The organism is Ruegeria aquimaris (genome assembly GCF_025751555.1).
Classification (GTDB): Bacteria; Pseudomonadota; Alphaproteobacteria; order Rhodobacterales; family Rhodobacteraceae; genus Ruegeria_B; species Ruegeria_B aquimaris.
On the sequence record NZ_JAOWLB010000008.1, the window covers coordinates 110145 to 160615 of the forward strand.

Annotated in this window: 42 protein-coding genes and 1 tRNA gene (1 of these 43 only partly in view); 11 read left to right on the forward strand and 32 right to left on the reverse strand. The window is 63.9% G+C overall.

Features of this window, described 5'->3' with window-relative positions:
• The 5 genes from OE747_RS13050 to OE747_RS13070 form a co-directional block, all read right to left on the reverse strand.
• On the reverse strand, positions 1 to 296 hold the 5' portion of the coding sequence (locus OE747_RS13050; RefSeq protein WP_263829028.1) for a retropepsin-like aspartic protease family protein. 286 nt of this gene lie to the left of the window's left edge; the window shows 296 of its 582 coding nt (coding positions 1-296); it begins with the start codon at positions 294 to 296; the stop codon falls past the left edge of the window.
• Positions 297 to 335: 39 nt separating this feature from the next.
• Entirely contained in the window at positions 336 to 953 is a 618-nt protein-coding gene (locus tag OE747_RS13055) for a MarC family protein (RefSeq protein WP_263829029.1), read from the reverse strand.
• Between the two features lie 137 nt (positions 954 to 1090).
• Positions 1091 to 2608, reverse strand: coding sequence for an arylsulfatase (locus OE747_RS13060; RefSeq protein ID WP_263829068.1), 1518 nt, complete (start codon positions 2606 to 2608; stop codon positions 1091 to 1093).
• A gap of 263 nt (positions 2609 to 2871) precedes the next feature.
• Positions 2872 to 3342, reverse strand: a complete 471-nt coding sequence (locus OE747_RS13065; protein ID WP_263829030.1) for a GNAT family N-acetyltransferase — start codon at positions 3340 to 3342, stop codon at positions 2872 to 2874.
• Complete coding sequence (locus tag OE747_RS13070) at positions 3339 to 5189, reverse strand: ABC-F family ATP-binding cassette domain-containing protein (RefSeq protein ID WP_263829031.1); 1851 nt, start codon at positions 5187 to 5189, stop codon at positions 3339 to 3341. The genes OE747_RS13065 and OE747_RS13070 overlap by 4 nt, the downstream gene beginning before the upstream one ends.
• Positions 5190 to 5309: 120 nt before the next feature.
• Here OE747_RS13070 and OE747_RS13075 point away from each other — a divergent pair, with 120 nt between their 5' ends.
• A complete protein-coding gene (locus OE747_RS13075; RefSeq protein WP_263829032.1) occupies positions 5310 to 6509 on the forward strand; it encodes a multidrug effflux MFS transporter in 1200 nt (399 codons plus the stop codon).
• A gap of 126 nt (positions 6510 to 6635) precedes the next feature.
• On the forward strand, positions 6636 to 7058 hold the full coding sequence (gene ndk / locus OE747_RS13080) for a nucleoside-diphosphate kinase (protein ID WP_238903506.1): 423 nt from the start codon (positions 6636 to 6638) through the stop codon (positions 7056 to 7058).
• Between the two features lie 153 nt (positions 7059 to 7211).
• On the opposite strand, the gene OE747_RS13085 is transcribed toward ndk, so the two are convergent.
• A complete protein-coding gene (locus OE747_RS13085) occupies positions 7212 to 7562 on the reverse strand; it encodes a TfoX/Sxy family protein (protein WP_263829033.1) in 351 nt (116 codons plus the stop codon).
• Positions 7563 to 7666: 104 nt separating this feature from the next.
• On the opposite strand from OE747_RS13085, the gene OE747_RS13090 reads away from it, so the two are divergent.
• From OE747_RS13090 to OE747_RS13105, 4 genes are all read left to right on the forward strand, one after another.
• Entirely contained in the window at positions 7667 to 8488 is an 822-nt protein-coding gene (locus OE747_RS13090) for a methyltransferase domain-containing protein (protein WP_263829034.1), read from the forward strand.
• 22 nt (positions 8489 to 8510) lie between these two features.
• Entirely contained in the window at positions 8511 to 9740 is a 1230-nt protein-coding gene (locus OE747_RS13095) for a cytochrome P450 (RefSeq protein WP_263829035.1), read from the forward strand.
• A gap of 67 nt (positions 9741 to 9807) precedes the next feature.
• Positions 9808 to 11316: a CHAD domain-containing protein gene (locus OE747_RS13100; RefSeq protein WP_263829036.1), complete on the forward strand. Its 1509-nt coding sequence runs from the start codon at positions 9808 to 9810 to the stop codon at positions 11314 to 11316.
• A 3-nt stretch (positions 11317 to 11319) separates the two neighbouring features.
• Positions 11320 to 12057 carry a ParA family protein gene (locus OE747_RS13105; RefSeq protein WP_263829037.1) on the forward strand — a complete coding sequence of 246 codons (738 nt, stop codon included), beginning with the start codon at positions 11320 to 11322 and terminating at the stop codon, positions 12055 to 12057.
• Between the two features lie 2 nt (positions 12058 to 12059).
• Here OE747_RS13105 and OE747_RS13110 read toward each other — a convergent pair whose 3' ends face one another.
• The 6 genes from OE747_RS13110 to OE747_RS13135 all read right to left on the reverse strand — a co-directional run bounded on the left by OE747_RS13110 (position 12060) and on the right by OE747_RS13135 (position 19647).
• Positions 12060 to 13406 carry a HAMP domain-containing histidine kinase gene (locus tag OE747_RS13110; RefSeq protein ID WP_263829038.1) on the reverse strand — a complete coding sequence of 449 codons (1347 nt, stop codon included), beginning with the start codon at positions 13404 to 13406 and terminating at the stop codon, positions 12060 to 12062.
• A gap of 13 nt (positions 13407 to 13419) precedes the next feature.
• Positions 13420 to 14100: a response regulator transcription factor gene (locus OE747_RS13115; protein ID WP_263829039.1), complete on the reverse strand. Its 681-nt coding sequence runs from the start codon at positions 14098 to 14100 to the stop codon at positions 13420 to 13422.
• Between the two features lie 176 nt (positions 14101 to 14276).
• Complete coding sequence (locus OE747_RS13120) at positions 14277 to 15713, reverse strand: DegQ family serine endoprotease (protein WP_263829040.1); 1437 nt, start codon at positions 15711 to 15713, stop codon at positions 14277 to 14279.
• A 104-nt stretch (positions 15714 to 15817) separates the two neighbouring features.
• The gene (locus OE747_RS13125; protein WP_263829041.1) at positions 15818 to 17191 is read right to left on the reverse strand and encodes a M20 family metallopeptidase; all 1374 of its coding nucleotides are present in this window, start codon (positions 17189 to 17191) and stop codon (positions 15818 to 15820) included.
• 9 nt (positions 17192 to 17200) lie between these two features.
• Positions 17201 to 18061 (reverse strand): CobW family GTP-binding protein, encoded by an 861-nt coding sequence (locus OE747_RS13130; protein WP_318527310.1) that lies wholly within the window; start codon positions 18059 to 18061, stop codon positions 17201 to 17203.
• Entirely contained in the window at positions 18061 to 19647 is a 1587-nt protein-coding gene (locus OE747_RS13135; protein ID WP_263829042.1) for an amidohydrolase, read from the reverse strand. The genes OE747_RS13130 and OE747_RS13135 overlap by 1 nt, the downstream gene beginning before the upstream one ends.
• A 1003-nt stretch (positions 19648 to 20650) precedes the next feature.
• On the opposite strand from OE747_RS13135, the gene OE747_RS13140 reads away from it, so the two are divergent.
• Positions 20651 to 24493: a Hint domain-containing protein gene (locus OE747_RS13140; RefSeq protein ID WP_263829043.1), complete on the forward strand. Its 3843-nt coding sequence runs from the start codon at positions 20651 to 20653 to the stop codon at positions 24491 to 24493.
• Positions 24494 to 24583: 90 nt separating this feature from the next.
• Here OE747_RS13140 and OE747_RS13145 read toward each other — a convergent pair whose 3' ends face one another.
• Entirely contained in the window at positions 24584 to 25180 is a 597-nt protein-coding gene (locus tag OE747_RS13145) for a nucleotidyltransferase family protein (protein WP_263829044.1), read from the reverse strand.
• A 31-nt stretch (positions 25181 to 25211) separates the two neighbouring features.
• Positions 25212 to 27620: a GcvT family protein gene (locus OE747_RS13150; protein ID WP_263829045.1), complete on the reverse strand. Its 2409-nt coding sequence runs from the start codon at positions 27618 to 27620 to the stop codon at positions 25212 to 25214.
• A gap of 157 nt (positions 27621 to 27777) precedes the next feature.
• On the opposite strand from OE747_RS13150, the gene OE747_RS13155 reads away from it, so the two are divergent.
• Positions 27778 to 28992: a DUF2254 domain-containing protein gene (locus OE747_RS13155; RefSeq protein WP_263829046.1), complete on the forward strand. Its 1215-nt coding sequence runs from the start codon at positions 27778 to 27780 to the stop codon at positions 28990 to 28992.
• Here OE747_RS13155 and OE747_RS13160 read toward each other — a convergent pair.
• From OE747_RS13160 to OE747_RS13180, 5 genes are all read right to left on the reverse strand, one after another.
• Positions 28976 to 30607 (reverse strand): MFS transporter, encoded by a 1632-nt coding sequence (locus tag OE747_RS13160; RefSeq protein ID WP_263829047.1) that lies wholly within the window; start codon positions 30605 to 30607, stop codon positions 28976 to 28978. The two genes, OE747_RS13155 and OE747_RS13160, sit on opposite strands and share 17 nt — an antisense overlap.
• Positions 30604 to 31911, reverse strand: a complete 1308-nt coding sequence (locus OE747_RS13165; RefSeq protein ID WP_263829048.1) for an HlyC/CorC family transporter — start codon at positions 31909 to 31911, stop codon at positions 30604 to 30606. Before OE747_RS13165 ends, OE747_RS13160 begins: the two co-directional genes overlap by 4 nt.
• Before the next feature lie 62 nt (positions 31912 to 31973).
• Positions 31974 to 32930, reverse strand: a complete 957-nt coding sequence (locus tag OE747_RS13170; RefSeq protein ID WP_263829049.1) for a site-specific tyrosine recombinase XerD — start codon at positions 32928 to 32930, stop codon at positions 31974 to 31976.
• Between the two features lie 3 nt (positions 32931 to 32933).
• A complete protein-coding gene (locus tag OE747_RS13175; RefSeq protein ID WP_263829050.1) occupies positions 32934 to 34466 on the reverse strand; it encodes a hypothetical protein in 1533 nt (510 codons plus the stop codon).
• Complete coding sequence (locus tag OE747_RS13180; RefSeq protein WP_263829071.1) at positions 34456 to 34623, reverse strand: hypothetical protein; 168 nt, start codon at positions 34621 to 34623, stop codon at positions 34456 to 34458. Before OE747_RS13180 ends, OE747_RS13175 begins: the two co-directional genes overlap by 11 nt.
• Before the next feature lie 61 nt (positions 34624 to 34684).
• Here OE747_RS13180 and OE747_RS13185 point away from each other — a divergent pair, with 61 nt between their 5' ends.
• Together OE747_RS13185 and aroB are read left to right on the forward strand one after the other, a co-directional pair.
• Positions 34685 to 35272: a shikimate kinase gene (locus tag OE747_RS13185; RefSeq protein ID WP_263829051.1), complete on the forward strand. Its 588-nt coding sequence runs from the start codon at positions 34685 to 34687 to the stop codon at positions 35270 to 35272.
• A gap of 1 nt (position 35273) precedes the next feature.
• Positions 35274 to 36386, forward strand: a complete 1113-nt coding sequence (gene aroB, locus OE747_RS13190; protein ID WP_263829052.1) for a 3-dehydroquinate synthase — start codon at positions 35274 to 35276, stop codon at positions 36384 to 36386.
• 11 nt (positions 36387 to 36397) lie between these two features.
• Here the strand turns inward: aroB and OE747_RS13195 are convergent, their stop codons facing one another.
• Positions 36398 to 37468, reverse strand: coding sequence for a site-2 protease family protein (locus OE747_RS13195; RefSeq protein WP_263829053.1), 1071 nt, complete (start codon positions 37466 to 37468; stop codon positions 36398 to 36400).
• 15 nt (positions 37469 to 37483) lie between these two features.
• Entirely contained in the window at positions 37484 to 38014 is a 531-nt protein-coding gene (gene ssb / locus OE747_RS13200; RefSeq protein WP_263829054.1) for a single-stranded DNA-binding protein, read from the reverse strand.
• Between the two features lie 205 nt (positions 38015 to 38219).
• Between ssb and OE747_RS13205 the strand changes: the two genes are divergently transcribed.
• On the forward strand, positions 38220 to 38798 hold the full coding sequence (locus OE747_RS13205) for a lytic transglycosylase domain-containing protein (protein ID WP_263829055.1): 579 nt from the start codon (positions 38220 to 38222) through the stop codon (positions 38796 to 38798).
• An 81-nt stretch (positions 38799 to 38879) separates the two neighbouring features.
• On the opposite strand, the gene OE747_RS13210 is transcribed toward OE747_RS13205, so the two are convergent.
• The 11 genes from OE747_RS13210 to OE747_RS13260 all read right to left on the reverse strand — a co-directional run bounded on the left by OE747_RS13210 (position 38880) and on the right by OE747_RS13260 (position 50469).
• A complete protein-coding gene (locus OE747_RS13210; RefSeq protein WP_263829056.1) occupies positions 38880 to 40970 on the reverse strand; it encodes a molybdopterin oxidoreductase family protein in 2091 nt (696 codons plus the stop codon).
• Positions 40971 to 41041: 71 nt separating this feature from the next.
• Complete coding sequence (locus tag OE747_RS13215) at positions 41042 to 42202, reverse strand: ABC transporter substrate-binding protein (RefSeq protein ID WP_263829057.1); 1161 nt, start codon at positions 42200 to 42202, stop codon at positions 41042 to 41044.
• Between the two features lie 32 nt (positions 42203 to 42234).
• Positions 42235 to 44118 (reverse strand): AMP-dependent synthetase/ligase, encoded by a 1884-nt coding sequence (locus OE747_RS13220; RefSeq protein ID WP_263829070.1) that lies wholly within the window; start codon positions 44116 to 44118, stop codon positions 42235 to 42237.
• 17 nt (positions 44119 to 44135) lie between these two features.
• The gene (locus tag OE747_RS13225; RefSeq protein ID WP_263829058.1) at positions 44136 to 44909 is read right to left on the reverse strand and encodes an ABC transporter ATP-binding protein; all 774 of its coding nucleotides are present in this window, start codon (positions 44907 to 44909) and stop codon (positions 44136 to 44138) included.
• Positions 44906 to 45670: an ABC transporter ATP-binding protein gene (locus tag OE747_RS13230; RefSeq protein WP_263829059.1), complete on the reverse strand. Its 765-nt coding sequence runs from the start codon at positions 45668 to 45670 to the stop codon at positions 44906 to 44908. Before OE747_RS13230 ends, OE747_RS13225 begins: the two co-directional genes overlap by 4 nt.
• On the reverse strand, positions 45667 to 46764 hold the full coding sequence (locus OE747_RS13235) for a branched-chain amino acid ABC transporter permease (RefSeq protein ID WP_263829060.1): 1098 nt from the start codon (positions 46762 to 46764) through the stop codon (positions 45667 to 45669). The genes OE747_RS13230 and OE747_RS13235 overlap by 4 nt, the downstream gene beginning before the upstream one ends.
• Before the next feature lie 4 nt (positions 46765 to 46768).
• On the reverse strand, positions 46769 to 47644 hold the full coding sequence (locus OE747_RS13240) for a branched-chain amino acid ABC transporter permease (protein ID WP_263829061.1): 876 nt from the start codon (positions 47642 to 47644) through the stop codon (positions 46769 to 46771).
• 76 nt (positions 47645 to 47720) lie between these two features.
• Positions 47721 to 48749 carry a zinc-binding dehydrogenase gene (locus OE747_RS13245; RefSeq protein WP_263829062.1) on the reverse strand — a complete coding sequence of 343 codons (1029 nt, stop codon included), beginning with the start codon at positions 48747 to 48749 and terminating at the stop codon, positions 47721 to 47723.
• Between the two features lie 21 nt (positions 48750 to 48770).
• The gene (locus OE747_RS13250; RefSeq protein ID WP_263829063.1) at positions 48771 to 49406 is read right to left on the reverse strand and encodes a TetR/AcrR family transcriptional regulator; all 636 of its coding nucleotides are present in this window, start codon (positions 49404 to 49406) and stop codon (positions 48771 to 48773) included.
• A 180-nt stretch (positions 49407 to 49586) separates the two neighbouring features.
• Positions 49587 to 50201, reverse strand: a complete 615-nt coding sequence (locus OE747_RS13255; RefSeq protein ID WP_263829064.1) for a hypothetical protein — start codon at positions 50199 to 50201, stop codon at positions 49587 to 49589.
• A gap of 193 nt (positions 50202 to 50394) precedes the next feature.
• A tRNA-Asn gene (locus OE747_RS13260) sits at positions 50395 to 50469 on the reverse strand.
• Positions 50470 to 50471 lie beyond the last annotated feature (2 nt).

A 50471-nucleotide genomic window follows, 5' to 3' on the forward strand; every position in this document is an offset into this window, starting at 1 on the left:
AGAAAGCGCAGCGGTTTGTCCTCGACGATGAGGGTGGCATAGTAGTGGCCGTCCGGGCTGCGCGGAATCTCGACCCTGTTCTCGCTGACCGACATGCGCGGCGTGCCCGCCACGGTGCCGCGAATGTCCTGCCACAGGCCCACCACCGCAATCGCCCCCATGAAGATGAACACCCAGGCCAGTGCCATTTGCAATGTCTTGCCCAGGTTGGCGCGATTATGGCTGATGAACCAGAACACCAGCGCCGCGCCAAGCAGCGAGAGATATATCAGGCGGGCGGTGTTGTCTGCGTCCATGGGCGGCCTTTCCTGCGGGGTCCTCCCCGATATGGGGTGTCAGCTGGCAAAGCCAAAGGCCCGGAGCCCGTCGAGGATGAACTGCACCGCCAGTGCCGCCAGCAGCATACCCAGAAGGCGGGTGACCACGTTGAGCCCGGTCTTGCCCAGAAGCCGCCCCAAGAGGCCCGAGATCAGGTAGAGAAACAGTACCACCGCCAGCACCGCCAGCATGACCGCAATCACCGTGGCCAGCCCCTCGGCGCCCGGATGCTGGCCTGCCAGCAGGATCATTGTGGCGATCGAGCCGGGGCCGGCGATCAGCGGAATGCCAAGTGGAAATACCGAGGGGTCGGCGTGTTCCTCGGCCTCGGCCCGGTCCTCGCGCCGCTTGGTGCGGCGCTCGAACAGCATGTCGAGCGCGGTGAGGAACAGCAGAACACCGCCCGCCACGCGAAAGGCGGGCATCGAGATGCCCACGAAGCCCAGCACCGCCTCGCCAAAGGCCGCGAACATGGCGAGGATCGCCGCCGCCGTCAGGCAGGCGCGCAGCGCGATGGCGCGTTTGGTACGGCTGTCCATGCCCTGGGTCAGCGCCATGAAGATCGGCGTCTGGCCCGGCGGGTCGATCACCACAAAAAGCGTGGTGAAAGCGGTGATCAGAAAGGCGGTGTCCATGGTAATCCAGTTTGCTTAGACCGTGCGCGCGCACCGTTTCTGAACACGAAAACGGGCGAAAGCCAAGCTTCGGCCCGGTTACAATCGAAAAAGCCGCCCCGAAGGGCGGCTTTCGCTCGTAGACAGATTCACAGGTATCAGTCGCCGACTGCCTGATTCATCTTGTCCATCACCTGATCCAGGCTGAAGCTCGCCGCCTTTTGCCGCGGGGGGAATTCCTGGAACGTGGCCAGGAAATTGCCGACATAGGCCTGTGCAGGTACCAGGAAATAGGCCCGGTCGATCATCCAGTCGTAATAGGTGTTCGAGGTCCGGTAGCTGCGTTCATAGGGATCGCGCCGCAGGTTGAAGATCAGCGGGACGCGCAGAGCGGTGAAAGGCTCGATCCAGGCCCGCAGGGTACCCCATGCCTTCTGTTCCATGAACATGATTTTCCAGTCCTGAAAGCGCAACGCTGTCAGGTCACCATCGTCCGAGAAATAGAAAACCTCGTTGCGCGGACTCTTGTCGGTCTCTCCGGTCAGCAATGGCAGGATGTTGTAACCGTCCAGGTGAACCTTGTAGTCACGGCCCATCGCAGGCGAGGAATAACCGGCCATAAGCTTTTCCTTGATGCCGGGATCACCGGCTGCCGCAAGGTAGGTCGGCAACCAGTCCATATGGTGGACGATCTCGTTGGTCACCGAACCGGGTTCGATATGACCGGGCCAGCGCACCATCGACGGGACCCGCCATCCGCCTTCCCAGTTGGTGTTCTTTTCGCCCCAGAACGGTGTAGCGGCGGCATCCGGCCAGGTGTTGTAATGCGGACCGTTGTCGGTGGAGTAATGCACGATCGTGTTGTCGGCGATGCCAAGCTCGTCGAGCAGATCGAGTAGCTGACCCACATGCATGTCGTGTTCGATCATGCCAGCGGTATATTCGTCGGCCACGCGCCCTGCGATTTCGTTAGCCTTCGCACGCATTTCTTCCTTTACATGCGTACGGAAATGCATGCGGGTGCCGTTCCACCAGACGTAAAAAGGCGTTCCCGCGTCATGCGCGCGTTTGATGAAGTCGATGGCGGCGGCGACGGTTTCATCGTCGACGGTTTCCATACGCTTCTTGGTCAGTGGGCCGGTGTCTTCGATGGTGCCGTCAGCCGAGGACTTGATGACGCCGCGCGGGCCGAAATTCTGGCGGAACTCCGATCCTTGCGGATAATCTTCGTTCTCCGGCTCTTCTTCCGCATTCAGATGATACAGGTTGCCAAAGAACTCGTCGAAACCGTGATTGCTTGGCAAATGTTCGTCACGGTCGCCCAGATGGTTCTTGCCGAATTGACCGGTCGCATAGCCGTGATCCTTCAGCAGGCCAGCGATGGTCGGATCTTCGATCTGCATGCCCTCTTTCGCACCGGGCAAGCCGACCTTGCTGAGGCCGGTCCGGAAAACCGACTGACCCATGATATAGGAGGAGCGGCCGGCGGTGCAGGATTGCTCGCCATAGTAGTCGGTAAAGATCATGCCTTCCTTGGCCACTCGATCAATGTTGGGCGTGCGATAGCCCATCAAACCCATCGTGTAAGCCGAGATGTTCGACTGGCCGATATCGTCGCCCCATATCACCAGGATGTTCGGTTTTTCCTGCGCGGCGGCAAGACCGCTGACGAACATCAGGACGGAAACTGTCACCGATCTGATCAATGATATTCGTGAAAGCGTTGAGTAGAGCATCATTTGTCTCCAATGAAAAACAATGGGTCAATGCACCGATCGTGCAGCTATGCCAAAGGGCACCATGAGATAATTTACTACGGGAATTGATCATTCAAAGAACTCTTTCGGTGAATGATCCATCCAAGCGGTGAGTCGCCCAAGAGTACAAAGAAACTGTTAATTTCTGCGAAAAATGTAAGTTCCGAAGGCCATTGCGGACATCATTCCTCGGCTTGGGGTACGATCAGCCTATAGCCCACCGCGCCTTGCAGTTTCCGGTAGGGTTGGAACCCCATCGATGAATAATAATGCAAGGCTTGAGCATTCGCTTCGCCGATGGTGGCGTCGATATGGATCAGCCCGGCGCGGCGCGCTGCTGCCAGCGTTTCGGCGAACAGCGCCCGCCCGATACCCCGGCGACCGGCATCGGCGGCGACGTAGGTGCCGATGATGCCCCAGCCGGCGGGCAGGTCGTAAACATTCTGGTCGCCTGCCACTTTCAGCGACTGAAAACCGAGGATGCGCGTACCCTCACAGGCCACCGCGCAGCTCAGCCGCTCGGGATCGTTGATGTAGCGGGTCAGGATCGTCTCGGCATCACCGCGACGGGTGCTGTTCCAGCCAGCCAGGATGGGCAACAACACTGCGCTCATCGCGGCGGCATCCGCCGTCTCGGCCTGTCGGACGATCATGTCGCCTGTGCCGCGTCGAGATTCTCCTGCGCTTCCATCCACAGCGTCTCCGCCCGGTCCATCGCGTCCTTCAACTCGGCATACTTGCGGTTCCAGACTTCGAGATCGGCGACCTTGTCATCGGCGTAAAGCGCGGGATCGGCCAGTTTGGCGGCGAGTTTGTCGTGCATGTCGGCCAGCTTCTCGACCCGCTCCTCGCATTTGCGCAACTCGGCCCGCAGCGCCAGCACCGTGTCGCGGCTGGCGCGCTTGGGCTTGGCCTCGGCCGGTTTGGCGGGCTCCGGCTTGTCACGCGCCAGCAGGAAGTCGCGATAGGCCTCCAGATCGCCTTCGAAGGGTTTCACCGACCCGTCCGAGACCAGCCACAGCCGGTCGGCCACAAGGCTGAGCAGGTGCATGTCGTGGCTGACCAAAATCACCGCGCCGGTATAATCGGTCAGCGCCTCGACCAGCGCCTCGCGGCTTTCGATATCGAGGTGGTTGGTCGGCTCGTCGAGGATCAGCATATGGGGCGCGTCAAGGGTGGCGATCAGCAGGCTGAGGCGTGCCTTCTGCCCGCCCGAGAGCCGCCCCACCGCGGTTTCCGCCTGCTCGGCGCCAAGGCCGAAGCCGGCCAGCCGCGCCCGTGCTTTCGCCGGGGCCTCGGCGGGGCGCAGGCGACGCAGGTGGTCGAGCGGGGTTTCGTCCACATATAGCTCGTCGACCTGATGCTGGGCGAAATAGCCAATGCGCAGCTTGGGCGAGCGGGTCATCCGCCCCGCCATAAGCGGCAGCCGGTCCGAGAGCAGTTTCGACAGGGTGGATTTGCCCTGGCCGTTCTTGCCCAACAGCGCGATCCGGTCGTCTTGGTCGATGCGCAGGTTCAGCCGTTTCAGGACCTCAGTCTGCCCATAGCCCGTGACCCCGCCTTCGAGATGGATGATCGGGGGCGACATCTCCTCGGGTTTGGGAAAGGTGAAGGCGCGCAATGCGGCCTCTTGCGGGCTGCTGATCGGCTGCATCCGGGCCAGCGCCTTGAGGCGCGATTGCGCCTGCTTGGCCTTGTCCGCCTTGTAGCGGAAGCGGTCGACATAAGATTGCAGATGCGCGCGGCGCGCTTCCTGCTTCTTGGCCATCGCCTGGGCCTGGGCCAGGTTATCGGCCCGCTGGCGGGCGAACTGGTCATAGGACCCCTGATAGAGGGTCAGCTTGCGATCCTCCAGATGCAGGATCGCACCCACCGCGCGATTGAGCAGCCCGCGATCATGGCTGATGATGATCACCGTATGGGGGTATCTTGCAAGATAGCTTTCCAGCCACAGCGCCCCTTCGAGGTCGAGATAGTTGGTCGGTTCATCGAGCAGCAGCAGGTCGGGCTGGGAAAACAGCACCGCCGCCAGCGCCACCCGCATCCGCCAGCCGCCCGAGAAATCGGAGCAGGGTTTGAGCTGTTCATCGTCATCGAATCCCAACCCCTTGAGGATCGAGGCGGCGCGCGCCGGGGCGCTCCAGGCGTCGATATCGGCCAGACGGGTCTGTACCTCGGCAATGCGCGCGGGGTCGGTGGCGGTTTCCGCCTCGGCCAAAAGCGCGGAGCGCTCAGTATCTGCCGCCAGAACCGTGTCAATGAGCGACACGTCCGAGGCGGGCGCCTCTTGCGCGACGCCGCCGATACGGGCGCGGCGGGGCAGGGCGATGGTGCCGGATTCCAGCGCCAGCTCGCCCCGGATCAGGCGAAACAGCGTGGTCTTGCCGGTGCCGTTGCGGCCCACAAGGCCCACCTTGTGGCCATCGGGAATGACGGCGCTGGCGCCGTCGAACAGCGGACGGCCCTCGACCGCGTAAGTGATGTTTTCGATCCTCAACATGGGCGCGCTCATAACAGAGAGGTGAGGGGGCCGCCAGCGGCTTGGGCCCGTTGCCGGGATGGTCAGGCGCGCGCGACCGTGATAGCGCAGAGAGACCGCCCCATCCGCCGGATTTCGCCCATGCGTCCCGCCACAAACCCGCCGCATCTGATCACGCTTGTTCTGGCCACCGCACTGGCGGTTCTGACCCTGAACATGTTCCTGCCGTCACTGGCGCATATCGCGTCGGATTTCGGGGTGGATTATGCGCTGGCGAACCTGTCGATCGCCGGATACCTGATCGTTACCGGGGTGTTGCAACTGATCATGGGCCCCTTGTCCGACCGCTATGGGCGGCGCCCGGTATTGTTGTGGTCGATGGGTGTTTTTGCGCTGGCCTCGGTCGGATGCGCGCTGGCCGAGAATATCTGGGTCTTTCTCGGCTTCCGGATGGTGCAGGGCGCGGTGATCGCGGGGCAGGTCCTGCCGCGCGCGTCGCTGCGCGATCTCTACCCGCCGTCGCAGGCCGCCGCGCGGCTGGGGCAATTGTCGATGGCGATGGCGCTGGCGCCGATGCTGGGGCCGATGCTGGGCGGTGTGCTGGAGAGCCTGTTCGGATGGCGGGCCGGGTTCATTCTCTATGCCGTCATGGGATTCGGAATGCTGGTGCTCGTCTGGGCGGATATGGGTGAAACGAACCAGAACCGCTCGGCCACCTTCGGGGCGCAGATGCGGCAGTATCCCGAGCTGTTCGGCTCACGCCGGTTCTGGGGTTACAGCCTGTGTGCCGCCTTCTCGGTGGGGGGCTTTTATGCCTTCATCACCGGAGCGCCCATGGTGGCGGCGGCTGCGTTCGACCTCAGCCCGGCGATGCTGGGCCTTGGCATCGGTATCATCACCCTGGGGTTCATGGCGGGCAACTTCGTCACCGGGCGCATTGCGCCGCGTGTGGGGCTGATGCCGCTGATCGTGGCCGGGCGCTGGGTGGCGAGCCTGGGGCCGCTGTTGGGGCTGGTGCTGTTTCTTGTCGGGCTGGGATCGGTCTGGGTGTTCTTTGCCTCGGCCATATTCGTGGGCTTTGGCAACGGGCTGACGCTGGCCAATGCCAATGCCGGGCTGATGTCGGTGCGCCCGCATCTGGCGGGCAGCGCCTCGGGCCTGTCTGGGGCGCTGACCGTGGCGCTGGGCGCGGCGCTGACCACGGCCACGGGCGTGATCGTGAACGCGCAGAATGCGCCCTATGCCGTTCTGGGGCTGATGCTGGCCGCCAGCCTGCTCAGCCTTGTCGCCGCGCTCTACACCCGCTGGGTTGACCTGCGCGACCCTCTGACCGAGACCTGACCGGGCAATCCGGTTTCCGGGTCCGGATTTGCCATCATGGCACTTTCCTTGTGCGTTCCATCGTGATAGGCGGCGCGCGATACATCCGGCGCGAAAGGCGCGCCGCCAGATTCAAGGAGAGCCCCGATGGCACTGGAACGCACCTTTTCGATCATCAAGCCCGATGCAACCCGCCGCAACCTGACCGGCAAGATCAACGCCAAGTTCGAGGATGCCGGCCTGCGCATCGTCGCGCAGAAGCGCATCCACATGACCAAGGAACAGGCGGGCAAGTTCTATGAAGTGCACGCCGCGCGCCCGTTTTATGACGAGCTGTGCGAATTCATGTCCTCGGCCCCGGTCGTGGTGCAGGTGCTGGAAGGCGAGAACGCCATTGCCAAGAACCGCGAAGTGATGGGCGCCACCAACCCCGCCGACGCGGCCCCCGGCACCATCCGCGCCGAGTTCGCCGAGTCGGTCGGTGAAAACTCGGTCCACGGTTCGGACGCGCCGGAAACCGCCGCTGTCGAGATCGCCTATTTCTTCTCGGGTATCGAACTGGTCGGCTGAGCCACCGGTCACCCGACCTGAACGAACAGGAAAAGCCGCCCCGGTTTCGAGGGCGGCTTTTTTATCGGGCGGGGTCGGGGGGCGCTGCCCCCATCGCGCCAGGGGCGCGATTCCCCCGGGATATTTGGAGCAAGAGGAAAGAGCAGATCTGCGTCAGGATTGCGGGCGCAGATCCTCGGGGCGGATACGGACGCCTAGTGCGTCGAGTTCTGCCACCAGTTTGCTGGCCGGGGCGGGTTTGGTCGCGGCCTTGATCGCGTCGAAACGGGCGCGCAGTTCAGCCTTTTCCTTGCCCTTGCAATCGTTCCACGGGCGGCCTTGCAGGCCCATCACCAGGACATAATAGCCAATGAAATGCGGCCGGGTTCCGGCGGCCAGGAGCCGGGCATAGGCGGCATCGGCGCCCAGCGCGCGCAGCTCATCCGCCGAATGGATGCCGGCGCGGGCGCAGGCCGCATCCATGGCGGGGCCGAGATTGCGGATGGAAGAGACGGGATCGGACATGGGTCGACCTTATGTGCGCCCGGGCGAAATGTCACCGGGTCCCGCTGCGTACTTGTCCGAGGCAACTCCCTGCGATAGTCACGGTTTCGTGAGGGGGGATTTGCATGAGCATATTGGGGCGCCTGTTTTATAAATCGCGAAAGTTCTATGACGACGATTTCGACTGGAGCAGCTACACGGCCGACAGTTACCACCGTCGTCTGAAGGGAGATGTTGAGAGCAATTTCAGAACGGTATCGGGCGAAGGTGATCTGTCGCTAGAGGTGGAAACCGGCAAGGTGAACGTCCGGGGCGATGCGCTTCATCCCAATGTGCAACTGATCCTGGAAGTCATCGGACAGTTGCAACCCACCTCGGTGCACGAAGTGGGCTGTGGGGGCGGCGATCATGTGGCGCATGCCTCGGTGCTGTTCCCGGATATTCAGGTGACCGGCGGCGATCGCGGCGCAACCCAGCTCGACCTGGCCATCGCACGGCACCCGCAGCTGTTAGGCAAGATCGGCATACAGGACATCACCATGCCCTTCTCCGACCAATGGCCACGGGCCGATCTGGTCTATAGCCAGGCGGTAATCATGCACATTCACACCGCCGTCAGCCATTTCGTGGCTCTGTCCAACATGGTGCGGCAGGCAAACAAATACGTATTGCTGGTCGAAAACGTCCAATGTCACAACTTTGTGCAGGATCTGATCGCGCTGGAGGAAGGCGGGCATCTGGCCTGGGGCAAGGCGCATCTCTACCAGGTCGAAGGGTCAACTGGTGCGCGCGGGATTCTGGTTTCCCGGGAACCGCTGGACTTGCCTGAACTTGTTTCGGACGCTCAGATGCGCGCCGGAGAGGCGCCTTCGGTCCGCCGGTTGCGCCGCTCGGACGAGGATAGCGGACGGGCCCTGACGGGGTTCGTGCGGGAATGGCGCAAGTGAGACACTCTGGAGGGGACGCTGCATGGATGACGCGGGCATACGAGACAAGGTGAAGGATCTGGACCTGACCGTGCCGCCGCCGGGGTTTCTGGAGAATCCGTTCCCGTTCTATGACGCGCTGTTGGCGCATGCGCCGGTGCTGCGGCAACCCGACGGGTCGGTTCTGCTGAGCCGTCATGCCGATCTTGACCGCATCTATCGCGACACCACGCTCTATTCCTCGGACAAGAAGGCCGCGTTTGGGCCGAAATTCGGGGTCGGGTCGCCGCTGTTTGAGCATCACACCACCTCGCTGGTGTTCAACGACCCGCCGCTGCACACACGGGTGCGCAAGATCATGACCTCGGCGCTGACACCGCGCGCCATCGCCCGGATGGAGCCGGGGCTGATCTCGACGGTCGATCACCTGCTGGACGCGATGGCGGGGCGGGAAACTGTCGATCTGATCGAGGAATTCGCCTCGACCATCCCGATCCAGATCATCGGCAACCTGCTGGATGTTCCGATGGAGGAACGCGGACCCCTTCGGGATTGGTCGCTGGTGATCCTGGGCGCGCTGGAACCGAAGCTGACCGACGATCAGCTGGCGCGCGGACAGGCGGCGGTGACCGAGTTCAAGACCTATCTGGAGGATCTGGTGGCGCGGCGCCGCGCCAGGCCGGGCGATCCGGAAACCGACGTGCTGACACGGCTGATCCGGGGCGAGGGCGCCGACCAGAAACTGTCGGAAATCGAGCTGCTGCAAAACTGTATCTTCATCCTGAACGCCGGGCACGAGACCACTTCGAACCTGATCGGCAATGGGCTGGCCTTGTTGAACGATTTCCCCGAAGAACGCCGAAAACTGCTTGAAGATCGGGATCTACTGCCTTTAGCTGTCGAGGAAATCCTGCGGTTCCGCTCGCCGAACCAATTTGGCAACCGGGAAACCACGGCCGAGATCGAACTGGACGGGCTGCGCCTGCCTGCAGGCACCAACCTGCATCTGTGCATTGGCGCGGCAAACCGTGATCCGGCTGTGTTCGACGATCCGGCGCGCTTCGATATCACGCGCAAGCCGAACCGGCACCTGGCCTTTGCCGGCGGGCCGCATGTCTGCGTTGGGCTGACCTTGGCGCGACTCGAAGGCCGGATCGCACTCGGGCGCCTGCTGGATCGTTGTCCCGACTATCGCCTGCGCGAGGGCCGGGTGCCCGGAGGGCGCATTCGGTTTCACGGCTACGCCACTCTGCCAGCACAGATGGCCCCTTGAAGCGGACGCGAAAGCATCGGGATAGATGAATGTTTCATTGCGGCGCGTGGCGTGATTTGATGCGCGCATGACCTGCACGATCGTCATCGCCGGTAAAGCCGCACCTCTGGTTCTGGCCAGGCCGTGCGAGGGCATGCGGTTTGCCGTTGGCGGCGCCCTGCGTCGTGATTTTGCACTTTACGATTGTTTCGACCAGCCCTTGCGCCGGTCGGGGCGGGTTCTGTTACGGACCGGCCGCGATCTTGTCCTGTTGTCTGACGATTCGGCGCCGGTTTCCCAAAAGGCGGAACCGGGACGAGGTAGCTTGCCCGCAATTGCACCCGGGGCGGTGTGCGATGCGCTGACCGGCCTGTCGCCGCTGCGGGCGCTGATGGAGCATTGCGCGGGCCGCGCGGAAACGATCTCGGTCGCGGTTCTGGACGATATGGAGAAAACCTGTCTACGGATGCAGGTCATTACCCTGTCGACCCGGTCCGGGGTGGCGACATTGGTTCTGATGGAACCGATGCGTGGGTATGACCGGGCGCATCAGCGCGTGGTCGATGCCCTGCTGGACTGTGAGGGCGCATCCCGGGGCGCGACCGGTCTTTGGCCTGTTTTGCTGCCTGGGGTGCAACCTTATCAGTCCAAGCCCGAGGTGCCGATCACTGCGGACGAGCCGGCACATGGTGTCGCGGCGGACCTGATCCGCTCTTCAATGTCGGTCTTCCGCCAGAACGAGGCAGGGATTATCGACGATGTAGATACCGAATTCCTGCATGACTATCGCATCGGATTGCGCCGCATCCGCTCGGTCCTGAGCCTGTTTCGCGACGTGTTTCCGCCCGAAGAGACAGAAGAATTGCAAAGGGCGTTCTCGGACCTGATGGCACCTACCGGAAGGGTGCGCGACCTCGACGTGTATCTGTTGGGACAGTCTGGGTTCCTTGCCCTTGTGCCCGAGGCGCTGCATCCCGGGTTGGACCTTCTCTTTGCCCGGATGAAGACAGAACGGGATGTAGCGCAACGGGCCCTGGCCCGTCACCTGCGCAGTGCCCGTTATACCGCACGCGTTGCCGCGCTGGAGGCGCGGCTGACCGATCCCGAAGGTCTCGCGCCCGGGCCCGAGAGCGAGCGTGCGGCGCTGCCTTATGCGCAGGCCCTGATCTGGAAGCGCTATCGCAAGGTGTGCAAGCTGGCGCGGCGCATAGATGCGGATACCCCGGATGATGATGTTCATCGCCTGCGCATCCACTGCAAGAAGCTGCGCTATCTCATGGAGTTTTTCGGGCCCTTGTTCCCAAAGAAGAAGTTCAGAAAAATTCTGAAACCCTTGAAAGGCTTGCAGGACAATCTTGGTCTCTTCAACGACTATTCGGTGCAGCAGATGGAACTCGGCCGGTACCTGCATCCCGACAATGATGCGCCGGTCGCGACCGATATGGCCGCAGCCGTTGGCGCGCTATTGGCAACGCTGTCGCGCTTGCAGGCTGGTGAACGGACGCGCGTTGTTGCCAGTTTCGCGGCATTCGACAATCGCGCGGTACGGTCCGTGTTCGAAGAGCTTTTTCACCAGCCAGAGGAGGCGCGGCGCTAGGCCATGCATGTGATCGCCTGCTACAGCAACAAGGGCGGTGTCGGCAAAACGGCGACATCGGTGAACCTTGCCCATGCCATCGCGCGTTCCGGGCGGCAGGTGCTGCTGTGCGATCTCGATCCGCAGGGGGCATCGAGTTACTATTTTCGGGTCAAACCGTCGAAAAGGCTGAGCGAGACGCGGTTTTTCGAGGATTCCGACCGCTTTGCCGATGCGATCCGCGCCAGCGATTTCGCGGGGCTCGACATCCTTCCCGCCAACCGAAGCTTTCGTGATTTCGATCGTTTCCTGAGCCGCATCCGCAGCAAGCGCTCGCGCCTGTCGAAGGCGCTGGTGGCCGGGGGCGCCGAATATGATGTCGTGGTGCTCGACTGTCCGCCGAACTTTTCCCTGCTGTCCGAGAACGTGTTTCGCGCCGCCGACCGGATCGTGGTGCCGGTTCCGCCCAGCACGCTGAGCGAGCGGACGTTCGAGCAATTGGTCGAATTCTTCAAGGATCAGGGATTGCCGCGCCGCAAGATTTCTGCGTTTTTCTCGATGGTTGAGGGGCGCAAGTCGCTGCATCGCGACACCATGGCGCGCATGCGCGCGGCCTATCCGAAACGGTTCCTCGCGGCCAGCATTCCCTATTCCGCGGATGTGGAACGAATGGGTCTGCGGCGGGCGCCGGTTGCCGAATACGCGCCCCGCAGCAAGGCGGCGGCCTGTTACGCCGACCTGTTCGCGGAACTGGCGCTCTGATCTCAGGACCTTGGCAGAACCAGCCGGGCCTCCAGCCCCGGGCTTGCATTGCGGGCCTCGAAGACGCCGCCATGCATCCGGGCAATGGCCGCCGCCAGCGCCAGACCAAGGCCCGAGTTACCCCCGGTCCGCGACGGGTCGAGCGTGACGAAAGGCTGCGTCAGGCGCTCCAGATCGGTCTCTGGCACGCCCGGGCCATGATCGCGCACCGACAGGATGACCGCATCCTCGGCGGCGGTGGTGTGCAACGCCACCTCGGTGCCGTCCGGCGCATAGCGCAACGCATTGTCGAGCAGGTTCGACAGCGCCTGCGCCAGCAAGGCGCGGTGACCCGGCAGGATGGCCGGGTCCGTCTCGACCGTGAGTGTGACGCCATTCTCTTGCGCCAGCGGTTCATAGAATTCAGCCACGTCGCGGGCCAGAGCCGCCAGATCCACGGCTTCGAACTCTTCCCTTCCCAGCCCCGCCTCGGCGCGCGAGATTTCGGTCAGCTGTGAAAACACCCTGAGCAGGTGGTCGACCTCGGCCAGCGCGCGGGCGGCGTCCGCATCCCGCTCGGCATCGGCCCGGCTGGGGTCGGTCAGGGCCTCGACCTTTTGGCGCAGGCGCGACAAGGGTGAGCGCAGGTCATGCGCGATCGAATTCGAGGTGGTCCGCAGATGGCCAACCAGTTCCTCGATCCGGTCCAGCATCTCGTTCAGGGTTCCGGCCATGCGGTCGAATTCATCCCCGGTTCCGCGCAGGGGAATGCGACGCGTCAGGTCGCCCGAGACGATTTCGGCGGCGGTGCGCGAGATGTCCTTGAACCGGGAAAACACCAGCCGCGTCAGAAACCAGCCGGTCAGCAGGCTGAGCGCCAGCGCGGCCAGCAGCGCCAGACCGACCGAGCGCAACAGCACCCGGTCAAACTGTCGCCGGGCGGAGGCGTCGCGCCCAACCAACAGCCGTTCACCACCGGGCAGCCGGATCGAGGCTGTAGAGACCGGGACGTTCTCGCCGGATTCGGTACGGATAAGGTCCAGTTCGACCCAACCGCTGCCCGGTTCCACATCGGGGGGCCAGCGCACGAGGTTTCCGGCAAGCACGATGCCAAACGGATCGGTCAGCAGATAGAGCGCGTCGCGCTCGGCGGCATCCTGGGTGCGGCGTTCGATGGCCTCGGTCAGCCCGAATATACCGCGCCGCTGGTACTCGTCGGACAGACCAGCCAGTTCGGCGGTGACTACCGAGCGCGTCTCGCCCGCGATGGTGCGGTTTGCGGTGACATAGACCAGCGCCAGCACGGCCGCAGTCAGAAGCGTGCTCAGCACCATGCTGAGCAGCACCAGCCGTGTTCTGGCATTTCGCATGATACCCAAGGACTTACCCATCAGAGATCATGTAGCCCGCGCCACGCACGGTCTCGATCAGAGGGGTATCGGCGCCCTCGTCGATCTGCCGGCGGAGTTTCGAGATATGGACATCCACGATGTTGGTGTTGGGGTCGAAATGATAGTCCCAGACGCCTTCGAGCAGCATGGTCCGGGTCACCACGCGGTTCTTGCGGCGCAGAAAGAATTCCAGGATCTGGAATTCGCGCGGGGTCAGGGTGATGTCGCGCCCACCTCGGGTCACTCTGCGGCGCAGCAGATCCATTTCCAGATCCCGGCAGGAAAGTGTCGCGGCTTCCTGCGTGTCCTTGGGACGTCTCAACAGGGCTTCTATGCGGGCCAGAAGTTCTTGAAAGGAAAAGGGTTTCACCAGATAGTCATCGGCGCCTGCGCGCAGCCCTTTGACGCGTTCATCGACCGCGCTCATCGCGGTCAGCATGATAACGGGGGTTTTCAACCCGGCGGCGCGGATCGACTTGATCAGAGACAGGCCGTCGAGGCCCGGCAGCATCCGGTCCAGCACCACCGCGTCAAACCCGCCATCGGTTGCGTGAAACAACCCCTCGCGCCCGTCGGCGGCGCTCTCCACGGCAAAGCCTTCCTCGGTAAAGCCCTTGGCCAGAAACTCACGGGTCTCGTCATCGTCTTCGACGATCAGAACACGTCGGCTCATGTAATTCCGGTCCTTGTTTTTGTCAGGATATATCCAAGACAATCCGCAAATGCACGCGCCGGGCGCGGATGGGGTCGCGCCCGGCGTGCCCGGGACAGGCATGAGATACCCGGGCGGTGCACTGCCGCCGCGCCAACAAGTGACTTGAGTGGTGGCGGCGCGGCGGCAGCGGGGGATCAGGCCAGTCGCACGGCGACAAACAAACGGTTGCCGTCGCGATTGATCAGAACCAGTGCCGGGTCGGTCTTTTCCTTGCCTAGTGCGGCCTTGAGCGCGGCCGGGCTGTCGGTATCGGTTCCGCCCACCCGTAGGATCACGTCACCCCGGCGCAGCCCCGCCTGCGCTGCGGGGCCATTGGCGTCGATGTCGGTGACGAGCACACCGCTGACATCGCTGCCAACCCCGGCCTGTGCCCGCATATCGTCGGTCAGCGGCGCCACGGTCAGGCCCAAGGCCGGCGTCTCGGCCGGATCGGCGGGGGCAACCCCGCTGGCCGAGGCCGATTGCTGATGCTGGCCGATGGTCACCGTCACATCCTGTGCCTTGCCGTTTCGGATGACCCGGACATTGGCCTTGGTCCCGATCTCGGTGGCGCCGACCAGACGCGGCAGGTCAGAGCTGGATTTCACGTCCTTGCCTTCGAAGGCCACGATCACGTCGCCCGGGTTCAGGTTGCCATCAGCGGGGCTGTCCTCGACCACATCCGAGACCAGGGCGCCGTTTGGACTGTCCAGCCCCATGGCGGCGGCGATATCGGCGCCGACGTTCTGAATCGACACGCCCAGCCAGCCACGGTCAACCTGGCCGTCCTCGCGCAGATCGTCGATCACATGCTCGACGATGTTCGAGGTGACGGCAAATCCCAGGCCCACCGAGCCGCCCGTCGGCGAATAGATGGCCGAGTTTACACCCACGACCTCGCCCTCCATGTTGAAGAGCGGCCCGCCCGAGTTGCCCTTGTTGATGGCGGCATCGGTCTGGATGAATTCGGCATAAGGCCCGTCCGAGATGTTGCGCCCCTTGGCCGACACGATGCCGGTGGTGACGGTGGAACTGAGACCAAAGGGGTTGCCGACGGCCACCACATCCTCGCCCACGCGGATGGCGTCGCTGTCGCCCAGAGTGACCGCAGGCAGATCCACACCGGCCTCAATGCGAAGCAGCGCCAGGTCGGTCAGCGGATCGGTACCAACCACTTCGGCGGTGAACTCGCGATCGTCGCTGAGCCGGACAGTCACCTTGTCTGCGCCTTCGACCACGTGGTTATTGGTGACGATATAGCCCTCGGCGTCGAGGATGAAGCCAGACCCCAAGCCCTGTCGCGGGCCGCTCTGCGGCGGTTGCATTCCGCCGGGTCCGCCGAACCGGTGGAAGAACTCTTCAAACGGTGTGCCTTCGAACGGGTTGGGTTGGCCCTTCATCTGCTGCGGCCTGGCCTCTTCCGAGGCCAGAACGGTAACCACCGCGGGCGAGACGCGCTCAACCAGATCGGCCAGCGCCTCGTCAGCCAGGCCGGGCAGGGCGGTCGAGCCCAAAAGCAGCGCGCCCAGGACAGGGGCGGCGGCCCAGTTCGGAAGCGAAGGGTTCAGTTTGCGGGACATGCGAATGCTCATCTTGTTCTCCTGTCAGTGTCCCGGTTGGCCCGGGTCTGACAAAAGGAATAAGCCCGCAGTCTGATCCTTTGCTGATCCTCGGATTAAGATTCGTTAATCCGGCTTCATTTGTCCGGCGGGGTCGCGCCGATATCCCAAAAGAGCCCCGCCATGACCTGTGTCGCCTGCCGCATCGTCGGGGCAAGGACATGTTCGTCGGGCGCGTGCTGGTTGCAGCCCGCATAGGAATGCGGCACCCAGATGGTGGGCAGCCCCAGGATGTCCGAGAAACACTCGTTGGGCAGCGAGCCGCCGAGATTGGGCAATACATGCGGGGCGGTGCCCACGGTTTCCGCGACCGAGGCGATGGCGAAGCGGGCCCAGGGATGGCCGGGGTCCAGCCGGGTGGCGGTGAACGGCAACTCGTCGCTGTCGACAATCTCGACCATGGGGAACCCTTGCCGGTCCAGATGCGCGCGCAGGGCGGGCAGGATGGCGTCTGGCCGGGTGCCGACCACAAAGCGCAGCTGGCAGGTGGCGCGCGCATCGCCCGCGATGGCATTCACCGGCGCCTCGGGCACGCCAGCGGTCATCGCGAGGATGGCGAAGGAATTCCAGCCATAGACGCGCTCGGCTGCGCTCAGCCCCGGTTCGCCCCAGTTGGGGTCGGCGCCGGCGGGCTCGGGCAGGGCGGCCAGCACCGCCCGGATCTCGTCGGTCAGGCTGTCGGGGCGCCATTCCGGTACCCGGATCGCGCCACGCGCATCGGTGATGCAGGCCAGCGCCTGCGCCAGGATCATCGCCGGGTCGGCCAGCAGGCCGCCCCAGTTGCCGGAATGATGCGCGCCGGGGCGCAGGCGCACCCGCAGGTCAAAGTTGAGCGCCCCGCGCGCGCCCATGAAGATCGTCGGATGCGCGGGGTCCAGCCGTGGCCCGTCGGAGGCGATCAGCACATCCGCCTGCAAGGCCTCCGCCTCGGTCCGGCAGAGGTCGGCCAGCCCGGGAGAGCCGATCTCTTCGCCCATTTCGATCAGCAGTTTCAGGTTGAACCCCAACCGCCCCCGTTCGGCCAACACGGCGCGCAGCGCGGTCAGGTTGACCAGATGCTGGCCCTTGTTGTCGGCGCTACCCCGGCCATAAAACCGGTCACCCCGCTGGGTCAGCTTGAACGGGCGCAGCCCATTGGCCCATGCATCGGTCTGGGCGCGGGTGACATCGCCGTGGCCATAGCTGAGCACCGTCGGCAAGTCCGGCGCTTCGATCCGTTCGGCCAGCAGAAACGGCGCGCCACCGGGGGCAGGGTTGGGCAAAAGGCGCGCGGTCATGCCAAGTGCGACCAGATGCGGAGCCAGCGCTTCGGTCAGATAGGCATGCAGCGCTTCGCCACGCCCTGGCACCTGGCTCTCGGTTTCCTGCGCGACCAGCACCGCCAGATCCCGCCAGAATTGGCCGCTGTCAAACCCCTGTTCCGCCCGTACAATCGCCTGTTGCCTGCTCATGTCACGCCCCTAGCTGTTCCACCATGCCTCAATGTCCTTCGGGGTGATCCGGCTCGCAAGGCCCAGAGCGACCAGCCCCGCGGTCGCGGTCTGCGCCGGGCGCAGATCGGCATGGGCGCCGACCACATGCACCTCGGTCATGCCATCGGGACCAGGGACAAAGCCCTTCAGCCGGTAGATCGCCGCCGGGCGTGTGGAGAGCTTGTCGCGCAAGGCGTCCCGGGTCATGGGCGCGGGCGCGGCGCAGGACCAGCCGCAATAGGCGGGATGTGCCGCACTTGTTGCCGATCCCGGGCGCGGCATCACATCAAAGAGCAGCGGCGCCAGCGCGCTATCCTGGGGCAGAGGCAAAGGCGCGGCAATCCCGGCCGCTGCCAGCGCCCGCGCCAGTTCGGGATCGGGGGTCGGCGTCTTCGTCAGCAACAGCAGGTCCGCCACCCGCATCTGCTGCGCCACCTGCGGCGCGATCAGCGGATCGGCCAGCAGTGCGGCGGCGTTCAACCCGTCAACCAGTGTCACGATACCGGCATAGCTCAGGTCCGGCTCGGCCTTGGCGGCATTGGCGATGGCTGCCGGGTCGGCGATACCGCTGGCCTCGATCACCAGGTGATCGGGGCGCGGGCTGCGGTCCAGCGCATCACCCAGCGCCAGGAACAGGTCCGCCCCCATGGTGCAGCAGACGCAGCCATTGGTCAGTGCGATGGTATCCTCGCCCATCGCGGCGATCAGGCCAGCGTCGATATTGATGGCGCCGAAATCGTTGACCATCACCAACAGGCGCAGCCCGTGATCCTCGGCCAGCAGGCGGTTGATCAGCGTGGTCTTGCCCGCGCCCAGATAGCCAGAGATGACGGTGAGCGGCAGACGCATCAGATCAGGTTCACCCGACCGCCCGACACGGTACCCAGCACCGGCACATCCTTCAGTGCCATCGGATCGACCTCGGTTGGATCCGCGCCCAGCACGGCGAAATCTGCGATCTTGCCGGTTTCGATAGAGCCGATCTCGGCATCGAGTTTCAGCGTATAGGCCGCGCCAAGGGTGATGGCGTAAAGCGCCTCGTCCACCGTGATCCGCTGCTCCGCGCCCAACGTCCGGCCCGACATGGTCTGGCGGTTGACCGCGCACCAGGCGGTAAAGAGCGGCCCCATCGAGGTCACCGGCGCATCGGAATGGATTGCCAGATGGACACCTGCATCCAGCGCCGAACGGGCGGCGTCCATGCGGGTGGCGCGATCCTCGCCGATGGTGAGCGCGGCGTGCTGGTCGCCAAAGAACCAGATGTGGTTCGAGAAGATATTGGTACATACACCCATTTCCGCACAGCGACGGAATTGATCGGGCCCCATCATCTGGCAATGCTGCAAGACATGCCGCGCACCTAGCCAGGGATGGGCGCGGCCTGCGGCCTCGAGCGCGTCGAGCGTGACCGAGGAGGCTTCGTCGCCGTTCACATGGATATGCATCTGCACGCCATGTTCCTGCATCGCGGCGCAAAGTTCGTGGATCAGGGCGGGTGGCGTGTTCCAGATCCCGTTGGGTTGGCCGCCGACATAGCCCGGCCATTTCACCCGCGCGGTCCAACCCTGGATCGAGCCGTCGGTCATCAGCTTGACCGCCCCCAGGCGAAGCTTGTCGGTGGAGTTCCCGCGCAGCGCCACGGCGCGTTTGGCGATGTCCTGCGGCGCGGCCCCGATTGCGCCCAGCACCGGCACGATGCGCAGGGCAAACCCCGGGTCCGAGGTGACGGCCAGCAGCGCGCCCAGGTCTTCGTCCTGCATCTCCGAGAACAGGTCCGTCACCGTGGTAACGCCCGCATGTTTGCAGACATCCCCATAGGCGCGGATCGCGCTCTCTTTTTGCGACAACCCGCGAAAATCGACGCCGGTGCGCCGCATCACCGGGAACATGGCGGCCATTTCCTGCAATTCACCGGTGGGCTCGCCATCCACGCCCTTGACCACGCCTTCGACATTGGTGTCGCGACTGTAACCGGCCATCTCCAGTGCTATGCTGTTGGCGCAGAGCAGATGAAAGTTCGAGAACATCACGACAACCGGCCGGTCCGACGCGATCTGGTCCAGATGATGCCGGTTCAGCCGTTCGGTGGGCAGAAAGATCGGATCGAACCCCCAGGCGATCAGCGGCTGGCCCTCGGGCAGGGTGGCGCTGTATTCCCGCAGGCGGGCGACCACGGCGCCGATATCGGTCATGCCCTTGTGCAGGTGGCCTTGCGGGTCGATCCGGTCGTGATACCCGGCATAGGCAAACTCCCACATCGCTCCGGCCATCATGTGCGCGTGTCCCTCGACAAGGCCCGGCATCAGCACGGCATGCGCCAGGCTGTCGTCACGGGCCACCGGCCCCCAGGCATCGGCACAATTGGCGCCGCCGACCGCCAGAATCTTGCCGTCGCGCACCGCGACATGGGTTGCGACCGGTCTGCTCGGATCCATGGTAATGATTTTCTGCGCTGCAAATACGGTGATGCCTGACATCTCGATTTCTCCCTGACCTGCAAAAGGGGTAGCTTGCGCTTGGGCGGCTGTAAATTGATATCCCCGCAGTCGATGGACCGCGTCCGGTCGCGATCCCGCCCGTTCTGGTTGCTGCTCTTTGCTTCTTTGGCAGAGGTCTCTTGCGGCGGCGAGATCCAGGGGCTGTTTCCCCGCCGCGCTATTTCAACGCGGAATACACCTTGCAAAACCATGTCCTGACCTGCCGGCAACGCCCCCGGGATCAAGCCCCGATGAGTCGCCGTCAGGCGGTTCAGGGCACTTGATTCGAACAGAAAACCGGGCCGATTGTTTGAAGATCGGAGAAAAAAAACAGTGTTTCTCGTGATTGATTACGAATGGGGCGACAAATTGGGGCGAAATCGTGGCGGCTCGATCCCGCGCTGCTGTGGATGCCACAATCTTGCCACTGTCTTCAAAAAGGAAACAAAAGCATGTACCTCGAATGGCGAGAATATTCCGCGGTCGACGGGAAGCCAAGAAACGTTAGGGTTTTCCCCGAATTTCACTAAAATTCATAGAAACAATTTTCAACCCTTGGGTGTGGGCCTGCGGCGGGCGGGTCGGATGAGGGGCGAGCGCGGCGGGAAATGTGGCAAATTCTGGACCTTTTTTCCCTTTGTGCCCCGATGCGCGTCCGGTATTTATGGATGCAGCCCATCTGGGGGGCGATGTTTGTTGGTCACGGGGGCGACCGCACCGAAATTGCGTCATTCGGGCGCGAGAAGATGTGTGATCGCACGGCGGCAGGGGTCGTCGGTGATGTAGGGAGACGTGCGCGCATTGCACAGTTGTCCTTGCTTCATGTTGCTTTCAAGCAGCCTTTCTCGGTTCCCCGGGCGAACGTTTCCGGTGCTGTCGCTGCCAGGCCGTCATCGCCGCGTTTAAACTTGTTTTCCGCAGGGGTGCGGATCGGCGCAGTTGCGTCGGGAAGGAGAATGGTATGGCGACGAACTTTGACAATCCGTACTCGGCCAATCTCATTGGTCTTTGGGATTTCCGTCCGGGTGCCGAGACGAATGATACCGGCCTTGATGACGGAATTGCGCAGGACGGCACGCCCGTAAACGGACCCCAGTTTGCTGCGGGTTGGATGTTTACCGGCCAGGCCGACCAGCGGATGGATGTCGATGATGGCGATGACGACCAGTTCGACCTGGAAGAGGGCACAATCGTCAGCTCCTTCCGGGTGTTCGGCACCGACCCGAACGGCCCGTCGACCGTTTTCAGCCGCGGCGTCGAGGACTCCGGCAATGTCGATGACGGTGCGGGCACCACGCCCGGCGCCGACAGCGGGTTCTTTGAACTGCGCGTGACCCATGATGGCAAGGTAGAGATTCTGCATCGCTCGAACGGCATCGAAGAGATCCTCAGCACCGCACCTGGTGTCTTTGCGCTTGGCGATGTCATCAGCGTCACCTACTCCTGGTCCGAGCACGGGCTGGACCTGAAGGTTGTGAACGAGACCCAGGGCACCGAGACCCTGGTTTCGAGCGACCAGACCGGCATGACACTGGATGTCACCACCAATACCGAACAGAGCTTCACCATTGGTGCCCGCGAGGCGACCGAAGGCAACTTCGACCAGCATTTCGAAGGTGGCATCGACTATGTCGGCGTTCTGGACGCCCCGGTTCTGGGCCAGCCCAACGGTATCGTCGACGGCACCCCGGGAGATGACGTCATCGACCTGGGTTACACCGGCGACCCCGAGGGCGACATGATCGACAACGGGGATGCGGTCGATCCGACCCATGGTCCGGATGACGATGTGGTCGACGGCGGCGCGGGCGATGATAGCATTGATGCGGGTCTGGGCGATGATACCGTCTATGCTGGCAGCGGCAGCGACACCGTCAACGGCGAAGAAGGCGACGATCTGCTGATCGGCGACAGCAACGCGCCCGGCGGCGGCGCGGGCGGTAGCACCCGCGAGGTGTTCGAATGGTTCCGCGCACCGGACCCGGACGATGGCGGTGCCATTGATGACGAGGACGACCTGAGCGGCGGATTCACCCAGAATACGGGCGGCGTCGATGTCACCTTTTCGGTTCTGAACGCCGATAGCGGTGTCACCACCGAGTTTTCGACCCAGGAACAGCATGTCGGCAATATCGACACCAATGGTCCGACCGCCAGCGACGATAGCGCGATGGAGTCCGAGCTGAACGGTCAGGCGAACACCGGCACCTATCAGCTGGCGTTCTCGGAAGCCGTGACCAACGTTTCCTTCCGGATCAACGATATCGACGGCGACGGGCGCGCAACGGTTCAGGCTTTCGATGTGAACGGCGACCCGATCACGGTGAACATTTCGGGTGGGCTGAACGTCAGCGAAAGCGATACCGATGGTGTGGCCGGGAATGAAACCGCGACCGGCGACGGCGGCTATGCCGATCCGAACAACTCGAACTATTCGATCCTGGTCACCATTCCCGGACCGGTGGCGCGCCTGACCATCGAACACGGCCAGTCGGGCCCGAACCCCAGCGAGATTAGCGTCTCGGATGTCTATTTCGATGTTCCCAACGCAGATACTGGCGTTGATGGCAACGACAGCCTGACCGGCGGCGACGGTGACGACACGCTGATCGGCGAGGGTGGCGATGACACTTTGACCGGCGGCGATGGCAATGACAGTGTCGATGGTGGCGATGGCGACGATGTGATCGACACCACCGGCAGCCTGTCCGGCAACCTGCCCGACCGTGGCTTCCCGTCTTACAATGGCCTGCCCGCAGTGCCCGCGGATCCGGTCGTCGACGACGACCGCGACACGGTCGACGGTGGCGCCGGCAATGACATGATCCTGACCGGGGACGACACCGACCTGATCACCGGCGGCGACGGCAACGACTCGATCGACGGCGGCCTTGATGACGATACCATTGATGGTGGCGACGGTGACGACCTGATTGTCGGCGGCGAAGGCGCCGACTCGATCCAGGCGGGCGCGGGCAATGATGTGGTCTATGGTGGCCTCGATCCGCGCTTCCCGGACGCCCTCAACATCCGCGACGATGGCACCGATGGTCCGGCCGACCCCGAGACCACCAACGGGCTTGACTTCATCGACGGCGGCGATGGCGACGACACGCTATACGGCCAGGACGATAACGACACCATCCTGGGCGGTTCCGGCAATGACTGGGTCGATGGCGGCATCGATCAGGACAGCATTGAAGGCGGCGACGGCAACGATACGCTGCTTGGCCGACATGGCGAGGACGAGATCCACGGCGGCACCGGCAATGATGTGATCCTGGGCGGAACCGAGGCCGACGTTCTCTATGGCGACGACGACCGCGACACCATTGGTGCCGGCATCGGCGATACGCTTTATGGTGGTGAGGGCGGCAATGACTATGACGTCGCGATTGCGACCGGTCTTGCAGTGGTCAGCTATGACCAGACCGATCCGACAGGTGAATCGGGCACCATCACCTATTTCAATGACGACCTTTCGATTGCCGGAACCGCCGAGTTCTCGGAAATCGAAAATGTTCTGGTGATTGGCAACCCGGGCATCGAAGGCGGACCGGATGGCCCCGGCTTTGGCCCGACCCCTCCCCCCGGTTCCGGCCCGACCCCGCCGCCGACCTTTGACGGCATCGTCGACGGCACCTCGGGCAATGACACCATCGACCTGGGCTATACCGGCGACCCCGAAGGCGACATGGTCGATAACGACGATGCCGTGCCACCGCTTGTCGACGAACAGGATGTAGTGATTGCGGGTGCCGGTGACGACCTGATCTACAGCGGCCTCGATACCGATGTTGTGTTTGCCGGTGCCGGTGACGACACCGTTTACGGCGAAGAGGGTGGCGACGCCATCGACGGCGGCGCAGGTAACGACTCGCTCGACGGTGGTGCAGGCCGCGACATCGTTGTTGGCGGCGACGGTGACGACACCCTGTCGGGCAGCAATGAAAATCCCGACGACGGTGGCGACATTCTGGCTGGCCAGTTCGGTGACGACGTCTTCGTCAACATCGGTCTGGGCGAAGTCATCATCGGCGGCGAAGATGCCGATGGTCTGGACGAGGACGTTCTGGACCTGACCAATGCCGGTGTCCCGGGTGGTTCGGTCACGGTCGAATACGACCCGACAGACAGCGAAGCCGGGACCGTGCGGTTCTTTGATGGCGGTGGTACCGAAATCGGCACCTCGACTTTCAGCGAGATCGAAACGGTCATCCTGCCCTGCTTTACCCCGGGCACCAAGATCGCGACCCCCAAGGGCGAGCGTCTGGTCGAGGAGCTGAAAGTCGGCGACCGCGTGATCACCCGCGACAACGGTATCCAGGAAATCCGCTGGGTCGGCGCCCGCACGCTGACCGGCGCGGAACTGGCCCGTGCCGGTCACCTGAACCCGGTCCTGATCCGTCAGGGCGCGCTGGGGGGCGGATTGCCGGAACGCGACATGATCGTCAGTCCGAACCACCGGATCCTGGTGGCCAACGACAAGACGGCGCTCTACTTCGAAGAGCGCGAGGTTCTGGTCGCGGCCAAGCACCTGATTGGTCTGGATGGCGTCGACATCGTGGAAATGTCCGAAGTGACCTATATCCACTTCATGTTCGAGCAGCACGAAGTGGTGCTGTCGGACGGCGCATGGACCGAAAGCTTCCAGCCGGGTGACCAGTCGCTGGCCGGGCTTGGCAACGCGCAGCGCAACGAGCTGTTCGAGCTGTTCCCCGAGCTGAAGACCGCCGAAGGGATCGAAGCTTATGCCGCCGCGCGCCGGTCGCTGAAGAAACACGAAGCCCGCCTGCTGATCTGACAGCGGGCTTCGGCCTTCCCCGAATATGCAGCTTGAACCGCGCGGTCTCGGGGCGCGCGGGCAGGGCGGGGCGCGGTTTTCGCGCCTCGCCTATTGCCGTTTGGCGCGCCAGTCGGCCCAGGCCTCGGGCGTGTCCAGATCGGTGCGGGCATTCTGGCCGGGCAGCAGGACCAGCATCTGCCTGTCCTTGTAGGTCTGTGCAACCGATTGCGCCCCGCCATCACCTGTCAGGGCCAGGAGTTCGGGAAACAGAGCCTTATGAAATACCACCGGATGGCCGGGGCGGCCGTCCTCGGTCGCGCCGCGCCAGACCAGATTTTTCGACGAAAAATCAATGGTGGCCAGTACATGCGACAGGTCCTGCGCTGTCAGGTCGGGCAGATCGGCAAGCAGTACCATCGCGGCGGGCGCGTCCTCGGGCAGCGCCGCGACCGCGCGGCGCAGACTGGCGTTCATGCCTTCTGCCGCGTCGGGAACCTCGACGATCTCAAGACCGAGACCCGCCAACGCCGCGTGGCGCGGGTGCGGTGACGGGGGCAGGGCCGCGATCACCGGACCGGCCGCCCGCGCGATCCGGGCCGAGCGGCGCAGCAAGGGCTCGCCGTCGATCTCTTGCATCAGCTTGTCGTCGCCGCCCATGCGGCGCGATTGGCCCGCGGCCAGAAGGAGGATGGGTATCTTGTCCATGCCGCCACTCTGGCCGCAGGCGCAGGCTTTGTCACCCGCGCATGCGCGCGCCATCCGCGTCAAACAGCGGCCGGCTGATCACCCGTGCCTTGCGCATCTGGCCCAGGATCTCGATCTCCACCTCCAGCCCCTCGGCGATGCGGTCGCTGGGCAGGAAGCCCTGGGCGATGGACTTGCCCGCATGATGCGAATAACCGCCCGAAGTGCAGAACCCAACCACCGCGCCGTCCAGCCAGATCGGTTCGTAGGCGTTGACATCTGCGTCGTCCGCCTCGACCTCAAAGGCGCAGAGACGGCGGGCGGGGCCTGCCGCCCGTTCTGCCTCGGCCGCTGCCCGACCGATGAAATCGGTGTTCTTCTTGAACGAGATGAACCGGTCCAGCCCGGTTTCGGCGGCCGTATAGTCGGGCGAGAACTCGCGCATCCACGAGCCAAAGAACTTGTCCAGCCGCAGGCTCATCATCGCACGCATGCCGAAGGGAACCATGCCATGCGCCTGCCCGGCCTGCCACAGGGTCCACCAAAGCTGCCGTTGCGCCATCGGATCGCAATAGATCTCGTATCCCAGATCGCCGGTATAGCTGACCCGCTGCACGATACAGTCGGTCATGCCCACCACCATCCGCCGCACATCCATGAAGCGCAGGCTGTCCACGTCGTCGCGGGTGCAGGCTGCCAGAACCGCCCGCGCCTTGGGGCCGGCGATCTGGAAGCCGTTGCGTTTGTCGCTTATATTCTCGATGGTTGCGCCATCTTCCTCATGTTGCTGAAACCAGCGCATATGATAGGCTTGCGAGCCGTAAGAGGCGGTCAGCTGAAACTCGGTCTCGCTCAGGCAGGAAACGGTGAAATCCCCGATCAGCTTGCCCTTGGCGCTCAGCATCGGGGTCAGCGACAGCCGCCCCGGCGCCGGGATCCGCCCTGCCATGATCCGGTCGAGCCAGGCGCGGGCGCGCGGGCCCTTGACCAGGTATTTGCCGAAGTTGTGGACCTCGTTGACGCCCACGCCCTGACGCACACCGCGCACCTCGCGGCCCGTGGCCGCAAACGCGTCGGAGCGACGGAACGAGGGGGTTTCATAGGTCGGTTCGTCCCCTTGGGCAAAGTAGTTGGCAACCTCCAGCCCGTATTGCTGGCCCCAGACCGCGCCCATGTCGGAAAAGATATCATACATCGGCGTGGTGCGGTTGGGACGCGCGGCAGGCAGTTCCTCGTTCGGATATGACACGCTGAACCGCTTCTGATAGTTCTCGATCACCTTGGGCCGGGTATAGCCGGGGCTGATCCAGCTGCCGAAGCGCGCCACATCCAGCGCCATGACATCGCGCTCGGGTTCGCCCTCGATCATCCATTGCGCCAGGGTCAGACCGACACCGCCGCCCTGGCTGAACCCTGCCATGACGCCGCAGGCCGACCAATAGTTGCGCATGCCCGGCACCGGTCCCACCAGCGGGTTGCCATCGGGGGCAAAGGTGAAGGGGCCGTGAATGACCGACTTGACCCCGGCACGGGCCAGAACGGGAAAGCGTTTGTAAGCGAATTCAATGCTTTCCTCGATCTTGTCAAAGTCGTCGGGCAGCAGTTCGTGGCCGAAGGTCCAGGGCGTGCCATCCACCGCCCAGGGCTTGCAGGGCTGTTCATAGAAACCGATGCACAGCCCGCGCCCCTCTTGCCGCAGATAGCTCTCACCGGCGGGGTCCATCACATGCGGGTGTTCGCTGCCACGCTCATAGATCTCGGGGATGTCGTCGGTGACGATATACTGGTGCTCCATCGGGTGCAGCGGGAAGTAGACGCCTGCCATCGCCCCCACCTCGCGCGCCCAAAGGCCACCAGCATTCACGATGTGCTCGGCATGGATGGTGCCCTTGTCGGTCACCACATCCCAACTGCCGTCCGGGCGCTGGTTGGTCTCGCGCACCATGCAGTGCGTTTCGATGGTGGCGCCGCCCATGCGGGCGGCCTTGGCATAGGCATGGGTGGTGCCAGAGGGGTCCAGATGCCCGTCGAGCGGGTCGTAAAGTGCGCCGATGATGCCATCCAGATTGGTGATGGGGGCGATTTTGGCAATCTCTTCGGGGCCGACAATCTCGGTCTCCAGCCCCATGAACCGGTGCTTGGCGCGTTCGGCCAGCAGCATGTCGAACCGGTCGCGATTGTCCGCCAGCGTAATGCCGCCCACATGGTGCAGTCCGCAGGACATGCCGGTGATCTCTTCCAACTCCTTGTAGAGCCGGATGGTATAGCCCTGAAGCGCGGCCATGTTGGTATCGCCGTTCAGGGTGTGAAAGCCGCCCGCCGCATGCCAGGTCGAACCCGAGGTGAGTTCCGAACGCTCCAGCAGCATCACGTCCGACCAGCCAAGCTTGGTCAGGTGATACAGGACGGAACAGCCGACAACGCCGCCGCCGATGACGGCCACTCGGGTGGTGGTTTTCATTTCACTCTCCGTTAATCTGGGCACAGGTCTGACCTATCAGTCACGGCAGATCCCGGGTGCATTCTTGTCGCTCAGCGACGGGATGTGTCGCAAATGAAATGTGGGATGGGTTCGAGAGGGCGATTTGCGAAATAAGGTGCTGAATATCCTGCGACGCATGCTGCGGCTGCTTTATGTACGGATCATCCTGATCGCGGCGCTCAGCCTGATGTCGGTACCGCTGGCGGCGCTTCTGGGCGACCTGATCCCGCCGGGGCTGGCCGACCGCATCGGGGCGGCGGCGGTGGACCCGATCCTGGCGACGCTGGCGACCAGCATGCTGGCGGTGACCACCTTTTCGCTGACGGTGATGACCGGTGCCCACCGCGCGGCCTGGGCGCAATGGGGGCCGCGCACCCATGTGATCCTCAAGGACGACACCGCCACCCATTCGATTCTGGCGGTGTTTGTCGGCGCTTATCTCTTTGCCATGTCGGGTATGGTGCTGCGGCGCACGCCCATTTTTGGCGAACAAGAGAGCGTGGCGCTCTTTGCCATGACGCTGCTTGTCATTGCCCTGATCGTGGTCTCGATCATCCGTTGGATCGCGCATCTGGAGGATCTGGGCAGTTTTGGTGAGACCCTGGTGCAGGTCGAGCGCCGCGTGGCGGTGTCACTGCGGACACTGGCAAAGAGGCCCTGTTACGGGGCCAATGCGTTGATCGAGGAAATGGACCTGCCCGAGGGCGGGCAGATCCTGCGGGCGTCGCAGCCCGGATATGTCCAGCAGATCTTTACCGGGATGTTGCAGGAGCTGGCTCAACAAGCCGAGACCCAGGTCTATGTTGCCGTGTCGGTTGGCGATTACGTGCAGGAGGGTCAGGACCTGGCCCGGTTCGATACAAGCGATCTGGACGAAGAGGTCGCCAAAGCCGCCCTTCGAGCCTTTGCCGTCGAGGGCGCGCGCACCTTTGTGCAGGACCCGCTGTTTGGCCTGTCGGTCTTGGGCGACATGGCCTGCCGGGCGCTGTCACCGGGAATCAACGATCCGTCGACCGCAATCACCGTGATCGACCGTTTGTCCTCGCTGTTGCTGCTTGCGGGCGCTGAGCCTGAGGGTGATGGCTCCGCATACGACCGGGTCTGGCTGCGCCCGCTGCCGCCCGAGGCGCTGTTTGCCGAGACCTTTGACCGGATCGCGCGGGATGGGGCAGGCAACATCGAGGTGCAACTGGCGGTGCAGCGGGCGTTGGCGGCAATATTCACGCGCGGCGATGGCGAGCTGGCGCAGGCCGCCCGCCGCTCTGCCGCGCGCAGCCTGGCCCGGGGAATCGCAGGGTTGAGCGCGGCCGAAGACCGTGAGCGGCTGGAACGGGCTAGTCGCGGCTCTTGAACCGGCTCCGCTGCACCAGCCAGACGGTGAGCAGGGGGACAATCACGGTGATCGCGGCCACCGTCATCAGCAGATAGCCAAGCTGCGAATAATCCGCGGGAACCGTTATGGTCCCATCCTCGGCGCGGACCTCGCGGGTGACGGTATAGATCTGGTTGAGATACTTGGTGCCAAGGCTGGAGGCCGACAGGGCCAGATTGGTGAACGACGCCATGACCGCAAAGAAGGTCGCCTTGAGGTTTGCTGGCGCATTGCGCGCGATCCAGGCCAGCATGGGGATCATTGCCACCTGACCCAGCGGCGATTCCACCGCCGTGTTGACGATTGCGATGAACCGCGCGTCGACAATCCCGCCGGTCATGGCGGCGGTCCAGTGGTGGACGCCATAATACAACCCGATACCAGGCAGCGACAGCACCCCCGCCGCCAATGTCAGCAGGATCACGATATCGGCGATGGTGCGCGAGGCGATCATCGGCCGCAGCACCACCATCCCCACCAGGGTCAGTACCGAGGTGATCAGGTACAAAAGCGACAGGAACTGCTGGTCAAAGCCCAGCACGTCGATATCGAACCAGGTCGAGGCCGCACCGTTCAGCGGCATGGCGCGGAACATGAATACGATGATCGCGGTACCGATCAGGGCGCGCGCATGTGCATGATCCAGATTGCGCACCAGCTGCCGCATCAGGGTCAGCACGATGGCCATCGATCCGGCAAAGACGATCTCCTGCGAAAACGGCAGGTCCATCAGCCCGACGGTCAGCGTCATCGCGACAAAGGCCGCGCCACCGGTGAAATACCAGTGATTCAGCCGCACCTTCTCGCCCTCGGGGTCGAACGCGGCCAGTGCGCGCACCCGGTCCATGCCGCCTGCGATCAGCCGCGCGATGGCCTGCCGTTTCTGCCACCCGGCCAGCAGCACGCCCGAGATCGAGATACAGGGGATCAGCAGCGCCAGCGCGTAGATCTGCCCGTAGCGCCCGGCTTTCTCGTCCGCGCTCAACGCTTCGACCCCGTCAAACAGCACAATGTTCAGCGCGGCAACTGCGCTGGCACCCCCGATCAGGGCGAACCGGCCCAGTGTCTGCATCGTGGTGTGCTGGGCGCGCTGCGCCTCGTCCGACAGCGGCGCGCCACTTTCGTCATGCCGCGGCACCGCCTCGACCGACATGGCGTCTGCGACGGCGTCCTGCACCACATAGCCGCAGGGGGCCAGCAGCACCGCCAGCACGTACCAGGCGGTCACCGACATGATGCCCGGCATCCACTCGGCCCGGGTCGCCAGCCCGTACATGATGGCGAAACTGGCCGCGATCAGCGCCGCGCCCAGATAGATCAGCCAGGCCTTCCAGCGCCAGATCAGGTCGACCAGATGGCCCAGAGGCATCTTCAGCGCCCAGGGGAGCCCGGCCCAGAAGGCCAGCCCGGCGATGAAGGCCGCCGAGACGTCCAGGTATTCCTTGACGAAGAACGTGCCGACAACCGCCGTCAGCCCCTGCGCGCCGGCCGCGAAATAGACCATCAGCGGTGGCAGGAACGACCAGCGCATCTGGCGGCCAAGGTCCAGCACCACCGCGTCGAACCACGACCAGAGACGCCGGGCGGCGGTCATAGCGGGCGCATCTTCAGGGCCGTGATGCGGTTGCCCTCGCGGCCCGTCACCTCGAACCGGAAGCCGTGAAAGGCAAACACCTGACCCACCGTCGGGATCATCTGCGCCTCGTGGATCACCAGACCGGCGACGGTGTTCGCCTCGTCATCGGGCAGGGCCCAGTCCAGCGCGCGATTGAGATCGCGGATGGTGGTGGCGCCATCGACCACGAACTGGCCGTCCTCGCTGCGGGTGACGGGCGTTTCGCTCTCCAGATCGAACTCGTCGGTGATCTCACCCACGATCTCTTCCAGAATATCCTCGAGCGTGATCAGCCCGCGCAGCGACCCGTATTCGTCCACCACCAGCGCGAAATGGCTGCGCATCCGCAGAAATGCGCGCATCTGGTCGTCAAGCGTGGTGGTTTCCGGCACGAAATAGGGGGCGGTTGCCACCTTGGTGATATCGAAATCCTTCAGCCGCCGTGTATTGCCATCGCTGCCGCCGACCTGAGCATACATGGCGCGGAACAGATCCTTGGCATGGACCACGCCGATGATGTTCTCCTGTTCACCCCGATAGACGGGCAGGCGGGTATGCGGGCTTTCCAGACATTGCGCCAGGATCGCCTCGGGCTCGGCATCGGCATCCAGCATCAGGATGTTCGAGCGGTGCAGCATGATTTCCTCGACCGTGCGCTCGGCCAGGTCCAGCGCGCCCAGGATGCGGTCGCGGTCCTCTTTTTCCACCACGCCTTCGGAATGGCCGAGATAGAGCGCGCCGGCAATCTCCTCGCGCACCGCCATGATATGGCTGTCGGGGTCGATCTGCACGCCAAAGAGGCGCAGAACCCCCCGCACCAGAACCCGGACCAGCGCCACCACCGGAGAAAACAGCATCACCACCACGCCGATGATCGGGGCTACGGCGGCGGCGGCCTTCTCGGCATTGGTGATGGCATAGGTCTTGGGCAGCACCTCGGCAAAGACCAGAACCAGCATCGTCATCACGATGGTGGCCAGCGCAACGCCGCTCTCTCCGAACAGCCGGGTGAACAGCGCGGTCGCCAGCGAGGCCGACAGGATGTTGACGATATTGTTGCCCAGCAGGACAGAGCCGATCAGCTTTTCATTGTTCTCGGTGATTTTCAGCGCCTTTTCGGCACCGCTTGATCCCCGGTCGGCTTGGCTGCGCAGCTTCCCGCGCGAGGCCGCGGTCAGGGCCGTCTCGGAGCCGGAAAAGAAGGCCGAAAGGACAAGCAGGCCAAGTATGGCACCGGCCGTGATCCAGAATGCGCTGTCAAGCGCCGAAGAAGAAGGGTCCATTGGTCCTGAAACTTGTTGATATGGCTACCGTTATGGGCATCGGCCCGCATCCGATCAAGGGGTCAGTCGGAATCCCGCGACTTTGTTCGCGCAAGAGGATGGTGCGACAGCACCAGTTCCGCCAGCCGTTCGTCCAGCACATGGGTGTAGATCTCGGTCGTTGCCACGTCAGCATGGCCCAACAGCGTCTGAATGGTTCGCAGATCGGCACCATTGGCCAGTAGGTGGGTGGCAAAGGCATGGCGCAAGGTGTGCGGCGTCACCTTGCCGGGGTCGATGCCGCCAGCCACCGCAAAATCCTTGATCAGCAGGTAGAAGGCATGGCGCGTCAGGTGGCCGCTTTTGCCGCGCGAGGGAAACAGATGCGCGCTGCGTGGCTTGCCCTTGGCGGCTGCCTCGTCCTCGGCCGCATCACGGGCCGACAACCAGGCCGCCAGCGCCGTGCGGGCAGGGGGCGATAGCGGCACCATACGCTCCTTGCCGCCCTTGCCGCGCACCAGCAGCATGCGGGGGTCGCCGCGCGCCGCCGACACCGGCAGCGACACCAGCTCGCTCACCCGCATGCCCGTGGCATAGAGAACTTCCATCAGGCAGGTGTTGCGCAACCTGTCAGCCTCGGTCCGGCCCGATTGACGGGCCGCATCGAGCAGGCGGTCCACCTCGACCACCTCCAGCGTCTTGGGCAGGGATTTCAGCCGTCCGGGCCCCCGGATCTGGATCGCCGGATTGTCGCTGCGCCAACCCTCGTCAAAGGCAAAGCGATAGAGTTGCTTGATCGCCGACAGGCGCCGGGCGCGGGTGGAGCGGGCCAGCCCCTCAGCGTCGCACCGGATGAGATAGGCCTCGACCATGTCGCGGTCGGCTTCGGCAAAACCGGTGCCGCGCCGCTCCAGGAAGGCGGCAAATTCCATCAGGTCGCGGCCATAGGCCAGCAGCGTGTTGGTCGCAGCACCCAGTTCAGCGGCCTGCGCCTCCAGAAAGATCGAGATCCAGCGGTCGGGGCTGGCGGGTGCGGTCATGGCTCAGCTCCGGTCCAGCAGCATCAGCTGCAACGCGGCCCGGCGCGCGGTGTCCTCCAGCCCGACACGGCGGAACAGGGCCAGCGCCATCGCCAGATCGCCATGATTGCCCTGTGCCCCGCGCGCGAACCGATCCATCCCTTCCAGTATGGCCTCGCCCAGATGTCCTTCGACCAGCATCAGCTCCAGCTCGGGCGACAGCCGCGCGTTGGGCAAGAACCCTTGTGCAATCGCGGCAGCGCGGGGCGACGGCGGCAGCACGTTACCCGGTTCTCCCTTGGCCAAGGCCGCAAGAAACCCCGCCTCGGCGTCGGTCCCGACCGGTGCGCGCGCCGCCATCTCGTAATCGGGCGATAACAGCCTTATCCGCCAGGCAAGCGCGGCAGCCTTTTGATCGGTCAGCGCCTGACCGGCCAGAGCTTCGGCAAACAGATGCGCAAAGGGAACCTCCAGCCGGGCTTGCTGCATCGCCTGCCAGACAATGGGCAGGGTCTTGGCCACTGCCTCGGGGCTGTTCGAATTCAGCGCGGTCTCGAACCGTTGCAGGGCAGTAACCCGGTCCCAGATTCCGCCCGAGGCCGCCGGGGTGCGTTGCGTATAGAGGCCCAGCAGCTGGTTCGGGGTCAGCGCACCGATCCGGGTCAGGCGTTCGGCCGCCTCCAGCTGCGCTTTCCACCCCGCCAGATCGCGCAGATCGGCATTGGCGAAGGAGCGCGGCAAGGTGGCCGTGGCCATCGGCTCGCCGATCGCCTCGAACAGGCGAAAGGTCAGAGGATCTGGGCGCGAGGGCCGTTGCGGCGGCGGCAGATCCTCGAAGATTTCGGGGCTGAGAAACCGGTCGAGCAGATCGAGCGACGCCGATGGCAGCAGCTCGAGCGCATGCGCGGCCTCCAGCGTCAGCGCGGCCGAGGTCCAGTCGCCACGTCGCGCGGTGCAGAAGATTTGCGCGCCATAATCCGGCGCCAGGTAGGGCTGAGCCACCAGCGCGGCGCAGCTGCGATCCTCGTCGCCGGTCAGCAGGGTGGCGTTGAACCAGCGGCCGAACCGTTCGGCGGTATCGGTCGGTCCGGCCAGTTGCACCAGCGCCTGCGCGGGGTCTACCGCACCCAGTTGCATCAACCGGTCCAGACGCGCCAGCAACAGGGTTTCGCCTGCCTCGGCCGATCCGTGCGGAGGTCGGGTTTCCGACAGCAGCAGGGTATAGAGCAGCGTCTGCATGGCCGGATTGTCGCGCACCGGCACGTTCATCAGCCGTTCGGCCAGTTGCCGCGCATCGCTGCGTTGCCAGAGATCGACCGGCAGTCCGGTAACGCTGGAGGCGACCAGCCCCAAGGGTGGGGCCAGCGATTCCAGCGGGGTCACCTCGATCTGCGGCTGCTGACCGCTGCGCGCCACGGGCGGCTCCAACAGGACCGTCCCCGGTAGATTCGCAGGCGGCGGCGTCTTCAGCCAGTCGATGACCGACAGGGGTTGCTGGGCCTGCGCCAACCCGATGCCGGGAAGGAGCAGCAGCAATACGGCCAGTCTAGTCGGCATTCAACACCACCGGTTGTCTTATCTCCTTCTGTGGCGCGGAAAAATCGACGCCAAAGAAGGGACCCACATAGGCATAACCGACCAGGCCGATGACGCTCAGACACACAATGTAGATCACGAGTTTGACCAGACGAGCCATCATTGGGAACTGCCTCATTTCTTTGTTTTGACCAAGTTATAACTGGCCTTTTTCACAAGATCACGTCATTCACGGTGGAATGAAGCAAATTGAGCATAACTCAGCCCATACAAAGGGCGTCCCGCGGTCTGTGCTGCGCAAGACCGTGGTGATGGTGGGCATGATGGGGGCGGGAAAAACCGCTGTCGGCAAGGCTTTGGCGCAAAAACTGGCGGTTCCCTTCCTCGACAGCGATGCCGAGATCGAAGCGGCGGCAAACATGTCGATCCCCGAGATTTTCTCGCGCGATGGCGAGGCGTTCTTTCGCGACAAGGAAAGCATGGTGATCGCCCGGTTGCTGGATGGCAGCCCTTGCGTGTTGTCCACCGGTGGCGGCGCCTTCCTGGCGCCGGCGAATCGCAAGATGATCTCCGAACGTGGCGTTTCGGTCTGGCTCAAGGCAGATCTGAGCGTGTTGTGGAACCGGGTCCGGCACAAGGATACCCGCCCCTTGCTGCGCACGCCCGACCCGCGTGCGACCTTGCGCGCGCTTCACGATGCGCGGGTTCCGATCTATGCCGAGGCCGATCTGACTGTGGTGTCGGATGCGGAAACCTCGATCGAACAGATGGCCGATCGGGTGATCGAAGCCTTGCAGTCGCGGCCGGACGTATTGGAACTGACCTGACATGATCAAGACGGTGCATGTGGCGCTGGGGACGCGCAGCTATGATGTGGAAATCGGGCCGGGCCTGCTGGCCCAAACGGGCGCGCGCATCGCGCCATTGATGAAACGGCGCCGGGTCTGCGTGCTGACCGACGAGACGGTGGCAAGCCTGCATCTGGAGGCGCTGCGCGACGGCTTGGCCGCCGCTGGGGTCGCGATGGAGGCGCTGGCGCTGCCGCCGGGCGAGGCCACCAAAAGCTGGCCGCATCTGCAACGCGCGGTCGACTGGCTGCTGGACCAGAAGGTCGAGCGCAACGATATCGTGGTCGCCTTTGGCGGTGGCGTGATCGGCGATTTGGCGGGCTTTGCCGCCGCCATTTTGCGCCGGGGTGTGCGGTTTGTGCAGATCCCGACCTCGCTTTTGGCGCAGGTGGACAGTTCGGTGGGCGGCAAGACCGGCATCAACGCCACCCACGGCAAGAACCTGATCGGCGCCTTTCACCAGCCTTCGCTGGTGCTCGCCGACACGGCCGTGCTGGGCACACTGACGGCGCGCGATTTCCTAGCCGGTTATGGCGAGGTGGTGAAATACGGGCTGCTGGGCGATGCCGCGTTCTTTGACTGGCTCGAAGGGCAGGGCCCGGCGCTGGCCGCGGGTGACATGGCTGCGCGGGTCGAGGCGGTGACCCGTTCGGTGCAGATGAAGGCCGATATCGTCGCCCGCGACGAGACCGAACAGGGCGACCGGGCGCTCTTGAACCTCGGTCATACCTTCTGTCACGCGCTTGAGGCCGCGACCGGCTATTCCGACCGCCTGTTGCATGGCGAAGGCGTGGCGATCGGCTGTGCGCTGGCGTTTGAACTCTCGGCGCGGCTGGGGCTCTGCTCGCAAGAGGACCCAAGCCGGGTGCGCGCGCATCTCAAGGCGATGGGGATGAAGACCGATCTGTCCGATATCCCCGGCGATCTGCCGGATGCGGCGGCGCTGGTCGATCTGATGGCGCAGGACAAGAAAGTGGTCGATGGCCAGTTGCGCTTTATTCTGGCGCGGGGCATCGGACAGGCCTTCGTCACCTCGGACGTGCCGCGCGAGATGGTGCTGTCCCTGCTTGAGGATGCGCTGGCAACCTGCTGAAAAAGGGGCGTTTATCGCCCCTGGATCACCATCAGCTCGCCTACGTTCTCACGGGTGACATAGCCCAGCATCCGCCCGTCAGTGGTCGTGACGGCCACCGCTGGCGCACCCTTGTAGAGGGCATCCAGCACCGTCTCCAAACCGCTGGTCAGCGGCATCTGCGGGATGTCACGCTCCATCACGGTTTCCGCCGAATCCGAACGTGGATGATCCGAGGCCAGCGCCGCGAACAGCCGTGCCCGTGTCACAAATCCCAAAAGACGCCCGTCCCCATCCAGCACCGGAAATTCATGCTGGGTGGTGTGCAGCACCGCCTGCGCGGCGGTGGCCAGCGTGTCGGCGGGGCCCAGCGCCTCGAACCGGGTGATCATCGCGTCGCGCGCCAGCAGACGGCGGGTCACCGCGCGCATGGCGACATCCTGCGCCTCGGCGTTGGCGGCGATAAAGACAAAGACTGCGATCAGCACCAGTACCGGGTTGCCGCCGCTGAGCCCAGCAAAGCCAAACAGCAGCGCCACAAGCTGCCCCGCAGCGGCGGCGATGCGGGTGGCGCGCACCCGGTCCATGCCCAGGCTGAGCGCTGCGCGCAGCACACGGCCCCCGTCCATCGGAAAGGCCGGGATCATGTTGAACACCGCCAGGAACAGGTTGACCATCGCCAATCGGGACAGGAAATCGGGCTCGGCACTGTCGATGGCGGTCAGCGTCTCCAGCCTTGTATCGACGCCGAGCAGGGTCAGCACGATCCAGATCGCGACATTCACCGCCGGACCGGCCAGCGCCACCACGATCTCTTGCCCCGGTTTCTCGGGCATCCGGTCCAGCCGGGCCAGCCCGCCGATGGGCAGTAACGTGATATCGGGGGTGCGGATGCCATAGCGGCGCGCGGTCAGGGCATGACCATATTCATGCGCCACCACACAGGCAAACAGCGCCAGCACAAAACCGGTGTTTTCCACCGCGCTCGGCCAGCCGCCCATCTGATAGGCGGAAACACCGATCCAGCCGATCAGCAGGAAAAAGGTGACATGGACCTTCAGTTCCGAGCCGAAGAGGCGGCCGAGGGAGAAGGACCATGTCATGATTAGCCTCCGGTCTTAGAACGGGATTTCGTCGTCGTCGATCCCGCCCGAGGCCGGAGCGCGGCCGCGACTGCCACCGCCCGAGGGGCCTCCGCCATAGGGGTCGCCCGAGGGGCCGCTGTCATAGCCGCCATACGGATCGCCGCCGCCCTGGCCGCCACCATAGTTGCCACCACCGCTGCCGCCGCCATCGCCGCGCCCGTCAAGCAAGGTCAGCTCGCCGCGATAGGGCCGCAGGACCACTTCGGTCGTATAGCGGTCCTGTCCGGACTGGTCCTGCCATTTGCGGGTCTCGAGCTGGCCTTCGATATAGACCTTGGAGCCCTTGCGCAGATACTGTTCGGCAATGCGGGCCAGCGGCTCCGAGAAAATCGCGACCGAATGCCATTCGGTGCGTTCCCGGCGCTCACCGGTGTTGCGGTCTTTCCAGGTCTCCGAGGTCGCGATTCGCAGGTTGCAGACCTTGCCGCCGTTCTGAAACGACCTCACCTCGGGGTCGCGGCCCAGATTTCCCACCAGAATGACTTTGTTGACCGAGCCAGCCATATGTTTCCCCGCTTTTCTCTCACTGTCTAATTCATATGTCGCGAATCTCACCGAGACCCACTGCGCAGACCCTACACGCGCCGGGCGGCAGAGGGAAACCGGAAGCGGCAGCCTGCCGATCCCATAGCGCAGGTCTCGCAAGGGTTCCAATTCGTGCCAAAGTTCGTATAGTTCCGCGCGTGGGGTTAACAACAGGTTACCAAGAATGCGCAGGCTTGTTTCCGGTTTTCTCGTTGCGGCGGTCACTGTTGCGGCCATGCCGGTGCAGGCGGACATGTTCTCGACCAAGAACCGGCGCGATATCTTTCAGAAACAGGCCAGGCTTCTGGATACCCGCGGTGCCAGCCAGTACGAGTCCTCGACCCGTCTGAAACCGCCATCGTCCCATGGCAGTTTCGACAAGCGCTATGTCGGCAAGTACAAGGGTGAATACCTGCAAATGGCGCGCGACGCGGCGCGCCGTCACAGCGTGCCCGAGGATCTGTTCCTGCGGCTGGTGCAGCAGGAAAGCGGCTGGAACCCGCGCGCCAAATCGCACAAGGGCGCCCTGGGTCTGGCCCAGCTGATGCCCGAGACCGCCCGGAGGTTGGGTGTCGATCCGCATAACCCCTATGAAAACCTGGATGGTGGCGCGCGCTACCTGTCGCGGCAATATTCAAGGTTCAAGTCCTGGCGCCTGGCGCTAGCGGCCTATAACGCCGGGCCCGAGGCGGTGACCAGACACGGCGGCGTGCCGCCTTACGAGGAAACCCGCAACTACGTCAAGGCGATCTGGGGCAGCTGAGAGCGGGGGGCGCTGCCCCCGTCGCGCGGATGCGCGACTCCCCCGGAGTATTTCGAACCAGAAAGAAGCGCTATGGCGGTCTCAGGCCGGATGCAGTGCCACGGGCAGACCGTTGAAGGCGGCGTTGCCGCTGAGCGGATCTGTGCGGCTGTCATCGGTCAGATCGTTGATCGAGACGGTGGCGGTTTGCGTCGCGGCGCTGAGACGGCCGTTTTTCTGGCCCCAGCCCTGCGGGATCGAAACAACCCCGGGGGCCATCGCCTCTGTGATCTCGACCGGCAGGGTGACCGATCCGGCGGCACTGCTGACCACCGCATCCGCCCCGTCGGACAGGCCCAGGCGGGTAGCATCCTCGGGATTGACCTCGACCGTGCAGCGGTTGCGGCCCTTGACCAGGCGGGCGCTGTTCTGGGTCCAGCTGTTGTGGCTGCGCACCTGCCTGCGCCCGATCAGGGACAGGGGGCGGGCCGCGTCGCGGCCCTCGGTCTGCGCCAAAAGGCGCGGCAGGTCATCGATAAAGGCCTGCGGCGCGAGGTTCAGCCGCCCCTCCGGGGTTTCCAGCCGGTCGCTCAGATTGGCCACCAGCGGGCCAAGGTCCATCGGGCGGCCCCGGGAGCGCAGCCCCTCAAGCGTGACCTTGTCGCCGTGAAACCCCTGAGGCAGCAGCATGGCAAGCACCTGCTCGGGCGCCGGGCCGATCTGGTTGGCACCGGTCAGCCGGGCCGCAAGCCGGGCGATCACCTCCCATTCCGAAGGGTTGCCATGGGGCGGCGCAAAGAGCGCGGGCGCAAAGCCCACCGTGTTTCGCACCGCGAAGGTGTGGAACACCATGTCATATATGGGTTCCTCCAGCGCCACGGTGCCGGGCAGGATCAGATCGGCATGCCGGGTGGTGTCGTTCACGTGAATATCAAGCGACATCATGAAATCGAGCCCGGTCAGTGCCCGTTCGATCCGCCGACCGTTGGGCGCGGTCAGAACCGGGTTGCCGGCCACCGTTACCAGTGCGCGGATCTGGCCCGGACCGGGTGTCTCGATTTCTTCGGCCAGGGTTGAGACAGGGAATTCACCATTATAAAGCGGCTGCCCCGACACCCGTGAGCGGCGCTCGGGATAGCTCCGCGCCTTGCCCTTGCGCGAAGTCAGCCCGACATAGTCGAGCGCGGGCGTAGTGAACATGGCACCGCCCTCGGCATCGAAATTGCCGGTCACGATGTTGAGCGCATTGGCCGCCCATTGGCACAGCGTGCCAAAGCTTTGGGTCGAGGCGCCCATGCGTGCATAACAGACGGCGCGCGGTGCTGCGGCGAAGTCGCGCGCCAGCGCCCGGATCGTGTCGGCCTCGATGCCGGTTACCTCTGCGGCGGCTTCGGGCGTGAATGGTTGAACGGCCTCTGTCAGCGCCTCCAGCCCGTCGACCAGCGGCGCCAGGTGGCCCAGCCGGGCAGGGCCGTCGGACAGGATCACATGGATCATCGACAGGATCAGCCAGGCATCGGTCTCGGGCCGGATGAAGTGATGCTCACCGGCGCGTTCGGCGGTCTCGGTCCGGCGGGGGTCGATCACCACCACCCGTCCTCCGCGCGCGCGGATGTCGTCCATGCGACGGCCATATCCCGGCGCGGTCATCATTGACCCGTTCGAGATCACCGGATTGCCGCCGATTATCAGCAGGAAATCGGTGCGGTCGATATCGGGGATCGGCATCAGCATCGGATGACCCAGCATATGGATCGACGCCACGTGATGCGGGATCTGGTCGGCGGTGGCGGAACTGTATCGGTTACGGGTGCCGATCGCCTTGACCAGTGTGGGCAGGTTCAGCAGGTTGCCGAATTTATGCGCGTTGGGATTGCCCAGATAGACGGCAACCGCATCCTGCCCATGCGCGGCCTGCACCGCGCGGATGCGCTCGGCAGCTTGGTCATAGGCTTCGTCCCAACTGATTTCCTCGAAATCGGTGCCGCGTTTAAGCAAAGGTTTCGTCACCCGGTCAGGATCGGTGCGGAAATCCTGCAAGGCCACCGCCTTGGGGCAGATATGACCGCGCGACAGCGGGTCGTCCGGATCCGGCCGGATCGACAGAACATCGCTCCCGTCATGGGTCACGATCAGGCCGCACATCGCCTCGCAGATGTTGCAGCTGCGGTACTGGACCATCGGCTCGGTCATCGGGACATCTCCTGTCGGGTACGGCAGACACAAATAGGGCGCCCGTTTGCCACGGACGCCCTGACCGAGGATTATTCCTCGTGAACCTTCTTCCAGCCGCCGTTCTCGACGATCAGAACATAGACCGAGTCCGCGCCCTGGTGGTCATCCGGGCCGTAGTTGATATGGTTGCCGACCAGATCATCCTGATAGTCCAGCGTCTCCATCGCCGCGATGAAGCTTTCCTGTGTCAGGTCGGGACCCGCAGCCTCAAGCGCCATGACCATCTGCTGCGCCGCGGCATAGCCCAGCATCGCGAAGCCCTGCGGATCTTCGCCGGCTGCGGCCTTGTATTCCTCGATGAACGCCTTGACGACGGGCTCTTCGGCCCGCGCCCACAGGTCCTGCCAGCTGGCCGCGGCATAGAAGCCCTCGGTCACGCCGCCCGGAACCTGCGCCACCACGGTCAGGAAGCTGGCCGAGGTGCCCATGAATTTCATGTCGGTGAGGCCCATCTTCTTGGCAGTGCCGACGATGGTGATCGCCTGACGCACGCCCAGCGCGATGGTCACGATCTCGCAGCCGGATTCCTTGAGCTTGCTCAGCGAGCCCACGAAATCGGTTTCATCCGGCTTGTGGGTGGTCTCGGCGGCAAAGGTCAGACCCGCTTCCTCGACCCCGGCCTGGGTCCCTTCCAGGATCTCCTTGCCGAAATCGGTGGGCAGATACATGGTGCAGACGTTCTTGGCCCCAAAGGTACTGGCCAGATACTTCACGCCCACCCGGCTCTGGTCGTAATAGCTCGAGAACGAGGTGAACTTGTTGTGCATCGGATCCTGGATCATCTGACGCGCGGCCGACAGCGGCGCGATGTTCGGGATGCCCATCGGATCGATCAGCTTGAACCCGGCCAGGTTCATCGGCGTGCCAAGGTTCTGCATCATCGCAAAGACCTTGTCGCGGTTCAGCAGCTTGTTGAAGCCCTGCATCGCGCGCGGCATCTGATAGCCGTGGTCCTCGACCACATAACGGATCTTGCGCCCGTGCACGCCGCCTGCGGCGTTGACCTTGTCGAAATAGACGTTGGCGCCCTTGGTCGCGGGCACGCCCACGGCGGCGAAGATGCCGCTCAGGTCGTTGACCGCGCCGATGACGATCTCGTCATCGGTCACGCCCTGCGCCTGGGCGTTGGCCAGTGTCGCCGCCGCCGTCAGCGCCGATGCGGCGACCAGACGTTTGATGAGTGTTTTCATAGTTCTCCTCCCTATGGATAACCCATTTATCATTAGTACATATCTTCGATGAGATGTGCGTGTTTCTTTTCGACGAAACTGCGTTTCAGCTTCATCGTCGCAGTCAGTTCCTCGTCCTCCGCCGTCAGCAGCACGTCGATCAGGCGGAAATCCTTGATCTGCTCGACGCGGGCGAACTCCTTGTTGACCGCCGCGACTTCGGCGGCGATCAGATCCTTGACCTCCTGCGCCGCGCAAAGCGAGGCGAAGTTGGAAAACGGCACCTTGCGGTCCTGCGCGAATTTCTCGACGTTCTCCTGGTCGATCATGATCAGGCAGGTCAGGTACTTGCGCTTGTCGCCGATGATCACCGCGTCCGAGATATAGTGGCTGAACTTCAGCCGGCTTTCGATCTCGGCGGGGGTGATGTTCTTGCCGCCCGCGGTGATGATGATGTCCTTGAGGCGCCCGGTGATGGTGACATAGCCCTCGGCATCGATCTTGCCGATGTCACCAGTGCGCAGCCAGCCGTCGGCGGTATAGGTCTCGGCGGTCTTTTCGTTGTTGCGCCAATAGCCCTTGAAGGTGTTGAGCCCCTTGACCTGAATCTCGCCGCCATCGGCGATGCGCACCTCGATGCCGGGGACCACCTTGCCGATGGTGCCCAGCCGGTTTTCCTCCAGCGTGTTGATGGTGGCGATCCCGGCGGTCTCGGTCATGCCATAGCCCTCGACCAGCGGCACGCCGATGGACCAGTACCATTTCAGCAACGCGGGCGAGATCGGCGCCGCCCCGGTGCCGCCCCGGCGCATCTTGTCCATGCCCAGCATCCGCCGCAGATTGCGCAGAACCAACCGGTCCCAAAGCCAGAAATTCGCCGCCACACCGGCAGGAACCGGTTTGTTTTCAATCAGGTATTCGGCGCGCTTCATTCCGGCCTTCAGCGCCATGCCAAAGGCCGCGCGCCCGGCGGGTGTGGCCTCCTGCGCCATGATCAGCACCTGGGAATAGATCTTCTCCCACACCCGCGGCACCGCCGTGAACGTGGCGGGCGACACCTCTTGCAGGTTGGCAAACACCGTTTCCGGGCTCTCGGCAAAGTTCACCGTGCTTTTTGACGCCAGTGGGAAATAGATCGACACGTCCCGCTCCAGGATGTGGCAGAGCGGCAGGAAACAGAGCTGTTCGTCATCGGGCTGGGTCGGCAGACGATGCGCACCCGCCTCGATGGCGGCCATGATATTCTCATGGCTCAGCATCGCGCCCTTGGGCATGCCCGTGGTGCCCGAGGTATAGATGAGCAGCGCCACATCCTCGGGGCGCGCCAGCGCGATCTCGGCCTCGAAGGCGGCCGGTTCGTCCTGCTCCGCCTGGCGGCCGATCTCATAGAGCCGGTCGATCATCACGCAGCGCGGATGATCCAGATCGTGCAGGCCCTCGTCCTCCAGGATGATCACGTTCAAAAGACCGGGAACCTCGCCCTCGATCTGCATGAACTTGTCCAGCTGCTCTTCGTTCTCGACGATCAGGAACCGGCTGTCGCTGTCATTGACCAGATATTTCAGCTGGTTGGCCGAATCCGTCGTGTAGACGCCCGAAGCGATGCCGCCGACCGCCTGAATGCCCATGTCGAAATAGGCCCATTCCTTGCGGTCCTCACTCAGGATCGAGACGACCTCGCCCCGTTGCAGGCCCAGCTTGCGCAGGGCCAGCCCGATCCATTTGGCATGCTGCCAGTAATCGGCCCAGGAATAGGTCTTCCAGATGCCGAAGTCCTTTTCCCGATGCGCCGTGCGGCTGCCCATCTCGGCACAGCGTTTCTGGAACAGGCCGACGATGGTCGTCGTGCCATCGACCAGCACCGGGCGCTGGCCCGGGGTGGCATTGAAACTGACGCCGTTGATCAGCGTCTGGGCGGGCAGGGTGCGTGTATCCATCTTGTCCACCTCTCCGGTTATCGCCATGTCTTCTTGCGTTTCCAGCGGCGGTTCTCCCGCGCGCCTTCCTCCTGAACCCCCAGATAGAAGTTCTGGATGTCCTCGGACGCCATCAGCGTCTGGGCCGAGCCGTCCATCACGATACGGCCCACCTCCATCACATAGCCATGATGCGCCAGGTTCAGCGCCGCGCTGGCGTTCTGTTCCACCAGCATCATCGTCATGTTCTGCTCTTCGTTCAACCGTTTGAGGATGGCAAAGATCTCCTGCACCAGGAGCGGCGACAGACCCAGGCTGGGTTCGTCCAGCAGCATGATGCGCGGATTGGCCATCAGGCCCCGGCCAATGGCCAGCATCTGCTGCTGACCGCCCGAGAGCGTCCCGGCCTCTTGCCCGCGCCGCTCCTTCAGGATCGGGAAATAGCTGAACACCAGTTCCCGGTCGCGCTCGATCTGCGCCTTGTCTGTGGCGGTATAGGCACCCAGCGTCAGGTTCTCGTCCACCGTCAGGAGCGGGAACACCTCGCGCCCCTCGGGGACGTGCACGATGCCCTTCTGCACCACCTTGTGCGGCTCCGATCCCTGGATCTCCTCCCCGTCAAAGGTGATGGTGCCCTTTTCGGGGTCCATCACGCCCGAGATCGTCTTCATCAGCGTGGTCTTGCCCGCGCCGTTTGCCCCCAGGATCGACACGATCTGACCCGGCCGCACCTCCAAGGAGACGCCCCGGATCGCCATGATCGGCCCGTAAAAGCTCTCGATGTTGCGGATCTTGAGTATTGCTTCGCTCATGACGCCTTCCCCAGATAGGCTTCGATCACCGCCGGGTGCGATTGCACCTCTGCCGGTGTTCCCAGCGCCAGTTTCGCGCCATCGGCCATCGCCAGCACCCGGTCGCTCACGCCCGAGACCAGCCCCATGTCATGTTCCACCATCAGCACGGTGATGCCCATCTGGCGGCGGATATCGTCGATCCACCAGCGCATGTCGGTGGTCTCCTCCACCGACAGGCCCGAGGCCGGTTCGTCCAGCAGCAACAGCTTGGGATCGGTCGACAGCGCACGCGCCACTTCGACCACCTTGCGAACGCCATAAGGCAGGCCCGCGATCATCTTGTCGCGATAGGCTTGCAGGTCGAGGAAGTCGATCACCTCTTCCACCTTTTCGCGGTTCTCCAACTCCTGCCGCCGCGCCGAGGGGGTAAAGAGGATCTCCGAGAACAGGTTGGTCTTGCGGTGCCGGTGACGGCCGACCAGCAGGTTCTGCAACACGGTCGCATGCTCGAACAACTCGATGTTCTGGAACGTGCGCGCCACCCCATAGGCGGCCACGCCCGAGGGTTTGACCTCCAACAGGTTATGCCCGTCGAACCGGATCTGGCCCGCATAAGGGTCGTAGAAGCGCGAAATCAGGTTGAACACCGTCGATTTGCCCGCCCCGTTGGGGCCGACGATGGCAAAGACCTCGCCTTCCTCGACCGTGAACGACAGGTTGTCGACCGCGGTCAGCCCGCCGAATTTCAGCGTGACGTTTTCAATCTCGAGCAGGCTCATCTCAGGCGCTCCGTCTTCAGATAGGACTTCTGCCGCTTGAACATGTCCTTGCGGTAGAAGGGGAACAGCTCAAAGAACGTCCGGATCTTGAGCCAGCGCCCGTAGATGCCCATCGGCTCGAACAAGATGAAGGCGATCAGGATCATGCCGAAGATGCCGAACTCCAGACCCGGAATGGCCACCGTGCTGCCGCCGAACAGCGCGCCCACGTATTCCTTGGCGATGGACAGGAACTGCGGCAGGAACCCGATCACGATGGCACCAAAGAACGCCCCGTGGATCGACCCCAGTCCGCCGATCACGATCATCATCAACAGCTCGATCGAGATCACCACGCTGAAGGTCTCGTTGTTGAACGCACCCGCGAACATTCCCATGAACGCGCCCGCCCAGCCGGTGACCATGCATGACAGGCCGAACGAGATCGTCTTGGTCCGGGCAATGTCCACGCCCATCGCCTGCGCCGAAACCTCGCTGTCGCGCACCGCGATGAAACTGCGCCCCAGCGGCGAGCGCAGCAGGTTGATGTAGCCCAGTGCCACGATGACCGTTACCGCCAGCACCAGCCAGTAGAACAGCATCGGCGTCCCCCAGCGGTCGATGCTCAGGCCAAACAGGTCGATCCCCGCGATATACTTGCCCGACACGCCGCCGCTCCAGGGTTCGGTCAGCACGATGATGTCGTCGACCAGGATCGACATCGCGAGCGTAAAGATCGCCAGGTAGATGCCATGCAGCCGCAGCGCCGGAATCGCCACCAGCGCGCCGATGATCCCGGTGATCACACCGGCCAGCGGAAAGGCGAGGATGAACGGTACCCCGGCCTCCAGCAGGATCACGTTGGAGTAACAGCCAAAGGCCAGAAAGGCCGCATGCCCCAGGCTGGCCTGACCGGTATGACCGGTCAGCACCATCAGCCCCATCCCGGCAATGGCCCAGATCAGCACGTTGGTCAGCTCGCCCAGATAGAACACATCCAGTATCCAGGGCGCGGCAAAGACCACGGCCAGCAGGATCAGGTAAAGGCTCAGCTGGTACCCGTCCTTCCAGGGGCGGATATCCTGCATGTAATCGGTCTTGAATACGATACGCATGGGCTCAGACCTTCTTCACTCGGACCTGACTGAACAGGCCGTGGGGACGGAAGACCAGCACCGCAAGCAGCAGCGCATAGGGTGCGATCTGGCTGTAACCGGCGGCGATATAGCGGCTGGCAAAGGGTTCGATGACCCCTACGATTAGGCCGCCGGCCAAAGCGCCCGGCAGGCTGCCGAACCCGCCGATCACGGCGGCGGCAAAGGCCTTGATACCCAGCAGGCCGGTGGAGGGATCGACCGATCCCTTGGCCGCGAACAGGATGCCCGCGATCGCCGCAACCGCGCCCGCCAAAGCCCAGATGAAGCCCTGCACCCGCTTTACCGGGATGCCCATGTAATAGGCCGCCAGCTGGTTCTGTGACGCGCCCTGCATGGCAAGGCCCAGCTTGGTGCGGCTGAAGAACAGGAACAGACTGCCGGTCAGCAGCACGGTGACCACGATTACCGCCACATCCTCCATGCCCAGCACCAGCCCGCCGAACGAGATCTCGCGCCCGGCCAGCGGGTTCTGCAAGGTTTGCGGCTCGTGACCCCAGATCAGCCCGGCGACAAATCGGATGACGAAACCCAGCGCGATGGTCAGGATCACAACCGCCGTCTGGCTCTGCCCGAACATGCGCCGGATCACCAGCCGGTCGAGCAGATAGCCGAGCCCGGCCATGATCCCGATCGAGATCGGCAGCGCCATCCAGAAGGGCAGGCCCATATATTCGGTGTTGGTCAACCCGATGGTGACAAAGGCGCCCAGCATCATGAAATCGCCCTGCGCGAAATTCACCGCCTCGGTCGCCTTGTATATCAGAACAAAGCCAAGCGCGATCAGGCCATAGACACAGCCATTCGCCAGCCCGCTGATCAGCAGCTGTACGTTATCCAAATTTTCCTCCCTGCGCCGGTATCCCGGCGTCCCGTTCTTTGGCCCAGCAGCATGTCGACCGCCGGGCCTCGCCTCACTATGGCGTGATCATCACCTTTCCGTCAGTCTTTTTCAGCGCCCCGGCCAGACCTGACACAACGTCACGAAGCGGAAGGTAGCCTGACACATCGGTTTTCCAACGCCCGTCGGCAAAACGCGCCTGCACCTCGGCCACCACGCGCGCCTGATCGGCAGGTGGCGTGGTCATCATCCACTGGGTGAGCCAGAAGCCTTCGATTCGCTTGCCCATGAAAATCAGCTGGCCCATCTGGGTCAGCACCGGCAATTCGGCATCCAGCTTGCCATAAGACACCCAGCGCGCGCCGTTCGGCATGGCGGTAAAGATGCGTTCCGAGGTCTGGTCTGACACCGCATCCAGGAACACGCGCGGTTTCAGCGCCCGGCTGATGGCGGCGAACTTCTGCCCCATCTCCGGATCCGAGATGACCAGAACCTCGGCCGCGCCCAGCGCCTTCAGTGGCTCTACCGCTTCGGCCCGGCGCACCAGCGCGATGGGTTTCAGCCCCAGATCGCGGCCCAGCGACACCATCAGCTTGCCCAGCTGACTGGTGGCCGCCGACACAATGAAAGCCTCGCCCTCGGACCGCGCGATATCGACCATCGCCATGGCGGTCATCGGGTTGACGATCTGCGCCGAACCGTCCTCGTCGCTGATATCGGGGCGCAACGGAATGCACATCTGCGCCTGCGTCACCACATATTCAGCCCAGGCCCCCGCGTTCACGGCGACAAACGCGACCCGCTGGCCCACCAGCCGCTCGGCGCCTTTGCCCACCGCGACCACGTCGCCGCAGCCCTCGAACCCGGCGGGCATGCCCTTGACACGCGGCTGGCCGTACTCGCCCTTGATGAAATGCAAATCGGACGGGTTGACCGAGGCCATGCGCAGCCGGATCAGCACCTGTCCCGGTCCGGGTGTCGGCACCGCGATCTGACCCGGCTCCAGCCAGTCGGCGGCATCGTCAATCGCCGGGCCGGTGGCCTTGCCGGAATAGCCGTCGCCGGTTTGCAGCACGGCATACATCGTTTCGGGAATGTCTGTCATCTTTGTCCTCGGTTCAGGGGATCAGGCGGGCAGGGCGCGCAGGCCCTGCATGGCAAAACGCACGATCTCTTCCGCAATCGCATCGTATTTCTCCGGCGTGTCGCCGGGGCGCGGGCGGAACCAGGCCACCGGCCCGTTCAGCGCGCTCATGAAGGTCTGGACCGTGATCGCCGGATCGGGACCGGCGCGCAGGCTGCCCTCGGCCAGCCCCATCGCCAGCAATTCGCGGAACCGCGCCTCATAGGCGTCGCGCCGGGCGATATGCTGGGACAGCGATTCCTTCTGAAAATCGGTCGTGGTGGTATAGCGCCGCATCAGCAGCCCGTCCTTCAGCACCAGCATGAAGGAATGATGTTGCAGCATCGCTCGGGCATGGCCACGCGCCATGGCTTCCAGCCGGTCCAATACCGGCAGATCCGCAAAATACCCCGGATCGGTGGCCTGAAACACGATGTCCATGCCTCGGTCGCGCACTGCGTTGAACAGATCCATCTTGGACGGGAAATAATGATAGACCCGGCCCTTGGTCGCGCCCAGATGGCGCGCCACCGTATCAATCGAGGTGGCATCGAATCCCCGGCTCTGGAAACACTCCGCCGCGGCCGTCAGCAATTCCTCGTACCGGTCGTTGCGGGCTGTGGTTGCAATCTCGGTCACGGGGCGCTGACTCCTCGGTTGGCAATGGCGACATACTCTCGGGTATGATCAAACATACCGATGGGTATGTCTGTCAACCGACCCAAACCGTGACGTGGCGGCAGGGTTTCGAATGCTGCACCCCGCAAAAACAAAAACCCCCGCCGCAGCGGGGGTTTGCAGGTGGGTGGACAGGTCCCGTCACATGCCAATCAAGGCGCGCAGTGCCTGTGCATGGACAGCGATGGCCTCGGGCGCCGACCGGATATCCTCCAGAATGCCCAGGATGCCGGTTTTGAGCGTCTCGTTCATCGTGCTGTCCTCGACGGCGGAAACCATGGTGTCATAGTCGAAGCCCGACGGGGTCAGCATGCCGTCTCTGTCCCAGCCTTCGACCATTTCGCGGGCCGAGGCGATGGCCGCCGTCGCCTCCTCGTTTGCAGTGGCAAGCGCGGTGCCCACGGCTTCGGTCGTGGCGTCGGTAGCGGCGCTGGCAGCCTCCCCTGCGGCCTCGGCGGCCTGCGACGCGGCCTCGCTGGCGGAGTCGATGGCCTGCGAAGCCGCTTCGGCAGCCGTGTCTCGGGCCTGACCCAACTGTTCCGCTGCTTGCCTGGCTGCGGCCTCAACCTCGGTGCGGGCGGTTTCGGCGGCCTGTTCGATCTGCGTGCCCAGCGTGGCTGCGCCTGGCTCCGCCGGTGTCACGGCGGCCGCGGCCGGCGGTTCGACAGCCGCTTGCTGGGGTTCGGTCCGGATCACAAGGAAATAGGCAGCGGCACCGGCCGCCGCCACTCCGAGAAGTACGAGAATGCGTGTCATGATGACCTCCAAGGCAGTTCTGCCGCCTAGATGGAGAGGGCATGAAGCATCGGCTAGGGGGAAAACCCGGGTCCGGTCGCCAACCGACCCCGCCCGGCGCTTTTCCGCCCGGCCTATCTGTTCCGCTGGGCAAGCCGCCGCCTCGCGTTCCTGCAAACAGAAAAGCCCTCGAGCAGGGCTCGAGGGCTTTTCATGGCTCCGGCGGTAGGGATCGAACCTACGACCAATTGATTAACAGTCAACTGCTCTACCGCTGAGCTACGCCGGAAC

Excerpts from the sequence above, each read along its gene's own strand:
- OE747_RS13055 (WP_263829029.1), bottom strand. The coding sequence starts at position 953 with ATGGACACCGCCTTTCTGATCACCGCTTTCACCACGCTTTTTGTGGTG.
- OE747_RS13060 (WP_263829068.1), bottom strand. The coding sequence starts at position 2,608 with ATGTTCGTCAGCGGTCTTGCCGCCGCGCAGGAAAAACCGAACATCCTG.
- OE747_RS13065 (WP_263829030.1), bottom strand. The coding sequence starts at position 3,342 with ATGATCGTCCGACAGGCCGAGACGGCGGATGCCGCCGCGATGAGCGCA.
- OE747_RS13070 (WP_263829031.1), bottom strand. The coding sequence starts at position 5,189 with ATGTTGAGGATCGAAAACATCACTTACGCGGTCGAGGGCCGTCCGCTG.
- OE747_RS13075 (WP_263829032.1), top strand. The coding sequence starts at position 5,310 with ATGCGTCCCGCCACAAACCCGCCGCATCTGATCACGCTTGTTCTGGCC.
- ndk (WP_238903506.1), top strand. The coding sequence starts at position 6,636 with ATGGCACTGGAACGCACCTTTTCGATCATCAAGCCCGATGCAACCCGC.
- OE747_RS13085 (WP_263829033.1), bottom strand. The coding sequence starts at position 7,562 with ATGTCCGATCCCGTCTCTTCCATCCGCAATCTCGGCCCCGCCATGGAT.
- OE747_RS13090 (WP_263829034.1), top strand. The coding sequence starts at position 7,667 with ATGAGCATATTGGGGCGCCTGTTTTATAAATCGCGAAAGTTCTATGAC.
- OE747_RS13095 (WP_263829035.1), top strand. The coding sequence starts at position 8,511 with ATGGATGACGCGGGCATACGAGACAAGGTGAAGGATCTGGACCTGACC.
- OE747_RS13100 (WP_263829036.1), top strand. The coding sequence starts at position 9,808 with ATGACCTGCACGATCGTCATCGCCGGTAAAGCCGCACCTCTGGTTCTG.
- OE747_RS13105 (WP_263829037.1), top strand. The coding sequence starts at position 11,320 with ATGCATGTGATCGCCTGCTACAGCAACAAGGGCGGTGTCGGCAAAACG.
- OE747_RS13110 (WP_263829038.1), bottom strand. The coding sequence starts at position 13,406 with ATGCGAAATGCCAGAACACGGCTGGTGCTGCTCAGCATGGTGCTGAGC.
- OE747_RS13115 (WP_263829039.1), bottom strand. The coding sequence starts at position 14,100 with ATGAGCCGACGTGTTCTGATCGTCGAAGACGATGACGAGACCCGTGAG.
- OE747_RS13120 (WP_263829040.1), bottom strand. The coding sequence starts at position 15,713 with ATGAGCATTCGCATGTCCCGCAAACTGAACCCTTCGCTTCCGAACTGG.
- OE747_RS13125 (WP_263829041.1), bottom strand. The coding sequence starts at position 17,191 with ATGAGCAGGCAACAGGCGATTGTACGGGCGGAACAGGGGTTTGACAGC.
- OE747_RS13130 (WP_318527310.1), bottom strand. The coding sequence starts at position 18,061 with ATGCGTCTGCCGCTCACCGTCATCTCTGGCTATCTGGGCGCGGGCAAG.
- OE747_RS13135 (WP_263829042.1), bottom strand. The coding sequence starts at position 19,647 with ATGGATCCGAGCAGACCGGTCGCAACCCATGTCGCGGTGCGCGACGGC.
- OE747_RS13140 (WP_263829043.1), top strand. The coding sequence starts at position 20,651 with ATGGCGACGAACTTTGACAATCCGTACTCGGCCAATCTCATTGGTCTT.
- OE747_RS13145 (WP_263829044.1), bottom strand. The coding sequence starts at position 25,180 with ATGGACAAGATACCCATCCTCCTTCTGGCCGCGGGCCAATCGCGCCGC.
- OE747_RS13150 (WP_263829045.1), bottom strand. The coding sequence starts at position 27,620 with ATGAAAACCACCACCCGAGTGGCCGTCATCGGCGGCGGCGTTGTCGGC.
- OE747_RS13155 (WP_263829046.1), top strand. The coding sequence starts at position 27,778 with ATGCTGCGGCTGCTTTATGTACGGATCATCCTGATCGCGGCGCTCAGC.
- OE747_RS13160 (WP_263829047.1), bottom strand. The coding sequence starts at position 30,607 with ATGACCGCCGCCCGGCGTCTCTGGTCGTGGTTCGACGCGGTGGTGCTG.
- OE747_RS13165 (WP_263829048.1), bottom strand. The coding sequence starts at position 31,911 with ATGGACCCTTCTTCTTCGGCGCTTGACAGCGCATTCTGGATCACGGCC.
- OE747_RS13170 (WP_263829049.1), bottom strand. The coding sequence starts at position 32,930 with ATGACCGCACCCGCCAGCCCCGACCGCTGGATCTCGATCTTTCTGGAG.
- OE747_RS13175 (WP_263829050.1), bottom strand. The coding sequence starts at position 34,466 with ATGCCGACTAGACTGGCCGTATTGCTGCTGCTCCTTCCCGGCATCGGG.
- OE747_RS13180 (WP_263829071.1), bottom strand. The coding sequence starts at position 34,623 with ATGAGGCAGTTCCCAATGATGGCTCGTCTGGTCAAACTCGTGATCTAC.
- OE747_RS13185 (WP_263829051.1), top strand. The coding sequence starts at position 34,685 with ATGAAGCAAATTGAGCATAACTCAGCCCATACAAAGGGCGTCCCGCGG.
- aroB (WP_263829052.1), top strand. The coding sequence starts at position 35,274 with ATGATCAAGACGGTGCATGTGGCGCTGGGGACGCGCAGCTATGATGTG.
- OE747_RS13195 (WP_263829053.1), bottom strand. The coding sequence starts at position 37,468 with ATGACATGGTCCTTCTCCCTCGGCCGCCTCTTCGGCTCGGAACTGAAG.
- ssb (WP_263829054.1), bottom strand. The coding sequence starts at position 38,014 with ATGGCTGGCTCGGTCAACAAAGTCATTCTGGTGGGAAATCTGGGCCGC.
- OE747_RS13205 (WP_263829055.1), top strand. The coding sequence starts at position 38,220 with ATGCGCAGGCTTGTTTCCGGTTTTCTCGTTGCGGCGGTCACTGTTGCG.
- OE747_RS13210 (WP_263829056.1), bottom strand. The coding sequence starts at position 40,970 with ATGACCGAGCCGATGGTCCAGTACCGCAGCTGCAACATCTGCGAGGCG.
- OE747_RS13215 (WP_263829057.1), bottom strand. The coding sequence starts at position 42,202 with ATGAAAACACTCATCAAACGTCTGGTCGCCGCATCGGCGCTGACGGCG.
- OE747_RS13220 (WP_263829070.1), bottom strand. The coding sequence starts at position 44,118 with ATGGATACACGCACCCTGCCCGCCCAGACGCTGATCAACGGCGTCAGT.
- OE747_RS13225 (WP_263829058.1), bottom strand. The coding sequence starts at position 44,909 with ATGAGCGAAGCAATACTCAAGATCCGCAACATCGAGAGCTTTTACGGG.
- OE747_RS13230 (WP_263829059.1), bottom strand. The coding sequence starts at position 45,670 with ATGAGCCTGCTCGAGATTGAAAACGTCACGCTGAAATTCGGCGGGCTG.
- OE747_RS13235 (WP_263829060.1), bottom strand. The coding sequence starts at position 46,764 with ATGCGTATCGTATTCAAGACCGATTACATGCAGGATATCCGCCCCTGG.
- OE747_RS13245 (WP_263829062.1), bottom strand. The coding sequence starts at position 48,749 with ATGACAGACATTCCCGAAACGATGTATGCCGTGCTGCAAACCGGCGAC.
- OE747_RS13255 (WP_263829064.1), bottom strand. The coding sequence starts at position 50,201 with ATGACACGCATTCTCGTACTTCTCGGAGTGGCGGCGGCCGGTGCCGCT.